Genomic DNA, 57,671 nt, shown 5'->3' on the forward strand with positions numbered 1-57,671 from the left:
TTTTAAAAATATACTGAGGTCCCATCTTGCTGGGATAGCTCTTGGTTAAGTTTTCTATTTTGATCATCGAGATAGCACCCTCTTCCACGTGATGTGGTACATCGAAAGGCTTAGAAATAGGAAGGCGATGGTAATTTCTACAACAAAACTTAACGACACCCCTTTGGTCCCGTAGGACTCGAAGCATGCATAGCGCGCGAGCTCATTGAAATGTACAAGCGGGTTCCATGTCAGATACGGCCAATACTCTTCGGGCAAATCTTGCAAGCTGAAAAATACGCACGAAATAAACATTAACGGGCGAGTCAGCATTGATTTAATTTTATCAACTTCTGGTACGAATGCGGCAGCAATAGCAAAGATCATCCCAATGGATATAGAGAATACCCATAAAAGTAGAAATAAAGATATCAGCAGCAATGGGTCGTTTACCGTAAAGGTCTCACCCATCAGGTAAAGTGCAAGACATAGTAATGCAACAACCACAACCTTTACTGAAAACTCGAGGAAGCCAGCTGTAAGTATTGCTGAAATAGGTTGAACTTGCCTGAACGCATAGAGCGGCTTATTTCTTCGCACGGACGTTGAAACTGATTGTAGGCATGTAGTCAGAGATTGCAGGCCCACCATACCAATCATCATAAACAGAAAAAGAGGTATAGAGTGAATATCGTCGCCACTGATTAAACCACGTAAATAAGAGAGCGCGAAGATAAACGCAAAAGGTTCCAGGAATGCCCATCCCAACCCAAACTTATCATTAAATTTACTTTGAAGCTCCCGCAGAAAAAGCGCAAAAATTACGCCTCTCCATGCATAGAGCTGATCTTTAAACGTTACCATGCCTAATCAGTAGCGACGTTAGCTGCAATAGCAATTTGATAAACGATTTGGGTAATATCTTTAACAGCTTGTAGTACCTTGGTATCAATTGCTGGCAGAACGATAATCTGATCCCCTGGCTCAAGCTTGCTTTCATCGCTTGAAAGGAATGAGTCGTTCACGCTTGAAAAAGTAACATTACCGTTTTTGCGAACAATAAGTATACGCTCATCTTCAGCGCGCTCAGTGAAGCCGCCGGCCCAAGCTACGTAATCTTCAGTAGTCGCATCTGGGTTAAACACCACAGATTGTGGTAGTAGTACTTCACCGCCTACATGTATCAAGTCAGTCACTTCAGGAATGACAATGGTATCGTTAGGTTCAAGCAAAATATTAGCTATGTCGCCATTTTCAGATACAACAACGCGGCCTTGGGGTTCGACTTGCCTTGCTCGTGCAATAAAGTCTGCGACAAGCTGTGCTTCTTGAGCGCGTATAGCACCTTCACCAGTCGAGCTTATCGGAGCGGTATACATGCTTCTCTCAAGACGCTGTAGACCTTCTTCAATGATTTCCTTTTGCTTAACGGCAACACTTTCTCTAAGTAGGTAAATATTTTGTGTGTCAGAAAGCGTGGTATCAGCTTCAATATGGTCTAACACGTCAAGTAGGCGTGCACCTTTATCAACCATAATTTGTGATGCACCTGCGAAAGCGCCAGCAACATTGATTCGGTAAATTTGAGGTTCGTAGTCGGCAATGTATTCAACCGTATCGCCCGCGCTTAACGCTAAAGAGGCAAATTCTTTTAAATCTAAGTAACGAGCGAACTGTTTATTATTTCGAACCCCTGATACTGAAGCGTGTGATGCAAATTCACCAGGACGTGCAAAGTAATTAACCACGCCACCGTTAAGCTCTTCATTTAAAAATTCAAAGGTAAAGCTATTGCGAGCTCCGGTTTCAACAACGATAGTGTTGCCAATTGGGTGCACTAAAATAGTGTCGCCATCTTTGAAAGATACTTCTGGAAGCTTTCCACTTCTAAAAAAAGCATACAAGTCTGCGGTCGCTACTGTCTTGCCGTTGCGAACTACATCTATTTGCCTAAAACTGCCACGCTGGAAGTCGATGCCGCCTGCACGCTTTAAATAATAAAGTACGCTATCCGAGGCAAGGCCGGCATATTGACCGGGGCGTAACACTGGCCCTGATACAAATATAGACACCGGTGTAGAGGTGAGAAGGTTCACGTAAACATTCACATCATTGGTATACACCTGCCTGATTTTCGCTGTAACCGTTTGGTTAACGCTTCCTGCTGGTGTATTTGCTACTCGAATAGGGCCAATATTAGGAATAAAAATATTGCCTTGGTTATCTACGGTAACTACGCTAGAGAAGTTAACCGCGCCCCATAACCAAATATTTATTTTATCGCCAGGTGCTACTAAGTAATTGTCGTTTAAGCCTGAACTGCGCTCTGATTCAAATCCACCAATAAATAGGTTTGCAGCAAATGGTGGGTTTTCCATAGGAGCTTGGGCAGGGAAAACCGTCTCAATAGTAGGTTCTCCAGGTAAATTTACACCGTTTCGCGGCTGTGTGGAGAATTGCCCCATAGAACTTGCTGAACCCGTTGCGCCAGGTAAAGTTCGCTGTGTTGAGATACTAAGAGGAGAGACTGACTGCGCAGCGCCTCCGCTTTGCGATTGTTGAGCCCTTTCTCTTAGCTGCTGTAGTTGTTCGACACTTTGTGCGAAAACAGGTTGTAAAAAAAAGCAGCCAATTACTGCTGAACACGCTGTTACTGAAAGCGTTTTGATTGTGTTTTTTATATCCATAAACTTCATTAACTTATTCACCTTGCGCGGTAGCTGAAACTACGAGAGGAGAAACTACTTTCCATCGCCCATCCCGCTGGCAAGTGGTTACTTTGCGCTGTGCATCAGTCTGAACAGAGTCACTGTCTTGTAAAGAAAAGCGGATACACTTATTGCCAGTGGCTGAAATGTAGTGCTTGGTGGCTTCGTAATCATAGCCACCAAAGCGTATTGAAAAAGATTCTTTTTTATCAAAATAAATATTGGCTTTTGGAATATTTATTGCAGACTCTTTTTCCGGCGCTAGGGAATATGCAAGGGAAGAGTGCACCAAGGGTATGTCAGCTTCGGTAACTGTAGGTGAGTTTGTACACCCTGCTGCGCTCACAATTAGTGCGAACGGCAAAATTAAACGTTGGAATTGTTTGAACATTAGCCTTCATATCCATATAGCAATTTCGCGCTAGGATAACATAAGTTTTAAAAAAAGCATGTTTGCTATCGCAATAGCGCTACGGTTTAAGACTTCAAAATGACTAAATTGTTATTGGAAAGTTCACAATAAGTAGAAAATTTAATAGTTAGTGAAATAATTTAGCTTGTGGTACGTCTAGATTTTGTATTTGAGAGTAACTGCGATGTCACCAAACGGCTTCATGTGGCAATTAGCGTGATAATTGTACGTGGTAATCGTAGTTAAAACTGTAACTATTACGAAATGTTTTGAAACGATAATTTTGCAATTGGGGTGGTTACTTAAACAAATGTTTTATATCATATGGCAGTTTTCGACCCGCATAGTTATAACGATAAACCCTCACCGCGCTGGAAGAAATGGAAGTTGTACGAATATGGAATCGATATTGAGCTTTTTAAACAAATTTACAAGTGCATTGGTCAGTCTGGAAAGCTCGCGTGTTTCGGTAACCGGTGACGAGAGGTTGTGTGTTTTATGCTAGCGTACTTGCAGTTCGTCCCGCTTTTTACTGCATTTTTCGTAGCCCTAATTCTTTTAGTGGTGATGACGCCTTTAGCGCATCAGTTTGGCTTAGTTGATCAACCTACAGCACGTAAACGCCACGCAGGTATTATCCCGTTAACAGGGGGCGTTGCTATATTCATGGCCGTACTTGTTGCAAGCGTCGCGACCGATGTATGGATGAAGAACAATCCACTCTTCTTTACAGCATCTGCTTTCGTGGTATTGCTTGGTATGCTGGATGATCGCTTTGATCTAAGTGCGAAAGGTCGCCTTATGTGTCAATTTGGTGTGGCCGCCATCATGGCATGGAGCGCACAAAATTATATTACTTCATTAGGCAATATCTTTGGCACAGGCGAAGTTCTGCTCGACCTCGGTGGATATTTTTTCACCATCATTTGTGTGGTTGGTATTATCAACGCATTTAATATGATCGACGGTATCGATGGTCTTGCAGGTGGTATGAGCTTGGTTATATTGCTTACCGTTGCAGGCTTTTTGATTTTTACTGGTAATGGCGCGTCGATTATGGAGCCGCTTATCATCGTCGCCGCAATCGTACCTTTCCTTGCTTTTAATTTAAGTTGGAAAGGATTCAAAGGAAACAAGATATTTATGGGTGATGCAGGCAGTATGTTTGTCGGCCTCACTATTGTATGGCTGCTCGTTGATCACACCCAAGGTGATACGGCTGCGTTTAGGCCGATAACGGCGGTGTGGCTTGTTGGACTGCCTTTAATGGATATGGCTGCGATCATGTATCGCCGTGCGCGCAAGGGGCAGTCAATGTTGAAGCCGGACAGGCAGCACCTTCACAATATTTTCATGCGAGCAGGGTTAAGTAGTAGGCAGTCGCTGGTAGCTATATTGGTGATGGGCGCATGCTATTGCCTAATCGGTATACTGGGTGAAGTTTATCGCGTGCCAGAAGCGGTGATGTTTTATGGTTTCGTGGTGCTCCTAATGATTTATAGTCTTGTGATCCAGCATATTTGGAGCGTACTTCGCTTTGTTAAGCGGTTTAGATCTTAGATTAGGTAAAACCCGTGGCGGGTTTAGGGAAATCTCTGTAACATACCTTCAAAAAAGAAGCGCATAAAAGCGCTTTTATTTTCTTTGTTACTCTTTTTGCTGGTAAAAAATTCTTGATAAATCAATTCTCTGTTATTCATAACGAAAATAAAAAAAATCACGTTGAATCGATTGTCGCCATGGCCGTTTACCAGGCGGACAATGCTAGATGGCTTCAAGAATCTATTGAAAGCATATTAGAGCAAACCTACTCGGATTTTCTTTTCGTCATTGTCATCGATGGGCCGGTGCCTAAGCCTATAACTCAAGTGCTTCAAAGCGCAGCCGAAAACGACGATAGAATTGTTCTAGCGCAAAACAGCCAAAATATCGGCCTTGCAAGTAGTATGAATTCTGCCATCGATTTTGGTTTGCAGTTTAACCCCTCTTATTTTGTGAGAATGGACGCAGACGATATCTCTGAAGAGCACCGCCTTTTGCGCCAAATCACTTATCTGAAAAAGCACAGTAATATTTCTGTATTAGGCTCAGCGCTGACTGAAGTCAACGAAAGTGGCAAGAAGGTCGGAGCACGGGTTATGCCGGCATCTCACAAGCAGATCACGCGGATATTACCAAGGCGTTGTTCTCTCAATCATCCTACCGTAGTTATTCGGTACAATGTGTTTCTCGATGGGCACAGATACAATGGTGACTTACTTAACACTCAAGACTATTTTTTCTGGATTACTCTTGCTTCACAAGGGTATATTTTCAGGAATTTAAAGGACCGTTTGTTAAAGTTTAGAAGAGTGAATAATTTTTATAAGCGCCGCGGTTTAAGTAAGTCACTCAATGAGTTCAAAGCGCGGATATACGCGATAACCAAGCTAAAGCAATATTCCCCCTATAATTTTTTCTATGCATGCGGTGTGTTGTCGTTGCGCTTAATGCCCGGTAAAGTCGTGAAACTAGCGTATAAACTCGACCGTCACTTACTAGAGAGGTTTGGTAAGCATTGAAAACAGGCGTAGTCGTCATACTCTATAATCCGGATTTTAGTCACGTCTCTGAGGTCATTAGGGCTTTTAGCGCGCCTGAGTGGGATTTAGTTTTCGTTGATAACACGGCCAGTGCTGACGACCGCCTTAGTGATCCCCGTTTCACATACATTCATTGTGGTACCAATGTGGGCATTGCTAAAGCCCAAAATATTGGCTTGAAAACGCTTTTTGACAAAGGCGTCGAATATGCATTTTTACTAGACCAAGATAGTTTATTTACGCCCACTATTGCCGTTGAGTTATTGCAGCAGTTTAGAACTTTGGAGGAAAGCGCTTCGATTGCAGCCATAGGCCCATCTATTTACTGTCAATTTTCAGATTGCGTTGACCAAGGTGTTTTACAAAAAGGCAAAAAAGTTTCTGATAGCTTAAAAGAAGTAAAACAAATAATAGCTTCAGGCATGCTCCTTTCTCGCTACGCTTTTGAACGAGTAGGAGAAAAAGAGAATGGCCTATTTATTGACGGCGTCGATCACGAATGGTGCTGGCGTGCACGAGCCAAGGGCATGACTATTTATCAGTCGCTTAGCGCCTGTATGCCTCATCGACAGGGCGATGACAGAGTCAAGGTGTGTGGAATTACCTTTAAGCAAGGGGCACCCACTAGGCTCTACTACCAATTTCGGAATGTATTAATTCTAGCAAGACGTCGTTATGTTCCACTTTATTGGAAGCTTCGTCATGTTTGTGCAATACCCGTAAGGTACATTGTTAATCGATTTTGTTTTGATCAGGGACATGAGAGAGGCAAATACATGCGTTTAGGGCTCAAAGATGGCTTCAAACGTCGCACTGGCCCGATTCAACCCGATAAAATCGTTAAATAGCGTCGGCATTTGGCAACGTGCCGCTAATTAACGAGCAGGTACAGTGAAAAATTTTCGCGTCACCCTTTCACTAATTTGGTGCATTAGATATTATTTATCCCAAATTTTGTGCGTTTAACGGTGGTTAAAAGCTGTAATGCCCACTTTCAAGACATTAATGCTCTAAAAGGGTAATTGGAACATCGATTGCATTACTCTTGATAACAACATCGAATACAACCAGCTTAAGGAAGAATTGACGACGAGATGTCGACTTGAGCGTGTAATTAGGATTTTAAGAAGGATATTAACTAATGAGTCAGGTTAAAAAAGCGGTAATCCCTGTGGCGGGTCTAGGGACAAGAATGCTTCCAGCAACAAAAGCCATTCCTAAAGAGATGTTACCAGTGGTTGATAAGCCGCTGATTCAATATGTAGTAAGCGAGTGTGTTGCTGCAGGGCTAAAAGAAATTATCCTAGTAACTCACGCGAGTAAAAACAGCATTGAAAACCACTTTGACACCTCTTTTGAGCTTGAAGCCACGCTAGAAAAGCGTGTAAAACGCCAACTGTTAGAAGAAGTTCAGTCAATCTGTCCAAAAGATGTAACTATCATGCATATCCGTCAGGGTGTTGCTAACGGGTTGGGGCACGCCGTGTTGTGCGCGCGCCCATTAATAGGCGATGCGCCATTTGCGGTAGTATTACCTGACGTCATCATTGATGATGCAGCAAGTAATCCTAAAAAGGATAACCTTGCAGACATGGTTGCCAAATTTAACACCAGTCGAGTAAGTCAGGTTATGGTTGAGCAGGTACCAGACGAAGATATTTCTAAATTTGGTATCGCAGATCTAGACGGCGCGGCTATTGCGCCAGGTGAGTCAGCTAAGATCCACAAAATGGTAGAGAAGCCGCCTCGCGACGAAGCACCTTCTGACCTTGCTGTGGTAGGAAGATACGTACTGTCAGAAAAAATCTGGGATCTGTTAGAGTTCACTCCTCCAGGAGCGGGTGGTGAAGTACAACTGACCGATGCTATTGATGCATTGATGAAACTTGAACAAGTTGATGCCTACTACATGAAAGGTAAGAGTCATGACTGTGGCAGTAAGTTGGGTTACATGAAAGCTAATGTTGAATATGCGTTACGTCACCCGTCGTTAGGCGACGAATTTAAAGAGTATTTAGCTTCTGTAGTAAAATAGTTCTATTAGGGTTTGTTGACCCGTACTATATATTAGGGAACAACAGACTAGGGCTATCAAATAGTTTAAAACGATAAAAAATGCGCCTTTACGGCGCATTTTTTATACGGGGAGCCAGCGTACCGCTTATTCGCTTTAGCTCATCTATCTTACCTGTACATAGCTTTCTATTTTGTTAAGCATCTTTTCGCCAATCCCTTTAACTTGGGTTAGCTGTGCGACTTCAAGAAACGGTCCTACTTCTTCTCGATATTTAATAATTGCTTTTGCTTTAGATTGTCCAACGCCGGGTAGGGTGATCAATTGCTCTACGGTCGCTGAGTTTAAATCGATACGTTGTTGCTGGTCTGTATCTTGATTAAACCGAGCATTTTCGCTATCCGCTTGTTGAGCACTAACCGCTGGCGCTTGAATGGCAAGTGCAGATAGTACGAGTAAACCTGAAATTAATTTTTTCATCATCTTTCCTTGTATGTAGCTAAACGCGCCATAAACGTTATCGGCGCTGCAATTTAGCTAATTGAGATTAAAAGGTGTACCTTAAACACACAGATTTTCTAATTCTTAACATTAAATAGGCTAAGTCGAGACGGCATACGACTCACTTAATCCCATAGTTAGAAAATTCGGCATACTTCAGCGTGTACACATAAGATGATAAAGGCGGGGTGAAAAAGCGGTAGTCCAGTTTTAGTACAGTTTTTATTAAAAAAAGCGGGAAAAGTGAATAAAAAACGGGCTAGAAAGCCCGTTTTAAAATGATTAAAAGGTGTAAGCCAAAATGCTTATAGGCGGTCAAGAAGCGCTTGCGTGAATTCTGTTGTACCAGCCTCACCACCAAGGTCACGAGTTGTGCGATCGCCAGACTCGATTACATCTTTCAGTGCTGTGCGAATTTTCTCTGCTTTATCACCCATATTTAGGTACTCAAGCATTTGTGCCGCAGCCAAGATTACTGACGTCGGGTTAGCTAGGTTCTTACCTGCGATATCGGGTGCAGAGCCGTGAACCGCTTCAAAGATTGCACAATCTTCACCAATGTTCGCGCCAGGTGCCATACCAAGGCCACCGACAAGACCGGCACATAGGTCAGATAGGATGTCACCGAAAAGGTTCGTCGTAACAATAACGTCAAACTGGTGCGGATTCATAACAAGCTGCATACAGCAGTTATCAACAATCATTTCCGCTGATTCGATGTCTGGGTAACGCTCACCAACTTCACGGGCAACCTTTAGGAACAAGCCTGAAGTTGATTTAAGAATGTTAGCTTTATGAACAGCTGTGACTTTCTTGCGGCCTTCGCGACGGGCAAGTTCGTAAGCAAAAGTTACGATTTTTTCAGCGCCGTCACGAGTAATCTTACTCATTGCTTCAGCTTCATTACCGTCTTCTGAAACAACTTGGCCAAGACCAGAATACATACCCTGCGTGTTTTCACGAACGGTAATGATGTCGATATCTTCGTAACGTGCTTTAGTGCCTTTGAAAGACATTACTGGACGAAGGTTTGCGTACAGCTTGAACTGTTTACGAAGACTTACGTTGATAGATGTGAAGCCTTCACCAACAGGGGTGGTTAATGGGCCTTTTAAGGCAACTTTGTTTTTAGCGATCAGGTCTAATGTTTCTTGAGGTAGTAGCTCGCCATGTTCTTCCAGTGCAACTAAGCCCGCATCGGCATAGTCATAGGCAAAGTCACAGCCAACCTTATCTAAAATTTTTGTGGTTGCATCGATAATGTCCGGGCCAATGCCGTCACCGCGAATGACTGTAATACGTTGCTGAGTCATGTGGAGGGATCCTCTGGTAATTCTGTTGTCAAAATCGTTAGGTTTATTCAATTTTTAGCGTGACGCTTTTAGCGCCAAATTCTGCCTGCTTACTTATTATAATGGAAAATGTAGGGAAAAAGGGTAAAGCACTGCAAAAGTTGCCGTATTTTATATGATAGCTGGCGCAAGTTATAGCCATTCGTAAAGATTAATTGAAGCGGGTAGGGATTAAATATTGATATTTGGGAGTAATGCGGCTGAGAAAGGTCCAACAGCGTTAGACGACCAGAGGGCAAAAAAGCAAGTGTCCATTGGACTCGAGTGCTGCAGATATATCTTCGCGCTTGATACCAAGAATATTTAAAAGCGTTTTTACCTTTATATCTTGAAGGAGGGAACAAATATTTCGATTAAACAAACAGGCTTTTGTCAGGGCAAAACTTAACACCAAAATCGTTTGTTCTTTTTGGATTGATTTTGGAACGTCAGAGCTCAACTTCCCGCATTGGTGGATAACAGCACGCCATGTCGAGCTCTGATGCCAACTTCCGGCAAGTTCAGAAGCTATTGCGAGCCATGGCGTGTCACTTTTAACGCTAAATGCGTTGTTGATTGAAACGGTTTTGGTTAGGTCGACAGGCAAGCACTGAGACACCTTAAAGCCTGGTAGTGTGAACAGCGGAGTGCAAATAAACGTCATTGTTAATGCCGCTGATTGTGGCGTAAATTTGGAATCTGCAATTTGAGCAAAATAACTTGCAAATGAACACGCAAGAAGCGTGATTTGTTTGCACATTCCCATCAAAGGGAATTGATTTTGAGTGAGCCGTTCTAACAGAGCAAACTGGATGAGCATATCGCCCACGCGCTCTATACCATACGTTAATACCGCCTGTTTTATGCTCTTAACCGGAAGTTGTAGCCTGTTGTCTTTGCTCGCAGTATGGATCAAAAAGTGATTAAAGGTGGGCACTTTTTCAATCTTCTCACACAACTCATCAATAACAACATCTCGCTTCTGCAACTCATCAATAATGGTAATAAGGGCTTTTGGTGGGTGTTGTATTGCAAATGTGGACGGTAGAAATGGTACTCCGCCTCTGTTTACTCTGGCGTGGGCAGTGTCTGTGTATAGCGCAACAAAGTGTTCAAAAGGTAGTGAGAGAGAAACGGGAGCGCGAATAGACGATAAAGGTAGCCATTTACCATCTTCATCATCCTTACTTAGCATGAAAACAAATCCATGATTTTGCTGAATATCTACCAAAGCGCCAGGTACGCCTTCAGCATAAACTTTTGCGCCGGGAAGTAAGCCGTCGAAAAGAGGGATAAGATGGGATAAATGATGTCTATGGTGCGCGGGTAGGCGAACTGCAACGCGTGAAAACACTATTTTGTAGTCAGCTTTTTTCTTTCCATTGGCGAAAACACCTGCCAGAAGACAAAGCCTTTGCGCTAAATTGAGCCGGTTGTCGGCGATATATTGACTTTGTTTATCACTTCGAAACGCTTTTTGTAACTTTATCGTATCTAACCAAATAGCCAGATTGTGCTGACGCAAAAAGCGAAGCACATCTGGAATCGTATCGCGGGGCGTATTGCTATCTGACATCCAAAGGGTGGCGAGCATAGATGCGAGAACGTGCTGTAAATAATGATCGTTAAATCGACACAGCTTGCCGAATAGTGCGAGCAATAAAAGTTGCTGTGTGCCCTTAGGTAAGTCATTTTCGATGTGAAGGGTGGCTGCAGCGAGCGCTGGATTGGCGTTAACCAACGTTAATACTCGCTTTGCGTTTTTTAACCAATGATTAATACGCTGCTCGACCGATAAATCAGCCTCGCCTACATGTATAAGGCGCTTAAGTGTGGAAATGATGCCGGTCAATCTCCATCCTTTTTAACTTTTTTGGTAGCTAGAGTAAGCTCCCTCACCCCAAGCGATAAGTTTATCGTTTTCGAAAAGTAAGGGCGTGCACTCATCTTGAGTTGTTAATCCGTCCGCCCGCACATGTTGGGTTCTAAAAAACATAACCTGAATTGCAGTAGCACCTTGTCGCTTGGCTTCTGTAATATCAGGCGAGCCTAGCAGCGCAAGCACCTCTTCTCGGGTACTGCCCAACTTCAATTTTGTGATTTGAACGCGGTTGTATTCTTCACGGTCCTTCCAATCCATATTTTCAGGTTTATCGGGGTAAAAAGCGATAACCATAAAAACAAACACCGCATATAAAGCGACGCCAGCTAAAATTAGACGAATAACCTTGGTATTCATGACCGTTACTTCTCGTTTTCTATACTCAAATGTTAGTGAAGGATATCAATGTCAAAAGCAAGAGCATTAGATAAAGAATGCTCGCTGCAGGTAACATTTTTTCGTTTAATTACACTCTACGTAAGTGTACCTTAAAATGCCTGCCAAACATAAGTAGTAAACGTAAGCAAATGCGTCGCCAATAATTCTGCTTTTTTAACCATCTTTCACAACATAGCAGGGTTCGTAAGCACTGCCTGGTAGCTTCATTCTATGCTGTTTTACAAACGACTCAAGTAGCGTATCAACCTTCTCCATCAGTTTACTATCACCGGTTAGCTCGAACGGACCATGTTTTTTGATCTGAGCAATGCCTTCTGCTTTAACGTTACCCGCAACAATGCCAGAAAACGCTTTGCGCAAATTGGCCGCTAGATCACTTTTACTTTGATCTAAGTGCAGTTGAAGGTCGGCCATACTCTCATGCGTTGGAATAAAGGGCTGTTGAAAGTCTTGTTCAATTTTTAATGACCAATTAAAGCTGAATGCGTCACCCATCGCACCTCTGAACTTCTTCACTTTTTCAAGGTGTTTATTCATGGTGCGTGCTACTTCTTCTGGGTCATCTACAATGATTTGATATTTTGATTGTGCTTCTGAACCTAGTGTTGCACCAACAAAAGCGTCTATGGCTTCAAAGTATTCTTCGCTACCAGCAGGCCCTGTTAGAATGAAAGGAAAAGGTTGCTGCGCATTGCGTTCATTCATCAAAACGCCAAGCAGATAAAGTAATTCTTCGGCAGTGCCTACACCGCCTGGAAACACGATAATGCCATGCCCGAGTCTTACAAACGCCTCTAAACGCTTTTCAATATCAGGCATGATAATGAGCTCGTTGACAATGGCGTTGGGCGGCTCGGCGGCAATGATACTCGGCTCAGAAATGCCAATATACCGGCCTGTCTTGTGGCGTTGTTTTGCATGACCAATGGTGGCGCCTTTCATCGGGCCCTTCATCGCTCCAGGTCCACATCCTGTGCAAATATTCATGTCGCGCAAACCGAGCTGATAGCCCACTTCTTTCGTGTATTTGTACTCAACTTGATTAATGGAATGGCCGCCCCAACAGACAATTGTGTTTACGCCATCGTTCCCTTCAAGCGCTTTGGCGTGGCGTAGCATGTCAAACACCATGTCTGTGATGTCGTTACCTTCAGCCGGTGCGGTTTGGTGAAGAAATGCGTACTTGTTACCCATATAAAGCAGGTCGCGAAGGACCGCAAATAAATGTTCGTGCACACCACGAACGAGTTTTTCGTCAACGAAAGCAACTTCAGGAGGGTTCACGAGTTCTATTTTTACGCCCCGTTCACGACGAATGAGTTTTATTTCAAAATTTTCATAAGGAGCAAAAAGTGCTTCGAAATTGTCTTCGTCAACGCCGCTGTTCAATACTGCAAGGCAACAGTTTCTGAACATAGCAAAGAGCTCGCTGTTAGTGGCGTCTTGAAGGCGAGAAACTTCTACTTGTGATAGCTGGCTCATCCAGCCAACAGGGTTAAGCTGCACTTTCTTCATATTTTACTTCCTATAAGTCAGTGCTTAAATCAGTGACTACGAGGTTGCGGCCGTTTCGTTTTGCTTTATAGAGGTACTCATCGGCGCGTTCAAACACAGTTTCGGTAGTATCATTGTCATTGAAACAGGTTGCGCCAAAAGATGCGGTGATTTTTACTTTTTCTTGCTTGAATTTAAACGGCATTGCAGCGAGTTTAGTTCTAACGTCATTAAGCTTTTTATCTATATCTGCCATCTGCGCTTGAGGTAGTAGCATTACAAACTCTTCTCCTCCCCACCTAGCAATAAAATCATTTTCGGACAAACTTTGCTTTAAGAATTTACCCACTACCTGAAGGGTTTTATCGCCTGCTGCGTGCCCGAATCTATCGTTGATTGACTTAAAATGATCGATATCCACAACGGCAACCGCAAGCAAGTCTCCATTTTCTTTAAACTTAGTGAAAGCAGCTTCTAGTCTCTCGTTATACGCTTGTCTATTTGGAAGCCGAGTGAGCGGATCGGTGCGGCTTTGTATTGCTTGTTCGGCCAGCTTCTTTTTATAGACGCTGGTTTGCTGCTGAAGTGTATCTATTCGCGATTGCATAGAGGAGAGCAGTGCCATTAGCGCTTCTTGACCTTGCTGGTCGTTGCTTTGTTGCTCGCTTAACGTAGTCACAAGCTTTTCTACGCGAAACTGTGTCTGCTCTTTAAGTGCTTCTAGAGAACTGCTTTCCGATACGGCTTCTTCGATGTGAATAATGTCACGTTTAAGTTGCTCATTACCAGCTTGGCGCTGCTCGAACTGGGCTTGGCTGCCTTGGATCGTATTGCTGACGTCGCTACTCACTTCACCTAATGAACGGTGCAGACTCTGAATCACTTTTCCTGTTAAGCTCGCCTCTGACATAGCGTCTTGAACGATCATGCGCAAAATTACAACGCAGCTTTTAAGCAGCAGGTCTTCATCCATGCCTTCATCAAGACGTTGCTTTATATCATTGAGTTGCTGATCGTTAGGTTTTTTTTGCGCATAAGAAGCAATAAGGTGATTAAGCTCAACCAAAATAGAACGGTAGTGAGGGTTATCATCTTTAATCGAACGAGCCGATGTGCTTTCATTGTTAGTGGACTTAGTTTCTGTGGTTTCAGATGGCTCAAGTCCAACCATTTCCTTGTTAAGCGCAATGCGGTGAAGCGCAACGGCTTTTGAATAAAGTTTATAAATACTGAAGATATCACCTACAGGTTGATTTAGCTTAATCAATTCCTGCGTAGTTAACCCTTTTAATTCAGTATCTTCAAATACTATTTTTTGTAGTTGTTTCATTGCATCTTCTAGCGATGAAACAGTATCAACGCTGTATTTTCTAAGCGTTATTTCTTGATGCTGAAGTGATTTGTTGAGTTTCTCTATGCTCACAGCGGCAAGACTAAAATTAGGTGTGCCAGAAAGGTGGCCTCGTAACACCTTAAGTTCAGTATCGATCTTATCCGAGAAGCCCTCATAAAATGCTGAGAGTTTCACAATAAACTGACAAAGAAGCGCGTTATTTTGTTTTAGGGTTTGTAGTTGTTTTGCTTCCATAATCTCGTCTTTGTTCTAATTCGCTATTACTGCCGCGGCTTAGGTAGCGTTGGTAGGTACTTCACCGTTATATTACTGACGTGCTTGACGATGATTAGCATAAGGCGCTTCATAATTTGAACGGAAAGGGTTTATATCTAAACCTCCTCGTCGTGTGTAACGCGCACAAACGGTTAACTTATCAGGCTGACAATGCTGCATGATGTCGTTGTAAATACGCTCAACACATTGCTCATGAAACTCGTTGTGTTGCCTAAAGCTAATTAGATATTTCAAAAGCCCTTCGTGTTCAATAGCTTTTCCTTCATACCTAATTTGAATACTAGCCCAATCTGGCTGACTTGTGATTAAACAATTAGATTTAAGTAAATGAGAAACAAGCGTCTCTTGAACTCCTGTTTCATTTTTCGCAACAGTCAAATATTGAGTATTTGGGGAATATTGATCGATTTCTACATCCAGGCTATCTAACAAGGTTCCGGTAAATTCTTGGAATTGTAGCGAAGAAAACTGCTCTGGAAGAATTAGCTTTACCTCGACAGGCTCCCCTGCGCACGCTGACAAATCCGCTTGAAGCACTTGTCGTACGTCCTCTGCTGAAGCGAATTTTGTTTGGTTGAAGCTATTCAAATACAGTTTAAATGATTTTGATTCGATAAGATTCTTTGAGGTAATAGGAACGTGACATTCTAAAATTGCCACATTAGGTTTACCCTTTAAATTTAGCCAAGAAAGTTCGTATCCTGTCCAAGTGTCGATACCATCAAAAGGTAAACCTGAGCCAGCCAAGTTCAATGTATCACGACTTAGACTGCGCGGCACGCCTTGCAACAAGTCAGGATTATATTCAAATTCATAGTCAACCTGTTTACCCAAGGAGAGGTCATCAGGTGCAGAGATAGTAATTTTTAGAGGTGAGTTGTCCGTCGACATAAGAACCTTTTATGCATCTACGCGGGATTTAAATTGTTGAACTGCACAGCGACACACAGTCTTACAGTACAGTAGAATTAACCCCAGTATTGACTTAACTGTTTAGTTGTATAGTGTACCCCAAAAATACGCAGGTAACGTCATAATGGCTCTAACAATTTCAGCACAATTAGATAAATTTGTATCATCTTATGTCGAACTGGCCGAGGGCGAGGGACTCAAGATAGCATTTGATAGCGAGTGGCCCTCGCCGTGCTATGAGACGACGGCGCAAGACGGTAAGCTTGTTAGATGGTCTCCTACGCTTCAATCGCCTATGCAGTCTTTCAGTAATGTTGAAGAGGCATTATCGCTAAAGCTAAATCCTGACTACTGCGAGTATTTTACTCGTTACTACAGCGATAATTTAAAGGCTAATGCCCCGCAAGGTCGCTGTGAATTGCTTCAAGTTTTCAATTCCGAAGATTTCGAGCGACTTCAGCAAAACTTGATTGGGCATTTGTTGATGAAGCAAAGACTTAGGCAAGCGCCAACATTGTTTTTTGGTTTAACTGACGAGGAAGATTTTATTTTAACCGTTGTCAACGAAAGTGGCGAAGTGGCACTCGAGCAGGTTGGCAGAGAGCCTACGAAAATTCTTGCGCCATCTCTTGCGGTGTTTATTGAGCAACTTACACCTGCTATATGACGTTAATGCGTTGACTAACGTCAATCAGACCTAAAATTACCGGCCTGCAAGACTAAAAGCTATTGGGCGTTAATAATTTGATGTAGCGCCCGCTTCAACTCCGCTACTTCTTTTTCTAACGACTCTACCCGTGCATGCAAATTGCCCGACTCATCAGTTGTGGCGACAGGATTATGTTGTGCTACGTCTTCTTCGTTAGATACCTCTAACTCAGGTTTGTGTGCGTTAAATCGCTTTATCGCTTCAATAGCTTCGGTTACCGACACCTTAAAGGGAGCTTTTGCACGTAAAATGCCTACGGACGGTGTTTTTCCTTCTTTATGCATTTGAAGGCACAAAACGTGAAGTTGCTGCAGGTTAGCGTTACTCATAATACGAAAATGGTTCAAAGTCATGAATAGTAGCAGTGTAGCCTGTCTACGTAGTCAATTTCACTAATAAGTTACTGATTTCACTATTTTTCAAAGCCTTCGTAGATTGGAGTTGTTAAGATTGGTATAAAAATCAATGATTTAATTTTTGGCCTTAATCTTGTTTATCAATCATAAATTACATTATCACGCATAAACGCAGTGGTTCTTACGTTAGCGTATTTATGTCTATTCAGTGTCGGTTCACAAAGTAGGCGTAGTATCGAATAAAAACAACACACATAATTAAGGAATTCACATGAAAACGGTTCTTCTTTCAGTAGCTTTGGCATCTTCAGTTTTGCTTTCAGGTTGTGTCGTATCAGTAGGTGGCGGTTCAGATAGTCACTATGGTGCTGATTGGGAAGACAGAGAGTTTAACAATCGTAAACACATTGCGAATCTTGAAACAGGGACAACTTACGAAAGTGTATTGAGAAAAATGGGCGTTGCGGATTTCAACGAACTGTTCGAAAAGCAAGACGGCACATATCGCGTACTTTACTACCGAACTCAAAAAACGATGGGCGATGGTATCACCACAAAAGACGAGTGTACGCCGTTGGTTTTCAGAAATGGAAACTTAGTTGGCTGGGGTGATAGTGCTTATAGCTTAATGCACTAATAAGTCGTTAGTTTGTAATTGATTACGAAAGTAGATATTACTTACTACTTTTAAATGTTAATAAAAAGTTAACATGTAGGGGTTTTTCGCGTAGGCTAAAGTTTAATCAGTTTAAGTGGGTGGTTGGCGCAATGATAAAAGTTGTGCGGTAGTGTCCACTTCTCCCATTTTATTTAAATGGGTAAAAGCAGCTGTATAACTTTGCGTACAAGGAGCCCCTGATGAATACTGATGCTATTAATAACGCAATAGCCCCCTTGCAAGACACGGTTAAAGCCATCTATCTATCTGTCGATGATCTCAAAGTTGCCGCCTCTATTCTTTACAATGCGTATGTAGATGACCCATTGTTCGTTGACATTTTCCAAGCAGAAAAAGAAGGTTATGAAAGCCGTCTACGGTCAGCTATCCGTGAAGAGCTCAATGCATTTTGGGTTGCAGAGCAGCCGATGATTGGCCTGTTCGATGATGAGCGGCTTATTGCCGTTACATGCTTGACCGCGCCCGATGCAGCATTTGGTTCAGGACGTTACTGGCACTGGAGACTGCGGATGCTTTTAACGGCAGGTTTGTTCGGTACAAAGCAAATGCTAGAAAAAGAAGAAAAAGTGCGAGCATTAGTTCCCGCCGATAACTTCCACATGCTGAGTTTCATCGCAGTACATCCAGATTATCAACATCATGGGCTTGGGCATATATTACTTGGCGCTATTGATAGCGTGGTAGAGGAAGATGAAAAAAGTGAGGGGGTTTCGGTGTTCGTGACCATAGAAAAACATCGCGCTTTCTTTAACGATGACAATTATCAGGTTGTAGGACAACTAAGCCTTTCTCATGTGAACGGTGAAGTAATGTTCAGGCTAAAATGATGCTTTTTTATTCGATGTGATGCTTCTACCAAAACCTCACCCGTTGCAGTTCCAATCTTTACACCAAATTTACTACAGCGTTTGTAAGACATTTCCTACAAACGCTGTGAGTGATCTTACCTAAATGATGAAAGATTAATTTATACTAAAGTATAAAGTTATTGATTATGTTGAAGTTTTTAAAAATTAGTCAAAAGTCGTACAAGAATCTTTCTTAAATCTCTGTAATTCAATATGGCGGTAATAATTGGAAGGGATACTATGAACATGTCACAAGGAAACACGACGAGTCACGGATTGAGTCAAGGATCATCAACGGAATAAGTTAGGACAACTTAAGGATGAGACTCTCACAAGGCAGTGGGGAAAGGGAAAGGAAAGCAGGTAGGACACTGCATTAACAGGATGTTAGAAACGGATTTTAAAGGATATAAAGGGATTCAGGGACGTAAAATGTGAAAGGACTTCGCATACAGGATGTAGCAGGGAAAAATGGACGAGAGCTAGCAAGGAGCTAGAGGCAAGGAGCCAACGGCAGGATAGCCATCAAGGAATTTCTAGTTTGCATGGACGAGCAAACCAAGGACGAAAGAAGGACATGCTAAGGGATTGGCAAAGCTGTAGCAGGATGTGCAGCAAATAATGGAACGAGGGAAGGGAACGTCAGCGGAGTCTGACAAGGACAGCCTCAGGAAGAGGAACGCTGTATGAAGGATGTACAGTAAATTAGGATAAAAGGAAAGGGACCTACGCATGGATGTGTAGCTCGCACAGGAAGGCGCGAGAGTAGATGGAAAGGGGCGTATACGGATTTTAATCGGGAAGATTTTAGTCGCAAAGGATAGCGGAGAAGGATACTCAAAATTCCAGGAAAAAGGGGAGCCGTCAGGTTCCCCTTTTTTTTGCGTTGTTTATTACCAATTCGTATGTACTTGTTATGTAAAACCTGACCTGAATGGTGAATTTAGAACCGCTCACGCTCTTTGACATAGAAGCTTAAACCCTATGCGGCGGCACCTCTGTTCGCATAACCCTTACACCTATCAATTCCACTTCGCCGGTATATCGGTCCTCGCCATTACTTGAAAACTCAAAATTGAATAAGCTGTGCCAGTCTGGCTTACCATATTTAAATGAGAACCGAGTTTTAACTCTTGCCACGCTCAACAACTGCAAACCATGTTTATCGCAGTATAGCTTTAGGTAAGTGTTTGTTTGTTCAGAAATAGCCCGTATGCGCCAAAACTGATAGCCAGTAAACCCAATAATCATCCACACCACTAACTCAAGTAACGTCATTTACTTTCTCGCTTGTGCAAACAATTGTTGAAATGCATTGCTGAGAATCTGAGGGTTTGCTTTGGAATGCAGGAGTGTTAACACTTGTCTGCGTAACTTCGGGATTTGAACTAAATCTGAAAAGAACCCTGCGAATAAGGCGCCTTTATGACCCTCTTTTTCATCAACGTTTGCCGCCTGCTCTAAAAAGGCACTAAGCAGTAGTGGTTCCATTTGCTCGAAATGGCGTGCTGCAATAACGCTTAAAATATCAAGTCTCTGCGACTTTTCGCTTTTTAATAATTCGAGAAGTTTGTTGTTGATGGTCGGGTGGAAACTACCTACTGACGTACCTCTCAGAGCCGCTAAATTGATGTCGTCACTTTTATCTATCTCAATTAAATACGCCGTTAATAGATTTTCAGGCAGAGAAACGCTTTCGCTCATTTCCATCAATGTGTTAAGAAAAACCTGTGAGTAGAGTGAAATGTTGGTTTCAATTGCTTGCGTTAATCCGTCTTGTTTGGGGTGTTGGCTTAGGCTTTGTACAAAGTCGGCCACGCTTTGCATGGATATTTTCTGCCAGTCAACCAGTTGTGGGGCTTGAATGTAGGCCTCAACTTTCTGCGCCTCTTCACTTAAAGTTTGGTTTAGGGTGCGTTTAACTAGTGCGTTAAATTGAGCGAGCTGCGATTGATTAGGAACAAACGAGTAAGGATTATCAGGCAGAGTTTGTACGTTTTCAGTATCTTCAGCAACAGACTGCCCTAGTGCATCAACAATAATCTCTAGAAAATGATTTCTTGCTGCGGCAACCACTAAGCCTTGCTCATCAAGTGGCAGTTTCACAAACCAAATATAGTGTTGCGTAGAAGCATTCTTATTCCAAAAGACGATGCCGAACCACGCGTGTTGCTGACGTGGAAACGGCGCGTAAGCACTGCCATTTTCTATTTCTAGAAAGGTCTGACTATCTGTGGGTTCAAGGCGACGACCTAAATCAAAAACTTGGTATTCAGTGCCTGCATGTAACAAAAACTCGCTGATAGAATTAATACTGTTAGCGCTCATAACTCGTTCCAAAATACTGCTTTAATCAAAATTTGTCAGTGGGCAAATCTATGTATGGGGACCTCTATGAGTGACCGCCAACAAATAAAGTAATGGTATCACAGCAGATGAATTTCAACGACAAGACACACAGACTTATGTTGACCTTAAGCCCCTGATATACTGCGCGCTTCGAAATAGAAGCGTTTTTTTGCGGAGTTGCTGTGAGTAAAGTGAGTAGTGCCTGTCACAATGCACTTGGTAGGGCATTGGAGCAGTTAGAAACTGTTATGGAACAAGAGGGTGTTTGGCCTAAGAAAATGCCTGCTGAGCAAGAACTTAAAAATGCCATGGAAAGCTCAGTTCCTTTTGCGGTCGACTGTTTAGCGTTTGAGAGTTGGTTGGCTTTTATTTTTATTCCCAAAATGCGCGTTTTGTTGACGCAGGAAATGCCTCTGCCGCCTATGCAAATTGCGCCTGCAGCGCAAATATACCTGTCATCGGCGCATCAGCGCACTCTGTCCCAGCTTCAAGTTATTGATAACATTGCCAATGGAGACATTGGGTGAGCAAACACAAAGCAAAATGAAGAACGATTTAAAAGGCCAATTAACTGTGCATTCAGATGAGCGAATAATAGGAAAGGCAAGCGTTGGTGAGGAAGGTCGTGTTGACGCTCTTCATTTGCCTGTGTTGTACCAAGATGAACATATCATCGCAATTGAGAAGCCGCCAGGCCTACTAGTACACAGAAGCCCGATTGATAGACATGAAACGGTGTTCGCAGTACAGACACTTAGAGACCAAATAGGCCAGCACGTGTATCCTGCTCATCGTTTAGACCGACCCACTTCAGGTGTGCTGGTGTTTAGCTTTAGCTCAGAAATTGCAGCAAAGCTTGGACAGCAGATGATGGACAAGCAGGTAGTAAAAACGTATCACGCTATAGTTCGCGGTTTTGTGCATCACACAGGGTATATCGATTACGCCCTAAAATACCGCTACGACAAAATAGCCGACAAGCATAAGCGCCCGCAGCAGCCGCCACAATCAGCATCAACTATGTATCAGTCAGTGGCAAAATTCGAAGTGCCTGAGCCTGTGGGCAAATACCAAAGTGCACGATATTCGCTAGTTAAGCTTTCTCCTAGTACCGGTCGTAAACATCAGCTTCGTCGGCACATGGTTCATATTCGTCACCCCATTATCGGCGATACTACCCATGGGGACGGCAAACAAAACAAATTCGCCAAGCAGCACTTTAATTTTAACAATTTGGCCTTAAGTTGTATTCAAATGGGCTTTTCTCATCCTATCACTGGAAAGTGGGTAACGATTAATTCACAGATGCACAGTGAAATGCGACTATGGCTCGAAAAATTAGCGCCGTTTTGCGTTTAGGTTGATAAAATAGTAAGAATTTCCGCCTGTCGACAAAGGCGACGATCATTGGTTTAAGAGGTAAAAATGGCAACATTGAAAATTATTGCGGGTACAGTTTACGGCAATGCGCAACACGTAGCTGAGCAGGTGGAAGAGAACTTAGCTGAACAGGGCGTGGATTGCTCACTAGAAAGCGACCCGTCGGTTGCAGATTTTACTGATGCTGACGCACTTTTGATCATTACCTCTACAACAGGGCAGGGCGATGTACCACCAAACCTTGAGTTTGTGTTTTCAGATTTGAAAGACGAATCGCCTATGCTAACCGGCAAGCCATTCGCGGTAGCAGCGCTAGGCGATAGCAGCTATGGCGATAGTTTCTGTGGTGCAGGTAAACAGTTTCATGCGTTGCTTACCGAACTACAAGGTAACGCAGTTGCCGATATGTTAGAGGTTGACGCGATTGAAACCCTTGAGCCCGAAAAAGACGTAGTAGAGTGGGTTAATACCATTAAAGATAAGCTGTTGGCTTAAGTCTTAAAAATGTTCTGATTACGAAAAGAAAGAGGCGCATAAGCGCCTCTTTTAATTTGTGAGCCTTTTAGCATGTGGCTTGGTTATTTGAAACTAACCCGAGCCGTTAGCGATAAGCCGGAAATTCTGCTTATTCTACGCCGCGAAGTAGCGCGTTGATACCTACTTTTGCGCGGGTCTTCGCATCTACTTTCTTCACGATGATTGCAGCGTATAGGCTGTATTTACCATCTGCGCTTGGCAGGTTACCCGCCACTACTACTGAGCCTGCTGGTACACGGCCATAGTGAACTTCACCGGTTTCGCGGTCATAAATACGGGTGCTCTGCCCGATGTAAACGCCCATTGAAATAACAGAACCTTCTTCAACAATTACGCCTTCTACGATTTCAGAACGCGCGCCGATAAAGCAGTTATCTTCAATAATGGTAGGGTTTGCCTGAAGCGGTTCCAATACGCCGCCAATACCTACGCCACCTGACAGGTGAACGTTTTTACCGATTTGCGCACATGAGCCTACTGTCGCCCACGTATCAACCATGGTGCCTTCGTCTACAAACGCACCAATGTTTACGTAAGAAGGCATAACAACTGCATTCTTACCTACGAAAGTACCTGTACGTACTGCCGCCGGCGGAACAATACGTGCGCCGTCAGCCGCAAATTGTTCCGCTGTGTAGTTAGTGTACTTAAGTGGTACTTTGTCATAAAACTTGCTTTCAGCGCCTTCAATCACATCGTTGTTGTGAAGACGGAAGAAAAGTAAAACCGCTTTCTTAAGCCATTGATGGACTGTCCATTCGCCCGCAATTTTTTCTGCAACGCGCGCCTTACCCGTATTTAAGAGGTCAATAGCTTGTGCCACTGCATCTCTTACTTCATCAGGTGCAGATGAAGGGCTAATGCTATCGCGATTTTCGAAGGCGTCTTCAATGATGGCTTTCAATTCATTCATGGTATTGTGATATCTTCAAGTTGGTCGAGTTTGAACAGGATCCGCTTCTTAAGGTTCACCTGTTGTTCTTGGGTTAATGCTTTGCCAGCCTCATTGCTGACGATAAAAATATCTTCGGCTCGCTCGCCAATGGTGGCAATTTTTGCAAGCTTAAGCGTCATATTAGTATCAACGAATGCGTGACCAATTTTAGCTAAAATGCCCGGAGCGTCCAGAGCTTCTAACTCGATAAGTGTGGCTTCATCGTTAATGTTGAAAAAACGTACCTTGGTGGGCACATCCAGTTGTTTCATTTGTCGTGGTAGCTTCCGCTTATTTTCGTGCGAACGCCCCGGTTTTTCAAGTTGGGCAGAAATGGCATTCTCAATAGACGCAATGCGCGACTCTGAGCTTATACGACTGCCGTCATTTTCAAGAATAAGCATGCTATCGAATACATATTCGTCTCTGGTCACGGTAACGTGGGCGTCGTGAATTGAACAGTTGCGGCTATCCAGTACAGAAGCAACCTGTGCGAATAAGGCTTTTCTATCTTTGCCGTAAACAAATACCTCAGTGCCGCCTTTGGCACTGTTATCATTAGCTTTAACTAACAGACCATCATGTTCAGGCGTTAACCATTCATTCTGAGCCTTAATAATTTCATCAGTATGCCAGGCAATTTGTGTCGGCTTGAAACGAACAAAATAGTCGTCGTCAAGCCGTGCCCACAGAGCATCAATAGCAACAGGCTCAATAGCGCGTTCTTGCAATATTTGTCTTGCCTGATGTTTGTGAGTGGTTACTCGCTCGTTCAATGTGACCTGGCATTGTAGTCCATTATCTAATGCCTTTTGGGTCATTAAATACAATTCGCGAAGTAAAGACGCTTTCCAGTCGTTCCAAAGATTGTCATTAGTGGCACGAATATCGGCAAGGGTTAGCGTATAAAGCAAATTAAGGTGATTGTGGCTTCTTACTGCGCCAGCAAACTCACTTATTACATCAGGATCGTAAATATCACGGCGTTGTGCAACGACTGACATTAGCAGGTGGTTTTCTACCAGCCACGCAATCAGTTCTGCATCATTACTTGGTACATCATGTTGTTCACAAAACTTAGCAACATCTTGAGCACCTAGTGTTGAGTGGTCGCCATTACGACCTTTCGCGATATCATGGAAAATTGCAGCAATGTAAAGTATTTCCGGTTTGTCGAGGTTTCTGCAGATTCTGCCGCAGCGCGGAAAATCTTTGTTTTCTTTCGAGAAAAAATAATTTACATGCTTCACTAGTCGGTGCGTGTGTTCGTCAACCGTGTAGGCATGAAACAAGTCAAACTGCATCATTCCCACAATGGTGTCCCACTCGGGAAGGTAGGCTTGTAAAATACCGTACTGATGCATAATGTCCCAACCAAAATTAAAAAACTCAGGTTGTTTCATTAAACGCATAAATTTTTCGCGGCACAGAGGACGTTTCACGTAGTATTCGGCTTCAAAAGCCCGGTGTGCATTGCGCAATTGACGAATACAAATGGTACTTAAGCCTTTTATTTCTGGCGTATTGGCTACCAAATGTAAGAAATCTAAAATAGCCTCCGGTGATGAAAATACAGTTTCGTGTCGTGGCGAAATCATATTGTCGAGCAGCTCGAAGTCTTCGTTTATGATCGCGCTCTTTTGAACGCTTTGGTTCAGCATGTCGTATTTGAAACGCTGAAGCAGCATTTGATTTAGTTCAGACACGCGTGCCACGGTGCGGAAAAAATCACGCATCATTTTCTCTACTGAAGCCTTTCCTTCTTCACCGTAACCCATCATATTTGCAACGTCAGGTTGGTAATCGAAAAGCAGACGGTTTTCGCTTCTGCCGGCAACTAGATGCAGCGCACAACGCATTTTCCAAAGGTGCATGCGACAGGCAATTAATTCACTGTGCTCTTGCTCGGTAAAGTAGCCATGACCCACTAGGTTCCAGCCGTCGTATTCTTTGAAATGCTTTTTCGCTACCCAACCAATAGACTGAATATCACGCAAACAGCCGGGGTTTTCTTTAATATTTGGTTCAAGGTTGTAAGCGGTGCCGTTGAACTTGGCGTGGCGCTTTTTTTGCTCGTCATATTTAGCTGAGAAAAAAGATTTACTCGACCATGAATTGCGACCGTTTACCTCATCTGACAGTTTGTCGAATGTAGCTTCACTTCCACAAAGAAGACGGCTTTCAACTAGATTTGTCGCAATCGTAATATCGTCTTTTGCTAATTTAACCGTTTCTTTGATGGTCCGAACCGATTGGCCAACATCTAATTTGATATCCCATAGCAGGGTGATAAACATACCGATTTTTTCTTGTACATCGGGCTTGAGCTTTTTCCTGCTAACAATGAGTAGGTCGATGTCTGAGTGAGGTTGTAAATGACCTCGGCCATAACCTCCTACCGCGCAAAGCGATAGTTCGTCAACGGTATCTAAGCCATAAAGCTGCCAAAGGTGGCAAAGCAACGCATCGACAAATTGTGCCCGCCCAGTTACAAGCTGATTGACTGGCGTAGCGTCGAAAGACTCAGTGATCCACGCGTAACTGGCTTCCACGCACGATTTGATGACAGAGATCTCATCAACAGAATTTATGGTGTCGATATTCTTTATCAGTGATTGCAGCGTCAAAATACACCTTTGAGATAGACTTCTTTTTAGACGCTAAGAACAATAGCATGAATTACCAGTAGTTCGCAGTACCAAATTTATGCATAAGTTATGTTGAATTGTGAATATTTATGGTTTTTTGTTATAGGTGTGTAGCGAGCGAAATAAGAAAGAAGAGGACGACACACTGTCGCCATTTGAGCGTTGGAGTTCTATTTAACGAGCCAACAAAAAAACGGCCGTGAGTTAAACGGCCGCTTTATTTAAATCGATACAGCGCGATCGTTTAAGGACTGCGCTGCAACGAGGTTGTTTAGAACGTTATTCGTGCTATATCAACAAAACTAACCGTGTGAAATAACGCGGTCCAAGGTCTCTTCCTCGCGAAGCGTAAGAATTTCCACACCAGTCTCAGTAACTAAAAGAGTGTGCTCCCATTGGGCACTTAAACTTCTGTCTTTAGTCACAACAGTCCATTGATCTGGCAAAACCTTTGAGTAACGTTTGCCTGCGTTAACCATAGGTTCGATGGTAAAGCACATCCCAGGCTCTAAAACGTCACCTGTACCTGGCTTTCCATAGTGAACAATTTGCGGCTCTTCGTGGAAGCTTGCACCAATACCGTGACCGCAGTATTCACGTACTATTGAATAGTTATGCGCTTCAGCGTGAGTTTGACAAATATGACCAATGTCGCCAAGTCGCATGCCCGGCTTCACCTGCTCAATTGCTTTGTACAAGCATTCTTGAGTAACGCGAATTAGTCGCTCAGCCAGAATCGAAGGCTTACCTACAACGAACATTTTTGATGTATCGCCATGATAGCCGTCTTTTATAACCGTAACATCGATATTAATGATGTCACCGTCTTTCAGTTTCTTATCAGAAGGAATACCGTGACAAATACAGTGGTTTACTGATGTACAAATAGACTTTGGAAAAGGCGGGTGGCCATAATTCAAGGGCGCGGGTACCGCTTTTTGCTCGTTGACGATGTAGTCGTGGCAAATAGTGTTCAACTCATCAGTGGTAACACCTTTCTTTACGTAAGGTCCTATCATAGTGAGTACTTCGGCTGCCAACTTGCCGGCTACGCGCATTTTTTCGATTTCTTCTGGGGTTTTGATAATAGCTGTCACAGCGCCTCTCAAATCGTTTAAAACTAGTTTGATGAAGAATTTTGTTTACTTACGAATTATAACACTATTCAGGTCATTCTTAGTAAGATTCTGATATTTATGCTTTTATTCTTTTCTTACAAGTAGATAAGGTGGTGAATTAAGCGTGCTTTGCGCTTCTTTACTGAGAACGCGCCGATTTTTGTCTTTTTACCCGTAAAACTTGAGAGCAGGGTGGGATTGTGATATAAAGCGCGCGCCCTGACGGAAAGCTCATTTTGCCGTGTGTAATTGCTACCGTTTTAGAGGGTAAATTTATTTTATTAAAACACACATATACCGTCACTTCGTATCGGGGTGTTCAGTTCAATTTAGATTGGTCTGGATCGACACAAGGGGTATATGGAGGCCTAACCCCAAGAGGAAAATAAAATGGCTAATGTTTCTATGCGTGACATGCTGAAAGCCGGTGTGCATTTCGGTCACCAAACTCGTTACTGGAACCCAAAGATGAAGCCTTTCATCTTCGGTGCTCGTAACAAAGTTCACATCATCAACCTTGAAAAAACGGTTCCACTTTTCAACAACGCACTTAACTACCTTTCAGGTGTTGCGTCTAAGAAAGGTAAAATCCTTTTCGTTGGTACTAAGCGCGCAGCTGGCGAAGCAGTTAAAGATGCTGCTCTTAAGTGCGACCAGTACTACGTAAACAAGCGTTGGTTAGGTGGTATGCTGACTAACTGGAAAACAGTACGTCAGTCAATCAAACGTCTTAAAGATCTTGAGCAGCAAAGCCAAGACGGTACGTTTGAAAAACTAACTAAGAAAGAAGCACTTATGCTTCAGCGCGAAATGGACAAGCTTGAAAACAGCCTTGGCGGTATCAAAGACATGGGCGGTCTTCCAGACGCAATCTTTGTTATCGACGCAGATCACGAGCACATTGCTATCACTGAAGCGCGTAACCTAGGTATTCCTGTTGTTGGTGTTGTAGATACTAACTCTAATCCAGACGGTGTTGATTACATCATCCCTGGTAACGACGATGCTATCCGCGCTATCCAACTTTACTTGGATGCTGCTGCAAACGCTATCAACTCAGGTCGCGAAAGCAACCTTGAAGTACAAGCTGAGCAAGACGACTTCGTAGAAGCGGCAGAGTAATTCTGATTGCTTGCTGTCATATCAAGATAATATGGCAGCGCTATAATACGAAACGTATTGAGAGGGGCGATATCGCCCCTTTTACCTAACGAATTTAAAATTTAATGCTGAGGAATTGAAAAATGGCAGTGACTGCAGCACTAGTTAAAGAACTGCGCGAACGTACTGGCGCAGGTATGCTGGATTGTAAAAAAGCCCTGGTTGAAACGGATGGTGACATTGAGTTAGCCATTGAAAACATGCGTAAATCAGGTCAAGCGAAAGCGGCTAAAAAAGCAGGCCGTATCGCAGCTGAAGGTGTTATCCTTACTAAAGTTGAAGCAGGTCGTGCGACTATGCTTGAACTAAACTGTGAAACTGACTTCGTAGCACGTGACGAAGGTTTCCTTAAGTTTGGTAACGAGCTTCTAGAAGTAGCAGCGGCTAATAACATCAACGACATCGACGCACTTAACGATGCTGAACTTAACGGTTCTAAAGTAAGCGAAGTTCGTGACGCACTTGTTGCTAAAATCGGTGAAAACATCTCTCCTCGTCGCGTTATCAACGTTGAAGGCGACACGCTAGGTGCATACGTACACGGCGGCCGTATTGGTGTTATCTCTATCCTTACTGGCGGTGATGAAGAGCTAGCGAAAGACGTTGCTATGCACGTTGCAGCTGCTAGCCCGCAGTTTGTTAAGCCAGAGAACGTTCCGGCTGAAGTTGTAGAGAAAGAGAAAGAAATCCAAATCGAAATTGCTATTCAGTCTGGTAAGCCAGCTGAAATTGCTGAGAAAATGGTTGCAGGCCGCATGAAGAAGTTCACTGGCGAAGTGAGCTTGACTGGTCAGCCTTTCGTTAAAGATCCTTCAATCTCTGTTGCAGAGCTTCTTAAGAACAACAGCGCAGACGTAATCAATTTCGTACGTTTCGAAGTTGGTGAAGGTATCGAGAAGAAGACTGAAGACTTCGCTGCTGAAGTAGCTGCTCAAATGGAAGCTGCTAAGAAATAATTGAGCGTTTATCTTTTGCATTACGCAATAGTTAGATAAACTACAGAGCACCTCTTAGGAGGTGCTTTTTTATAGCTGAACATCTTTGGTATTGCTAATGCACTACGTTAGTGTGAAGCTAGGCGAATTATGTACGCGCCTGCCTGACAGACGAAAGCGCTTTGTCCTATGTTTTTTTACAACTGTAGTTTAATGAAAGACATAGGACAAAACGGGTTTACGAGGACAATTCAAACTATGAGTATCACACCAAAATCAGCATACCGACGCATTTTGTTAAAGCTTAGTGGTGAAGCCCTTATGGGGGCGGAAGGCTTTGGCATAGACCCTAAAGTGCTAGATAGAATGGCACAAGAGATTAAAGAGCTGGTTGAACTTGGTGTTCAAGTTGGTCTTGTTATCGGCGGTGGTAACTTGTTCCGTGGCGAAGGCTTAGCAAAAGCGGGAATGAACCGCGTTGTTGGCGATCACATGGGAATGCTGGCTACTGTAATGAATGGCTTAGCCATGCGCGATGCGCTTCATCGTGCATTTGTAAATGCGCGAATGATGTCAGCAATACCGCTAAACGGTGTTTGCGATGCGTACAACTGGGCAGAAGCCATTAGCCTTCTTAAGTCAGGTCGTGTTGTTATCTTCTCTGCCGGTACAGGCAACCCTTTCTTCACCACAGACTCAGCGGCTTGTTTACGCGGTATCGAAATTGAAGCCGATGCGGTATTGAAAGCGACAAAAGTTGATGGTGTTTACAGCGATGACCCGGTGAAAAACCCAGAAGCAACGCTTTATGAAGAACTGACTTATCAAGAAGTACTAGAAAAAGAACTTAAAGTGATGGACTTGTCAGCGTTTACTTTGGCGCGCGATCACAGCTTGCCAATTCGCGTATTCAACATGAATAAGCCAGGTTGCCTGAAGCGTGTTGTGATGGGCGAAAAAGAAGGTACTGTTATTCGCCACGCTGACAACGATTAATTAAGAACAATAGGATACAAATCGTGATTGATGAAATTGAATTAGATGCGCAAGAGCGCATGGAAAAAAGCCTAGTTTCTCTTAAGGGCCAATTCAGCAAAATCCGCACAGGCCGTGCGCATCCAAGCCTTTTAGATGGCATCATGGTACCTTATTACGGCGTAGACACGCCGCTAAAGCAAGTGGCTAACGTGGTTGCAGAAGACAGCCGTACTCTAGCGTTAACTGTGTTTGATAAAAGCGCCATTCAAGCGGTAGAGAAAGCTATTATGCAGTCTGATTTGGGCTTAAACCCAATGAGTGCTGGTGGTTCAATTCGTATTCCACTTCCTCCTCTTACCGAAGAGCGTCGTAAAGATCTTATCCGCGTTGTTCGCAATGAAGCGGAAGGTGGTCGTGTTGCTATCCGTAATATTCGTCGTGACGCGAACGGTGACATCAAAGATCTTCTTAAAGAAAAAGAAATCAGTGAAGATGAGAGCCGTGCTGCTGAAGAGAACATTCAATCTATTACTAATGATTTCATTAAGAAAGTTGACAGCATGCTTGCTGACAAAGAAAAAGAATTAATGGAAGTATAAGTAACTATTATGATTGGAAAGCGTTTAAGCGCAGCCAAGTCGACAAAAGCCGAGGTGCCAGCAGTCACTGCTGGCCCGAAGCACGTTGCTATTATAATGGATGGCAATGGTCGATGGGCGCAAAAGAAAGGGAAAATTCGTACCTTTGGTCACAAGGCCGGGGTTGAATCTGTTCGTTCTGTTGTGCGCTTTGCACGTCAAAACGGTATCGAATCACTGACGCTGTTTGCGTTTTCCAGTGAAAACTGGAAGCGTCCTGAAGAAGAAGTCAGCGTCTTAATGGAGCTATTCAATCTAGTTCTCAATAGTGAAGCAAAACGATTACACAAAAACGGCGTACGTTTGCAGGTCATCGGTGATGTTGAGGCTTTTGATGCCAAGCTGGTCGATAAAATTCGAAAAGCTGAAGACATGACCAAAGATAATAAAGATTTGGTCTTAAATATCGCCGCAAACTACGGCGGTAGATGGGACATTGTAAACGCGGCTAAGCAGCTTGCTACGCAAGTGAAAAGCGGCGAACTTGATGTGGAAAGCATCTGTGAAGACGCACTGAATGCGCACATTTCAACGGCTAACCTTCCTGAGTTAGACCTTCTTATTCGCACAGGTGGCGAACACCGTATTAGCAACTTCTTGCTGTGGCAATGTGCCTATGCAGAGTTGTACTTTACCGACGTACTATGGCCCGACTTCAATGAAGACGTGTTTCAATTGGCCGTAGACGATTTTAATGTTCGCCAACGTCGCTTCGGTTTAACCGGTGAACAGGTAGTCACAGCCGATGGTTAACACCATACAGGCAATTATCAGGCTTGCCCTGGTAACGATAGCCAAGGGCAAATTATGCTAAAACAACGAATAATAACTGCATTAATCCTCGCGCCACTGGCGCTTTACGCTATTCTTTTTCTTCCTATTTTTTGGTTTGAAATAGCCATTGCCGGTGTAGTCGGTATTGGTGCTTATGAATGGGCGAATATGTCAGGCGTATGTGAACGTCCTAAAAAACTTATTTATATGGCAGGAGCCTTTGCTATATGCATTGCTTTGTCTCTTATTGTTGATGCCAGCACAATTTGGTACCAGGGGCAATTACATGGTTTATACCGTGCCATATTAACGGTTGCCGTATTATGGTGGATAGCCTCTTTGTTTATGGTGCTTGCCTATCCTAAATACTCTAAATTCTGGAAAGACAGTCGTAGCGTTAGAACTCTATTCGGGGCGCTTACGCTAATACCAACATGGGTAGCGGTTGTTGCACTTCGCACGAGCTTGCACGATGTTGACCCGTTTTACGGTGCTTCACTCATTTTCTATGTGCTGGGGATTGTTTGGGCTGCAGATATAGGTGCATTCTTTGTTGGCGTAAAATTCGGACGCCACAAGTTACGCCCTAACGTATCGCCAGGTAAAAGTTTAGAAGGCTTGTTAGGCGGTATTGCGGCTTCGTTCGCTATTATCGCTTTTGCGGCCCTTCACTATCAGGTAGAGCCTTCGCGTATTTGGCTTCACCTTGCTATTGGCGGTATTACGGTGGCTGTTTCCGCCCTTGGCGATTTAAACGAAAGCATGCTTAAGCGTTGTGCGGGCATTAAAGACAGCGGCAAAATTCTCCCTGGGCACGGTGGTGTGCTTGATAGAATCGACAGCTTAACCGCAGCATTCCCTGTTTTTGCGTTCTGCTATGTAACCTGGATGGCGTAATGCAAACAGTAACAGTGTTAGGGGCCACAGGCTCCATTGGTTGTAATACACTCGACGTAATAAATCGCCACCCAGACAAATACCGCGTTTTTGCTATTACTGGTAACGCTCAGCTTGAGTTGCTTATGGAACAGGCCCAGAAATGCGCGCCGCGCTATGTGGTAATTGCTGATGACGCTAATTACAAACTAGCCTGCGAGTTAGCGTCCCAATATGGTGTGGATGCAGAAATTCTTGCTGGTGCAAATGCGCTGGAAGAAGTGTCAAGCGCGCCTGAAGTTGATGCTGTAATGGCAGCCATCGTTGGTGCAGCAGGTCTTTTACCCACACTGGCAGCAGTAAAAGCGGGTAAACGGGTTTTGCTTGCCAATAAAGAAGCGTTAGTCATGTCTGGTGCCTTATTTATTGAGGCGGCGAACCAAAGCGGTGCTGAAATCCTTCCTATCGACAGCGAACACAACGCCATATTCCAGTGTCTCCCGCACGATTATGAATACGGTAACTTTGCTGCATCCGGCATTCGTAAAATTCTCTTAACGGGGTCTGGTGGTCCGTTTAGAGAAAGGCCGCTTGATAGCTTCTCATCAATCACAATCGATGAAGCCAGCACACACCCTAATTGGTCGATGGGCAGAAAAATTACAATCGATTCTGCAACTATGATGAATAAGGGGTTGGAGTTTATTGAAGCCTGTTGGCTGTTCGGTGCTGGTGCAGATGATATTGATGTGGTTATTCACCCGCAAAGTATTATTCATTCTATGGTGCAATATGTTGATGGTTCGGTAATCGCACAGATGGGTAACCCTGACATGCGCACCCCTATTGCCTATGGTTTGGCGCATCCAGAGCGAATTGAAGCGGGCGTAACGCCGCTGGACTTTTCTGATATTGCCAATTTCAGTTTTCAAACTCCGTGTTTTGAACGCTATCCCAATTTGAAGCTGGCTATTGATGCTTGTAAAGAGGGGCAATGTGCAACAACGCGAGTGAACGCGTCAAACGAAGTGGCAGTTGAAGCCTTTTTAGAAGGCAAGATTCAGTTTTGCGATATTGCCAAAGTGAATGATGCCACGCTTAATTCTATGCCCTATGTGTCGGTCAATTCTATTCAGCAAATACTAGAGCAAGACAGCTTAGCAAGAACAAAGGCTAACGAGATTATTCGAGGTAAATTCCAGTGCTAGCATTTTTATGGAGCCTTGGTGCATTCATTGTAGCCCTAGGTATTTTGGTTGCCGTACATGAATGGGGCCATTTTTATGTGGCTCGTAAATGCGGTGTACAGGTAGAGCGCTTCTCAATTGGTTTTGGAAAGCCTATATGGCGTAAGACAAGCAAATCGGGCACTGAATATGTTATTGCCATGATTCCACTTGGTGGATACGTACGCATGCTCGACGGACGCATTGATGACGTACCGCCTGAGTTAGAAGATAAAGCGTTTAACAACAAACCCGTGTTGCAGCGCATGGCGGTTATTGCGGCAGGTCCTGGCGTTAATTTTATTTTTGCATTTTTTGCACTCTGGCTTATGTATCTTGTCGGTTTAGAAACCGTAAAGCCGGTAGTTAAAGTTGTCGAACCACAAAGCATTGCAGCAGTAGCAGGCGTTCAATCTGGTGATGAAATCATTAAGATCGGCGATAGAATTACACCGGACTGGGAAGCGGTTAATTTAGAAGTTGTCTCTAACATAGGGTCAGAAAAAACCACAGTCACGGTTAAAAATTCATCAAATATCGAAAAAGAACTGACTTTTACACTGGGTTCTTGGAACTTTGACCCAGATAGCGAGTCTCCTTTAAGCAGCTTAGGGTTAACCCCTTATCGTCCAGATGCAACGTTAACCGTTGGGTTTGTTGGTGAGGGAAGCGCGGCGCATGAAGCAGGGTTGAAACCCGGTGATGAACTTGTCGCACTAAATGGCTCTAAATTGACGTCGTGGGAAGGTTTGGTTGACGTTATTGTTGAAAGCCCCGGTGAAAGTATATCTCTTGATATACAAAGGGATGGACAGCAACTAACGTTAGATGCCACGATAGCGCGCCGCGATACACCACAAGGGCAAAGTGGATATCTCGGTGTAAGCCCAACATTTGAGCCTTGGCCAGAAGGGTATGTGTTTACGCATCAATATGGCATTATAGAGGCTATTGGGAAGGCGCTAGATAAAACATGGCGTCTTATGACACTCAGTGTCGAAATGATAGGTAAGCTCATCACGGGCGACGTGTCAGTGAAGAATTTGAGTGGGCCTATCTCAATTGCTCAAGGTGCGGGAACAAGTGCTGGGTATGGACTTGCGTACTTTTTGAGTTTTCTTGCCTTAATAAGCGTAAATTTAGGCATAATAAATTTATTACCCTTGCCCATGCTTGACGGTGGTCACCTCATGTTTTTTATCGTGGAGTGGATCACAGGCAAACCTGTGCCTGAAGCGGTACAGGAATGGGGTTACAGAATAGGTGGCGTGCTTCTGTTTATGATCATGGGTATCGCAATTTTTAACGATATCGCTCGCATAACCTGATACAAATCAGGAAGTACAAAACAGCTAATACAAAACGCGGCCAGGAAAAGAAAAATAGATGAAGTTAAAACAGTTAGTAGCAGCCGGAGCCATTCTTTCCAGTGCTAGCTTTGCCAATGCTGCGGCGCAAGACAGTGAATTTGTCGTTGAAGACATTCGCGTAGAAGGTTTGCAACGAGTTGCACTTGGTGCAGCCTTAACCTACTTGCCCGTTCAAGTTGGCGACGAGCTTAATACATTCAGGGTAACGCAGCTTATTCGCTCGTTGTACTCTTCAACTCACTTTGAAAATGTTGAAATTCTTCGTGATGGTAACACGCTCGTTGTGCGTGTGGCCGAGCGCCCAACTATCAGTAATATTATCTTTGAAGGTAACGATGATATTAAAGATGAGCAGCTTCAAGAAAGCTTGGATGGAAACGGTGTTCGAATTGGTGAGCCACTTGACAAGACCGTACTAACCTCTATTGAGAATGGCCTTAAAGACTTCTTTTACAGCATAGGTAAATATAATGCTGACGTAACGGCTATTATCACGCCGTTACCGCGTAACCGTGTTGATCTGAAACTACTTTTTGAAGAGGGTGATGCGGCTGAAATTGAACAGATTAATATTGTAGGTAATGAAATCTTCTCAGACGAAGAGTTGATGGATGCGTTTGAACTACAGTATGACACGCCGTGGTGGGATTTCTTATCGGAAACACGCTACCAGCAACAGACCTTGCAAGGTGATATGGAAACCCTGCGTAACCACTATCTTAACCGTGGTTACCTTCGATTTAACGTTGACTCTACTCAAGTGTCGATGACCCCGGAAAAGTCGGGTATTTATATTGCCATGAACGTGACAGAAGGTGAGCAATACACCATTTCTGAAGTGGAGCTGGTGGGTGATGTACTTGGTCACGAAGAATATATAGAACGCGTATTGCCGTTGACAGAAGGCGAGCTATACAACCAAGCGGAAGTGACTTACACAGAAGAGTTCATCAGTAAGTATCTTGGTCGCTTCGGTTATGCCTACCCAACAGTAACTACCGTACCTGAAATTAATGACGAAGACAAAACGGTTAAACTGACCTTATCTGTTGATCCTGGAAAGCGTATTTACGTTAACCGGATTAAGTTTAACGGTAATGTGGTAACCGCCGATAGCGTGCTTCGTCAGAATGTGAGTCAAATGGAAGGCACCTGGCTTTCGAATAACTTACTGGAGTCTTCTAAGAACCAACTTTCTCGTCTTACCTACATGGAAGAAGTTGAGTTTGAAACTGTACGTATTCCTGGCTCTGAAGATAAAGTCGACGTTAACTATAACGTAAAGGAGCAGCCTTCAGGCTCATTTAATGCGGGTATCGGTTATGGTGACAGAACTAAACTAAGCCTTCAGGCTGGCATCCAGCAAGATAACTTCTTGGGGACGGGTAAACGTGTCGGTCTAAACCTGAGCACGGTGTCGTATCAGCGCAGCGCACAGATCACCTATAATGACCCCTACTTTACGATTGATGGGATAAGTTTGGGGGGTAGTTTAGGATACAGCGAGTTTGATGGTTCAGACTTTAACGTTATTCAGTACAACTCTAAGCGTTGGTCAATCGGTGCTAATATTGGTTATCCAATTAACGAGTTTAACCGTATTAATTTTGGTTTGACCTACAGTAATGTCGAGCTATTTAACCGTGGCTATTACGAGCAAACTGAGCAATTCTACAACCAGTTTACAAACGGTGAAGACCCTGATGCTGCAATTAAGTACGATAGCTACCTAGCCAGTGTAAGCTGGAGCAGAAGCACGCTTAACCGTGGTCTATTCCCAACGGCAGGTTCTTCTCAACGTGCGTCAGTTAGTATTACTACGCCAAACTCAGACGTTAATTATTTTAAAACCGTATTTGATGGCAAGTGGTATTTCCCGCTCTCGCGTAATCAACGCTGGTCATTCTTAACCCGTATTCGACTTGGATATGGTAATGGCTATGGCGACATTAACGGCAACGAACAAATACTGCCGTTTACTGAAAACTTTACGGCTGGTGGTTCAGATTCACTGCGTGGGTTTGAAAACAATACAGTAGGCCCTCGGGGTGTTTTCCTTGGTAACTCGGGAAGCATTACCGGCCCAGATGGCGAAGTGTTCCCAGCAGATCCAGCTGACGCTGCACTTTCTTGGTCGACGCGAAGCCTAGGTGGTAACGCTATGGCGCTTGGTGGCGTTGAGCTAATTGTTCCAACGCCATTTGTAGATGAAGAAATGGATAACTCAGTTCGCACAAGTTTGTTTGTGGATGTGGGTAACGTATGGGATACTGAGTTCGATTATGACTACTACCGTCAGTTTAATGTAGCACCAACTCAACGTGGTGAGCTATTGGACTATTCTGACTGGAGTCTGTATCGTAGCTCGGCAGGCATATCGGTTCAGTGGATTTCACCAATGGGACCGATGGTATTCAGCTTCTCGAAAGCGATACAGCAGCGTGATGGTGATGATGCAAGATTCTTCACTTTCAATATTGGTCAAACTTTCTAAGACATTAAAGGGAGCGCGTTTGAACCGCGCTCTATAATAAGATTCACAAAAGGAGTTCCCTTTGAAACAGTTGGTTAAACATATCGTTGCAGGAGCAATGTTGGGTAGCGCTTTAGTAAGTACATCTGTAATGGCTGAACAGAAAATGGCTGTTGTTGATGTGCAAAGTATTTTTCAAGCGATGCCTCAAGCGGCTGAGATTCAAAATGCGATTCAAGCTGAGTTTAAAGACCAGCTAGAAGAAGTGAATCAACTACAGCGCGACGGTCAGTTCTACGCAGAACGTCTTCAGCGTGACGCAGCAACAATGAGCGACACAGAGAAGAAAGAACTAGAACAAAAAATCTTGTCAGTACGTGAAGAGCTATCTAAGAAAGGTCAGCCTTTACAACAGAACATTCAACGTCGCAGCAATGAAGAGCGTAACAAGTTGCTTGGCCTTATCAAGCAAGCTATCGACTCTGTTGCAGCGAAGCAAGGTTACGACCTAGTGCTTAACGCAGGTGCAGTAGCTTTTGCAAAAGAAGAGCACGACTTATCTGAACAAGTACTTCAGCAAGTAAGCAAAACTAACTAATAACGTCACAAGGGTCTGTTGCTCTTCTTTGCACATCGAAGGTTGCGGACTCTAGTCAGTTAAAATTTGTCAGGCCAACCCCTTTAAAGGTGTTGGTCTGATTTGTTTTTTGCGCTTTACAGCGTATGGTTGCCGCCGTTTTTATTTTTACGGCGAGTTTGACCCTAAAACCAGTTCATCATCGGTATTGGTTTGTCACTGTTGTAGGTCATGCTTGTATATAGGAGAAAGTTTTTGGCCAATTCACTTAATACCATTGAAATTCAGGAAATTTTGGAGCTGCTACCACACAGGTACCCATTCCTACTTGTTGACCGTGTCACTGATTACGTTCTTGGTGAGTCTGTAAAGGCTTATAAAAATATCACTATCAACGAGCCGTGTTTCATGGGGCACTTCCCCGGTCAGCCAATTTTCCCGGGCGTATTAATTCTTGAAGCGATGGCACAGGCCGCCGGTGTTTTAGGTTTTAAGACCATGGGCAACAATGATAAGTTATACTTATATGCAGGGATTGATAACGCACGCTTTAAACGTCCAGTTGTTCCGGGCGATAAGCTTGAGTTTGACGTAGCTCTGGTAAAAGAGCGCAGAGGGATTTGGAAATTTAAAGGTACTGCAAGTGTCGACGGCGACATAGCTTGTAGTGCAGAGTTTATGTGTGCGATGAGAGAGATAGCGTAACGTGATCCATCCTACTGCGGTAATTTCAGAAAGTGCAAAAATTGGTGAAAATGTCACTATAGGTCCATTTTGTGTGGTAGACGACAACGTCACCATCGGCGATGGCTGTATTCTGAAATCACATGTGGTGGTACGCGGCCCAACGCGTATCGGTAAAAACAATAAGTTTTATCAGTTTTCTTCTATAGGTGAAGACTGCCAAGATAAGAAATATGCTGGCGAACCTACTGAACTTGTTATCGGCGATGACAACGAATTCAGAGAAGGGGTAACCGTTCACCGCGGCACTGTCCAAGATAACAGTATTACCATTATTGGTTCCCGTGGGCTCTTTATGGCTAATGCCCACATCGCCCATGACTGTGTTCTTGGCGATGACATCATAATTGCCAACAATGTAGCTGTGGCCGGCCATGTACACATTGATGATTTCGTGATTATTGGCGGTGCAACAGGTATCCACCAGTTCTGCAAAATAGGCGCTCATGCATTTTTAGGAGCAGGCGGTATTATTCTGCGTGACGTACCACCTTTTGTTATGGTTAGTGGTCAAAAGAATATTCCTCAAGGGATAAACTCTGAAGGTTTAAAACGCCGCGGTTTCTCAAAAGAAGAAGTGCTTGAAATCAAGCGCGCTTACAAAGCCATTTATCGTGAAGGCAATACTATTGACGAAGCAGTGGGCAAGCTTGCTGAACCAGCACAAAAGTTTGATGGTGTGGCGCTAATGGTTCAGTTTTTACAAGACTCGAAGCGAGGCATTATTCGCTAATTATGTCTAAACCAATTCGTATCGGCATGGTTGCCGGAGAGCCCTCTGGTGACGTCCTTGCCGCTGGAATGGTTGCAGAGTTAAAACGTCAATACCCTGATGCTATTATCGAAGGTATTGGCGGTCCAAATATGATAAACGCAGGTTTCCACAGTCTCTTTGATATGGAAACCTTGTCGGTTATGGGGCTTGTTGAAGTCCTTTCCCACCTACCTGCCATCTTGAAAGTGAAAAAGCAGCTACTCGCTCACTTCGAGCACAACCCGCCAGATATTTTCGTAGGCATTGATGCACCTGATTTTAATCTTCGCGTAGAAAAAGCGCTTAAAGCTCGCGGTATTAAAACTATGCATTATGTGAGCCCTACCGTGTGGGCGTGGCGTGAAAAGCGCATCCATAAAATAGCGAAAGCGACTAATCGCGTGTTGGGTTTATTTCCCTTCGAGCAGCAGGTTTACGATAAGTACAATGTTCCTTATACCTTTGTTGGGCATACAATGGCTGACGCTATAGCGATTGAGCCCGACCAGAATGCGGCAAGGCAGGCATTAGGTCTAGATAGTCATGCTCATATATTGGCTGTACTTCCCGGCTCACGAAGAGGCGAAGTAGATACGCTACTTCCCGTGTTTCTGAAAACCATCGAAGCTATTCATGCTAAACGCAGTGACATTCAATTTCTTATCCCTGCTGCCAACGAGTATCGTCTTGAGCAAATAAAAGCACTCTTGCTGGAAGCTGATAATGCTGAAGAACGTTTACCCATTCAGGTAACCCAAGGTACATCGCGGGATGCGATGATAGCTAGCGATGTAATATTGCTAGCATCAGGCACGGCTACCTTAGAAGCTATGTTGTGCAAGCGCCCCATGGTAGCAGCTTATTTACTTGCACCACTCACGTATAAAATTATGCAGCGCTTGTATAAAGCGCCTTTCTTCACGTTGCCAAACCTCTTAGCAGACGAGGCGATTATTCCTGAATTACTGCAAGATGAAGTAAACGTAGAGAATATGAGCAATCAGCTACTTAACTTCTTCGAAAGTGATAATTCTGCGCTTATTTCCCGTTTCACCGACCTCCACCATACGCTAAAATGCAACGCTGATAAAACAGCAGCAAAAGCTGTCGTGGAGGAATTGTTTGCATAAGTTAATTGCCGGTGTTGATGAAGTAGGTCGCGGCCCATTGGTAGGTGATGTGGTCACCGCTGCGGTCATTCTCGACCCAGAAAACCCCATTGAAGGGCTAACCGACTCAAAAAAACTGAGTGAAAAAAAACGTGTAGCCCTTGCCCAAGAAATTCGTGAAAAAGCGCTCTACTGGAATATCGGAAGAGCGAGTCCAGAAGAAATAGACAAACTTAATATACTGCACGCTACCATGCTCGCTATGATCCGTGCCGTCGAGGGTTTGCCCGTAAAACCTGACTTTGTGCGTGTAGACGGCAACCGCGTTCCGGCGTGGAACTTTGACTCTGAAGCGGTGGTGAAGGGAGATAGCCTACACGCTGAAATTTCAGCAGCTTCCATTATTGCCAAGGTAGAGCGAGATAACGATATGATTTCCCTTCACGAGGCCTATCCACAATATAACTTTGCCGGGCACAAAGGTTACCCCACAAAAGCACACTTTGAAGCCATCGCCGAATATGGCATCTTAGATTGCTATCGCAAAAGTTTTAAACCCGTAAAAGCGCTACTCGAAGAGAAATAACATCATGTCATCGCCATTTATTCATTTACGTGTTCACAGCGACTTTTCGATGATGGACGGCCTGAATAAGGTTAAGCCTATTTTAGGTAAAGTGTCCGCGCTTGGCATGCCTGCCGTGGCAATCACCGACCAAATGAATATGTGTGGTTTGGTAAAATTTTATTCCGAAGCACATAACTTAGGTATTAAGCCCATCATCGGCACTGATTTTTGGGTGACTAATGAAGTCTTTGGCGATGAACCTTTCAGACTAACCCTTATTGCGATGAATAATGAGGGATATAAGAACATTACTATTCTTATCTCCAAGGCCTATCTTCGCGGGCACCTCTCACACCGAGCGGTCATTGATCAAGAATGGTTGGCAGAGCACAGTGAAGGTGTGATTGTTTTATCTGGCGCACAGCACGGCGATATCGGCGTGGGTTTAATGAAAAATAACGCCAAAATTCTCGATAGCGCCCTAGAGTTTTATCAAACTCATTTTCCCGACCGTTTTTATTTAGAGCTTATTAGAACCGGTAGACAAGGCGAAGAAGATTACTTACACCATGCCGTAGAGCTTGCTGAGCAGCGCGGCTTACCCGTGGTAGCCACCAATGAAGTGTGCTTTATTGACCGTGAAGGCTTTGACGCTCACGAAATTCGTGTATGTATTCACGATGGCTACACGCTTGATGATAACCGCCGCCCTAAACGATACAGTGAACAGCAATATCTGCGCACTGCGGAGGAAATGGTTGAGTTATTTAGCGATATCCCTGAAGCCATAGAAAATACGGTTGAAATTGCCAAGCGCTGTAACGTTACCGTACGGTTAAACGAGTACTTCTTGCCGCAGTTTCCAACCGGCGGCATGACCACTGAAGACTTCTTGGTTAAGGTATCTGAGGAAGGGTTAGAAGAACGTCTAGAATTTCTTTTTCCCGACGAAGAAGTGCGCAAAGCAAAGCGTCCAGAGTACGATGACCGACTTCGCATTGAGCTTGAAGTTATTAACCAAATGGGATTCCCGGGCTACTTCCTTATCGTAATGGAGTTCATTCAGTGGAGTAAGGATAACGGTATTCCTGTAGGGCCAGGGCGTGGTTCCGGTGCGGGTTCATTGGTGGCCTATGCCCTAAAAATTACCGACCTAGACCCGCTAGAATTCGATTTGCTATTCGAACGTTTCTTGAACCCAGAGCGTGTATCCATGCCCGACTTTGACGTCGATTTCTGTATGGATAGACGAGATGAGGTAATCGATCACGTTGCCGAGCTTTACGGGCGTCAGGCGGTATCGCAGATCATTACCTTCGGTACTATGGCGGCAAAAGCGGTAGTGCGCGATGTGGGCCGTGTGCTTGGTCATCCTTACGGCTTTGTAGACAGGATCTCAAAGCTTATTCCACCCGATCCTGGCATGACGTTAGAAAAAGCGTTCGCTGCCGAACCTCAGCTGCCAGAAGTGTACGAAAGCGATGAGGAAGTGAAAGACCTTATCGATATGGCGCGAATACTTGAAGGGGTTACCCGAAATGCCGGTAAACATGCCGGTGGTGTTGTTATTGCGCCAACCACGATTACTGATTTCTCACCGTTGTATTGTGATGACGAAGGTAATAACCCGGTAACACAGTTTGACAAAAACGACGTTGAAACCGCTGGACTAGTAAAGTTTGACTTCCTAGGTCTTCGTACGCTGACGATCATTCAGTGGGCAATAGATATGATAAAGGAAGGGAAGAACGTTGATGTCGATATCAGCGCTATTCCGCTTGAAGATCCTAAGAGCTTTAGAACGTTACAAAACGCCGAGACCACCGCCGTATTCCAGCTAGAATCTCGCGGCATGAAAGAGCTGATTAAGCGCCTTAAACCTGACTGCTTCGAAGATATCATCGCACTGGTGGCCCTGTTCCGTCCAGGTCCATTGCAGTCGGGCATGGTAGATAACTTTATCGACCGTAAGCACGGGCGAGAAGAAATTTCCTACCCCGATGCTGAATATCAGCACGAGTGCTTGCAGGAAATTCTAGAGCCTACCTACGGCATTATCTTGTATCAGGAACAGGTAATGCAGATAGCCCAGGAAATGGCGGGCTACTCGCTGGGTGGTGCAGACTTGCTTCGCCGAGCCATGGGTAAGAAAAAGCCAGAAGAGATGGCGAAGCAGCGCGGCACGTTCGCCGAGGGTGCGAAGGGCAATAATATTGACCCAGACCTAGCAATGAAAATTTTCGACTTGGTAGAAAAGTTCGCGGGTTACGGCTTTAACAAATCTCACTCTGCTGCTTACGCCTTGGTGTCGTACCAGACTTTGTGGCTGAAAGTGCATTATCCGGCTGAATTCATGGCTGCGGTAATGTCGGCAGATATGGATAACACCGATAAAATCGTGACGCTGGTCGATGAGTGCGAGCGTATGGGTATTGAAATACTGCCGCCAGATTTAAACGCGGGTAAATACAAATTTACCGTGGATAGCGAAGGCCGCATTGTTTACGGTATCGGTGCGATTAAAGGGGTAGGTGAAGGCCCAATTGAAGCGATTATAGAAGCGCGGGAGACCCAAGGGGCATTTAAGGACCTTTTTGATTTCTGCGCAAAGATAGACATTAAACGCGTAAACAAGCGAGTACTTGAAAAGCTAGTGTTAGCAGGCGCAATGGACAACTTAGGCCCCCATCGCGCAAGCCTTATGGCGAGCTTGCCAGAGGCCCTTGCTGCAGCAGGGCAACACGCGAAAGCCGAGTCGTTTGGTCAGTCAGACATGTTCGGGCTGCTTACTACCGAGCCAGAAGACGTGAAGCAAGCCTTTGCTGACGTCCCTGAGTGGCCCGAAAAAGTGTGGTTGGAAGGTGAAAAAGATACCCTAGGCTTGTACTTGACCGGCCACCCTATTAATCAGTACGCTGAAGAACTGCGCTACTACACCGATGGCCGTTTAGTTGATTTAAAACCAACGAACAAGGACCAAATGGCCAGCGCTGTAGGATTGGTTCTTGGGGTGCGTGTTATGACGAACAAGCGGGGTCGTCGCTGGGCCATAGTGACACTGGATGATAAGAGTGCCAGAATAGACGTACGTTTCTTCCCCGATATGTACGAGCAGTTCGAAAGTGTGTTAGAAACTGACAGAATATTGCTTATAAAGGGACAGGTCAGCTTTGATGATTTCTCTGGGGGCAATACAATCACCGCCCGTGATGTAATGGACATTGTTCAGGCACGAGAGAAAAACGCGAGAGCGCTGGCACTAAATATTGATACCCAGCTGCTTGAACCGAAGAAAATGAGTCAGATGCAATCTATCCTGCAGGCATTTAACGGCGGAAGTTGTCCTGTTCAGTTAGCGGTAACCCATCCAGACGCTGAAGCAACCTTAGCGTGTGGGGCAAGATGGTACGTTACCCCTGAAGACCAACTTTTGCACGATCTCAAACAATGTTTGGGAGACAAAGCCGTTTCAATTCTCTACCATTAAGGGCTAGAGTTCGATAGATTGGACATCTCGCGTTTGCATAGACGAGCGTAGTACGAATAGGACATGAAATGAGTATACAGTTTTTGGACTTTGAACAGCCAATAGCCGAACTAGAAGCAAAAATTGAAGAGCTTAGGTTGGTGAATCAAGGTGGCGAGTTTGACGTTGGTATTGAAGAAGAAATCAATAAGCTTCGCGGTAAAAGCGCAGAGCTGACTAAAAAGATCTTTTCTGATCTTGGCGCATGGCAAGTTTCTCAACTTGCACGTCACCCAATGCGTCCATACACGTTAGATTACATTCCTCGTATTTTTACAGAATTCGACGAGCTTGCTGGCGACCGCGCGTTTGCTGACGATAAAGCGATTGTTGGCGGTCCAGCAATGCTAGATGACCAGCCGGTGATGATTATTGGTCATCAGAAAGGGCGTGACACCAACGAAAAAATTAAGCGTAACTTCGGTATGCCTAAACCAGAAGGCTACCGTAAAGCCTTGCGTCTTATGAAGATGGCTGAGCGCTTTAACATGCCTATCATCACCTTTATCGATACACCGGGAGCTTATCCAGGTGTGGGTGCTGAAGAGCGTGGGCAAAGTGAAGCCATCGCAAAAAACCTATTCGAGATGGCTGAGCTGACTGTTCCAATCGTATGTACGGTAATTGGTGAAGGTGGTTCAGGTGGTGCACTGGCAATTGGTGTTGGCGATCGCGTTAATATGCTTCAATATTCTACATACTCGGTAATTTCACCTGAAGGCTGTGCATCTATTTTGTGGAAAAGCGCAGAAAAAGCACCATTAGCTGCTGAAGCAATGGGTGTAAGTGCGCCACAAATTAAAGAGCTGGGTCTAATTAATAGTATTGTTGAAGAGCCGCTAGGTGGCGCTCATCGCGATCACAATGGTATGGCCGCTAATTTGAAGGCCGTAATTAAGCAACAGCTTAATCAGCTTAAAGAGTTAGACAAGACTAAATTGATGGAAGAGCGTTACCAGCGTTTGATGTCGTTCGGTTATTGCTAAGTTCATTAAGAAAACTAGCATGAAAGGTGCATTTAGCCGCTACGTACAGCTACGTTTTATCAGTTTAAACGCTTGCTATAAAAACTAGCGAGCGGCGGCTTAATTCATGTCGGTCATGTAGTGTCGTATACGAACAAGGGGGTTGTTTACCAAAGGTAACCAACCCCCTTGTGTTATTAGAAAGCCAGTGCTTAGCCAAATACAAAGTTAAACCTCAGTAAAATATAGCGTTGAAACAATAAGGTATTACCGGTCTGTGACCCCTCTACAATCCCCAACAATCGCATATATCGTCAACCGCATAGCCACGTCACTAACTGATGTAAAGCGACCACTTCAAACGCCTTTAGTAGTTGCTTACAGCGGAGGTGTGGATTCCACCGTTCTGCTTCAAGCTGTCGTCGCGTACAGGGAGCAATATGGAACTCCAATTCATGCTGTACATGTACATCACGGTTTAAGTGATAATGCCGAACAGTGGGCAAAGCACTGCGAATTACAGTGTCGTCTTGAAGACGTAGCATTTCATTTGTATCGAGTTGATGTTGATACGGGGTCGAGAAAAAGCCTGGAAGCAGAAGCGCGTAAGGTTCGATACAACGCATTGTTAGAAGTGTGTGACCAAATAGGCGGTGTACTGTTATTGGGACAACATGCCGAAGATCAGCTTGAAACCGTATTGCTTCAGCTTAAACGCGGTGCTGGTCCTCAGGGCTTAGCGGGTATGGGAGAAGTTCAGTACCGAGGTGACACCTTGATAATGCGACCCATGCTATCCCTAGAGAAAGCCGACATTATTGCTTATGCCGAAGAGGAAATGTTGCAGTGGGTTGAGGATGAATCTAATCAGCAAAATAGCTTTGATAGGAACTTCTTAAGGAACGAAATTATACCTCACTTGCTGGCCAGATGGCCTAAGTTAACCAAAACCGTGGGGCGCAGCGCCGAGCTTTGTGCTGAACAAAGCACACTAGTCAGCGATTCTGCCCAAAAATATTTTGAAGATTGTAAACGCACAGATCTCAGGCTAGATGGACAGAAACTTGCTGACTTGTCTTTACCTTGGCAGGCCATGGTCATTCGCGCTTGGTTTAAATCACAAGGCGAGTTGTCGCCTTCAAAAGCACAAACAGACCAAGTGATTGCTATGTTAAAAGCAAAGCACGACGCAGCCCCAGAAGTAAACTTTAAATGGGGCAAGGTAACGCGGTTTGACCAAGATCTTTATTGGGTGGTGAACGCCAACCACGAAATTCCGCAAAACCTTGAATTGGCGTTAGGGCAAGTTACCCCCCTTCCGTGGTTAGACGGAAATATAAGGGTCACATCATCAGACCAGAAAAATGGCGATAAGGTTGCTTTGCAAACCAACGCGCGCAACCTTAAAGTAAAGCCAGAGAGCGCGAGCGTATCTAAGCTGTTGAAAGAGTGGTTTAAGGTGTGGCGCGTGCCGCGATGGCAGCGAAATGGCGTGCCGGTCATTTTTCTAAACGAACAGCCTGTCGCTCTTATTGTTGAAGGACGTTGTGTTTATCTTCAGCCCAAAGTGCCTGGTATAGCAATAGAGTTTAATCCTGATTAGATCCTTATCTCTTGCCGCTTTCTTCGGAAACGCTCAGCAAATCTCTTTGTAGTGTGATAACGGCAATAAAGCACAGATGCGGCATGCTTTTGCCGCTCCTATAAAGAGCTAGGTTATGCGGCGTGATAGCTGTTCTTACCAGAGTTTTTCACGCGATACAGGGCGTTGTCAGCGCGATCAAATAGGCTACTCATCGTATCGCCATCGCGATAAATTGCGCCGCCAAGACTAGTTGATACGCCTAAGCGAGATAAGTAGCTAGAGCTATTGATACTCATCTGAATACGCTGGGCTGCACAAGCTAACTGCTGTTGCGACTGACAGTCTAGCAAACAACAAAACTCATCGCCGCCATAGCGGAATGCTTCGTCTTCATCCCGCAGAACATTAGCTAAATGTGATGCAACATGGACAAGTACTTTGTCACCTTCACTATGACCAAAATTATCATTCACGTATTTAAAGTTATCTAAGTCGATCACCAAAAGTGCGAAAGGGTCGTCGTGTCTATGCGCCCAACCGAGTTGTCTTGTCATTGACTGCTCAAAGCCCGCACGGTTACCCAAGCCTGTTAACACATCTTTAGTTGCCATCTGCTGCACACGCATCAACGAAAGAGCGTGCTTTACTTGTTTTCCAAATAAATCATGCAGTTGGAATAGACTCTCCCGTTGCGATAACGACAAGGGTGAACTAATGTAATAATAGACATGAGCTTGATCGCCATTAATGGCATTGGCACCTTGTAGTGGTAAATCAATCAGTGTTGAGGATATTTTTGCATTACCGTACACCCAACGGGAGTCAAAGTCAGATAAGCTGAAACCAACAACCGGCAGTAACGTATTTAGCTGCTGAAAATACACGCCACCCAACTCTTGAAGTTCAAGCGTAGAAAGGAGCTGTGTGACAAAGCCTGATAATTCACTAAAAGAGAGTGATTTACCTGTGCTCTCAGCAGGGTAAAAATTGTTATGTTGTGTGCTATCGTAGACTGACGTTGAAAAATCCACAGTAGTGCCCCTATACAAAATGCGTTGATATGCAAAGAAACAAGTGTCAAAGCCCTGACGTTTCTGTGGCCACAACCGCATTTTCGCGATATTTATGACGATCACAGCGGCAAAACTTGCCGGATCTGCATTTACACAGGGGATTTTGCAAACTAGATGCCAACAAAGTGTTTCAGGCACTAGTCTTTAGTTTAAAGCGTAAAATCGCGTGATTTATCGCGCTTGTTTTACAAATGGAAGTTTATGTAGCTTTAGGAGGTAGTGTGGGGACGAGCTTTTTAAATATCGTGATATTGATGTTCATATCGGTATGCGCGGTCGCATTATTTAAACGCATTCACCTCCCTCCTATTCTTGCTTATCTGTTTGCCGGCGTACTCGCGGGTCCGCAACTATTATCTGTGTTTGCCCACCCAGAAGAAATGCACCTGCTCGCTGAAGTGGGCATAGTGTTTTTGCTCTTTTCACTTGGTCTTGAGTTCTCGTTACCTAAATTGTTGGCAATGCGCTCTTTAGTATTCGGTGTAGGATTAGGGCAAATGGTGTTTACCACGGCAGTGTTTACCTGTGTTCCTCTGTTTCTCGGTATTCCAATAAGTGCGTCCATCATTATTGGTGGTACGCTGGCGTTGAGCTCAACCGCTATTGTAATTAAGCAAGCAACCGAAATGGGCATTCTTAATAACAGACGTACACAATTAGCGGTAAGTATCTTGCTCTTTCAAGACTTAGCGGTGGTTCCGTTCCTAATTGCTATTCCTCTTTTAGCCCAGACTGGTGAAGTAAGTATTGCGCTAGCTTTAGGCGAGGCGTTGCTTAAAGGTGTGTTTGTCATTGCGTTTCTAATGTCAGTGGGTAAGTGGTTACTACCTTGGGTGTTTAGAGAGGTAGCAAGAACAAGGACTGACGAGCTGTTTGTTCTGACCACTATATTGATTGCCCTATTGGCAGGAGGGCTAACTTATTACTTCGGGCTATCCATGGCGCTAGGCGCTTTCTTGGCGGGTATGATGTTGGGGGAAAGCCAATACAAGTATCAACTTGAAGCCGACATTCGTCCGTTTCGAGATATTTTGATGGGGTTATTTTTTGTTACCGTGGGTATGCAGTTAGAACTCACTGTACTGTGGAACAGTCTGTTTGAGATTATTTTTGGCGTTTTTGCTTTGATGGTCGTTAAAGTTATATTGGTAAGAGGGGCATCCTTGCTAGTCAAAACCGATGCAATAGACGGCTGGTCAGCTGGGGTTAAACTCTGTCAAATTGGAGAGTTTAGCTTTGTTATTGCCGCGCTTGCCACGACACATGGCGTGCTAACGTCTGAGCAGTCATCACTGATTGTGTGTATGGGGGTAATCAGTATGGCGTTAACGCCCTGGCTTATGAATAACAGTGTCACTATCGCTAAACGAATTGTTAATAAGGACATCTCGTTTGATGACAATGCGAGCTTTGGCAATGCAGAGCCGTTAACCAACCACGTCATTATTTGTGGGTTTGGCCGCGTTGGCCAGTCGGTAGCTCGTATGCTGAAAATGGAAGGCATTCATTTTGTTGCTATAGATATGGACCCCGTCAGAGTACACGAGAGCCGAAATGCAGGAGAGCCCGTCATATTCGGTGATGCAAGTCAAAAAGATATATTGATTAATGCCAATGTAGAAGGTGCAAAGCTCGTGCTTGTTACCTTTGATCAAGTGGACAAGGCGAAACAAGTGATAACGCAGACACGAACTATAACGAATGCTACTGACGTTATGGTACGGACCAAACGAGACTACCAACTAGAAAGCCTATACAGCGCGGGTGCCAATCAGGTTGTTCCTGAGTTACAAGAAGGCAGCTTGATGTTGGTATCGCAGGTGCTCCACTATGCTGGTGTGCCGATGTCGCGAATTTTGAAACGGGTTCGCGCTGAGAGGAAAGGTCGTTATGATCATATGCATGGCTTTTACCCGGGAGAAACAACAGAAATCACTTACGGCACAGAAGACAAGTTAGAGTTTATCCATGCTGTGGTGCTGTCTGAACATGCTTCTTGTATTGGCAAAGCTATAAAAGAGATTGATTTTTCGAGAATGCGAGTAGCGATTAAGGGTTTAAGGCGGGATGGAAACGAAGTCAAAGACCCAGACCAAGACGCTATTTTGCAAGCCCATGACGTACTGGTGATCGCGGGTAAACCCCGTCGGGTGGAGCGGGCGGAACGCAAGTTACTAGAAGGAAGCTAGCGCGCAGTTAAACTTAGCATTGTTTAATCTAGCGCGCTTGCCAGAAATTAAGTGTTGCATTACGTGAATTAAAACTTAGGCAACGCGGTCGCTTTCTAAGTCTGCAAATTGCTTTTTTAGGTCGTAACGCTCGTCTGTCACTATCTTCTCGAGAACTGAAACACGTTCCTTAAGTTCTGCAATTTCGGCTTTGTAGGCTTCAGTCTCTTTACTGCTTAGTTTCTTCCTACTTTTATCTTTTGCACTTTCGACAATGGTCACTAAGGCCCAGGCACAAATGGCTACTATTGCAATCGCGGTCATATTCACGGTGGTATCCCTCACAAGTGGCTTTAAAATAGTGTAGGTTAAAATTTGGCCTGCCGCCTTATTTACCCACTTTTTAGTTAAATACTTACAGGTAAAACTGCTGCATCGCTTAAGGTACTATAGCGTTTATCTAACGTGGTTTTTAGTAAAAAATGTAACCAGTTAAGTCCTTCATACCAGCAGTGTTATAATGAAAGTTTGCAAGTAGGTTGCCAAGTGACAAAAGTCATTACTTTCTAACAAGTTAGAATGTTTACCTAAGCAAAAACGAAATAATTATTAATGAAATTCACCAAGAAAAGTAGCAAAATTGACGAATGAGTGACCAAAATAACAACTGTCCACCTTCAGACTTAGAGCTTGCAAATAAACAAGCGCTGCAACCAGACGCTATGCAAGAGCAGCAGGCTGTAATTTCTACGGAAGAAGTCGCGACGCAAGAAGACGAAATGTGGATGAGACATGCATTGGCGTTAGCTGATAAAGCGGAATCGCACGGCGAAGTGCCTGTTGGTGCCTGTGTGGTGTTAAACGGTAAGCTTATAGGTGAAGGGTTCAATACCCCGATAACGGATAACGACCCGTCTGCGCATGCAGAGCTGCGCGCTGTTAAAGAAGCCGCATCTAATGTACAAAATTACCGACTTATTGATGCTACCTTGTATGTTACGTTAGAACCTTGTTCTATGTGTGCAGGCATGCTGGTGCATGCACGAGTAAAGCGTGTGGTGTTTGGTGCTAAGGATGCGAAGACGGGCGCTGCCGGTTCAGTTATGAACCTCTTACAACATCCTGCGCTTAATCATCAGCTTGAGATCGTATCTGGCGTACTAGCTGACGAGTGCGCTAGCAAGTTGTCAGATTTTTTTCGCAAGCGCAGGAAAGAAATCAAGGCAGCCAAAAAGGCGAAACGATTGCTAGAGGGTGATGCTTCAAGCTAATTTATAGCCTTGTATGAAGACGTGTTTATAAGCGTACTCGCCTTTTGGGGTTGTATAGTTTATGGGTTAAATCATTAAGAACCAAACACCATAAAGTCAGCTTAACTAGGCGTGCGGGTTAACTGGGTGAACATATCACTCGTAACAAATAGCTTGCGGCGTTGAAGTACTTTTTGGTGACAACGCTTAAGCATAAGTCTGCGTCTGTTGTTATTTTTCAATTTTATTCCTTTTTTCATAAATCGATTTTTTTTCATTTACTTTCCTTTCTCATATTGTGGGCACTCTTTGCTTGCCGAGGCCACTTTCTTCCTTCATACAAAGCGCTTTGTTTTTTGGCTCGAGCCCCGCGTTTATCCAGGGGAAGCCTTAGAGAGCTAATTATCGTTAAGAAAAACCGTTGTTCAGAGAAAGTAAGTCAGTGTTTGACTAACTTCTTTATAGGGTACGGCATAAAGATGACATCGAAATGACAATTTTCAATAGAAAGGCAAAACGAACAGCATTAAATTTTTCCTTGTTCGTCCAACCATACTAAGCTGTCATAATAACGGCGAATGTTTTCGACGTATTGCAAAGCTTCATCTCCCCTAGCATAGCCATAGCGCGTTGTGCGGTAATATTTCTTTTGCCTTAACTGTGGCAAGCGGCGTTTCACATCTACCCACAAGTCAGGGTTACCGCCCTGTTGCTCAGTAAGCACTCTCGCATCTTCCAAGTGCCCCATTCCGATATTGTATGATGCCATGGCCATCCAAGTTCTATCTGGCTCGCTAATTCGCGCGGGTATACGACTGAGTAAACTAGCAAAATAACGTGATCCACCGCGAATACTTTGTTCAGGATCAGTCCTGTCATCTACATCCCAATCACTTGCCGTATCCAGTGTTAACATCATTAGGCCGCGAACCCCGGTTCTTGAAATAGCGTCACTGTCCCAATGGCTTTCTTGATAGCTCATGGCCGCAAGTAATCGCCAGTCTAGTTCACCGGCATATTGTTGGAATAGCGGTTTGTATTGGGCTAGGGCAGTCTCGGCGGCATAATTAAATGCGCGACTGTCGACGTAATCAAACTGGCGAATATGACCAAAGTACTTGTCTTCTAACACCGTAAACCAGCCTGACTGATGCACTGTACCAAAATACTCAATGAGCGCTGCTTTCACTGAATCGTCTTGATCTAACGGAAGGGCCCATGCCATAGGCATATCTTCGTTAAGGGTCTTTGCCACTGCCAAATTCGGGTAACGTCTACGTTGCAAAGCTAGGCGGTTGCTGTCTGCCACTGTGTAGGATATGTCTCCATTGGCAACCTGTTGTAACAACTCCTCAGAGTCAGAATCTTCGGTAGTAACAATTTCGGTTTTTAGCGAAATGCTCTTGGTATCGTCTTCTACATCGCCGAAATCGCTCAGTAAATCTGAAAGTAGGTGTGCCTGACTGCTACCTGCAACAGCAACTATAGGGGCATCGAGTGCTAATAAGCCTCTTGGTCTCGCCGTGCCGGCTTGAAAGACGAGTTCTTGTTGAACATGTTGATAGGCGGGCCCGTAAGCAAAGCGTTTTTTGAGCGAGGAGGTGACTGCATCGCCCGTTGCAACAATGTCTAGGTTACCTTCTTCTAATTGTTCCAGCATGACTTCGTAGCTGTAAAACGGATACAGGTCGAGCGTCACGCCAAGGTAATCGGCAAATCCTGCCAGCAGTTCATATTCAAAACCCTGCGGCCCCTCTGCGCCGTTATAAAATGTTCCTGCACCATAAACGGTTCCCACGCGGATCGATTCTCGTTCCAACAATGAAGAGAGGGCAGTGGGTACGGAAGGAACGCCACAACTCATAACAGCAATAGATAATATGATTATTAATTGTAGTTTTAATCGTTTTTTATAGTCTTGTGACTGCATAGACCTTTACTTGTTGTCATTAAACCATCTAAGTTTAAAAAAAAGTTCATGTAAGCGCGTTATGAGGTTACTTACTGCGCATAATTACTCTATAATCCGCGCCGAAATACTCATCAATCCAAGAGACAACGCGTCGCATTGGTGGTCGTTGTTTCTAACAAACCAGGTAAATCAATATGTTGGTCCTTCGAGGCGCTCCTGCACTATCAGAGTTTAACCAAACTAAACTGATTGCAAAGCTGGGTCAATCCGGCGTTAGGGTTAAAAACCTATATAGCGAATATGTTCACCTAGTCGATTCTGAAGGTGACTTGTCTAAGCAGCAAATAGAGATACTCGAGAAGCTGCTCACTTACGGCCCCGCGAGGCAAGCACAAACCCCTTCTGGAACCTTCTTCCTTATTACTCCTCGCCCCGGCACTATCTCTCCCTGGTCTTCTAAAGCCACCGACATCGCTCACAACTGTAGTCTAAAAAATATCAACCGCATAGAACGTGGTTGTGCGTTTTATATAGAAACAGAAAATGCGTTGAGCGATGATGATTTTGCGCTTATTGCTAGCTTCTTACACGATAGAATGACTGAGTCAGTGTTTACTGATACTGATGATGCAGCGGTGCTATTTGCACAAACCGAAGCGAATACTTTCACAAGTGTAGACGTATTAGGAGAAGGCAAAGAAGCACTGGTTAATGCAAACGTGTCGTTAGGCCTTGCATTGGCTGATGATGAGATTGACTACCTGTTTGATAGCTTTACCAAGCTAGGCAGAAACCCGACTGACGTTGAACTTTATATGTTTGCGCAAGCAAACTCTGAACACTGTCGACATAAGATTTTTAACGCAAGCTGGACCATCGACGGCGAAGAACAAGAAAAGTCGCTGTTTAAAATGATCAAAAACACCTACGAGTTATTACCTGATCACGTTTACTCAGCTTACAAAGATAACGCAGCGGTTATGGAAGGCTGGCAAGCAGGGCGCTTCTTCCCGAACCCTCAGTCCCATCAATACGAATACCATCATGAAAATATCGATATTTTAATGAAGGTAGAAACCCATAACCACCCAACGGCAATTTCACCTTTCCCAGGTGCGGCGACTGGCTCTGGCGGTGAAATCCGTGATGAAGGTGCTACTGGTCGTGGTTCAAAACCTAAAGCGGGTTTGGTTGGTTTTACCGTATCTAATTTGCGTATTCCTGGTGCTGAACAGCCGTGGGAATTCGAGTACGGCAAGCCACAGCGCATTGTAAGCGCCCTTGATATTATGCTTGAAGGCCCACTAGGTGGCGCAGCGTTTAACAACGAATTTGGTCGCCCTGCGCTACTGGGTTATTTCCGTACATTTGAACAAGAAGTCAATAGCTTCAACGGTGTTGAAGTGCGCGGCTATCACAAACCTATTATGTTAGCTGGTGGTTTAGGTAATATTCGTCGCGAGCATATTGAAAAAGGCGAAATCACAGTAGGCGCTAAGCTTATTGTACTAGGCGGTCCTGCAATGAACATTGGTCTTGGTGGCGGTGCAGCGTCATCAATGGCATCTGGCCAATCAAACGAAGACTTAGATTTTGCTTCAGTACAGCGAGACAACCCTGAAATGGAGCGCCGCTGCCAGGAAGTGATTGATGCATGTTGGCAGCTAGGGGATAACAACCCTATTCAGTTTATCCACGATGTGGGCGCAGGTGGTCTTTCAAATGCACTGCCTGAGCTGGTTAATGACGGTGGCCGCGGCGGTAACTTTGAACTTAGAAAAGTATTGTCTGATGAGCCTGGTATGACACCTTTAGAGCTATGGTGTAACGAATCCCAAGAGCGCTATGTTTTATCTGTCGCGCCTGAAAATATGCCAGTGTTCGAAGCAATTTGTGCCCGCGAACGTGCGCCATTTGCTGTGGTTGGTGAAGCCACTGCCGAGCAGCACCTAAACCTGAACGACAGCCAGTTTGACAACAAACCAATCGATATGCCTCTTGATGTACTTTTAGGCAAGCCGCCTAAAATGCACCGCGACGTAAGTTCGACCAAGGTTAGCTCGCCAGCACTAGACGAGGCGGGCATTACCTTAAGTGATGCAGCAAATCGCATTTTATCTTTGCCTACCGTGGCAGAGAAAACCTTCCTTATCACTATAGGCGACCGCTCGGTTACCGGCCTTGTAAGTCGCGACCAAATGGTTGGCCCATGGCAGGTGCCAGTGGCAGATGTGGCGGTTACCGCAACAGCGTTTGACACCTACCACGGTGAAGCGATGTCGATGGGTGAGCGTACGCCTGTTGCGTTACTATCGCACGGCGCGTCTGCACGTCTTGCTGTGGGTGAAGCGTTAACCAATATTGCCGCAGCAAACATCGGCGATATTAAGCGCATTAAACTGTCTGCAAACTGGATGGCAGCAGCTGGACACCCAGGTGAAGATGCAGGTCTTTATGAGGCGGTGAACGCTGTAGGTGAAGAGCTATGCCCAGAGCTAGGCCTAACCATTCCCGTGGGTAAAGACTCCATGTCGATGAAAACCGCATGGAATGAAAACGGTGAAGATAAAGCGGTGACTTCTCCGCTATCACTCGTTATTTCAGCCTTTGGCGCAGTAAAAGATATTCGCAAAACCCTAACGCCTCAGCTACGTACAGACAAAGGCGCAAGCCGCTTGCTGCTACTCGATTTAGGCGAAGGTAAAAATCGCTTGGGTGCTAGCTGCCTGGCACAAGTCTATACTCAGCTTGGTGATAGCCCAGCAGATGTGGTCTCTGCAACTCGCCTTAAAGCCTTCTTTGACGCTATGCAGACGCTTATCGAAAAAGGCTTGGTGTGTGCTTACCACGACCGTTCGGACGGCGGCCTGTTTACTACAGTGGCAGAAATGGCTTTTGCGGGTAAAACAGGTGTAAGCGTTGACCTTGATAGCCTAGTTGGAAACGACATTGCCGTATTGTTCAATGAAGAACTAGGTGGCGTAATCCAAGTGCTTGAAAGCGATATGGATGCCGTTAACGCAGTAATGACTGAATTCGGTTTAACTGAATTAACTCACGATATCGGTACGCTTAATAGCACCGACATGATTGAGTTCAGTCGCGGCGGCGTTGCTGTACTTGCAGATAGCCGCGTATCAATGCGTACTACCTGGGCGCAAACTACGTTTGAAATGCAAAAACTTCGTGATAACCCAGAGTGCGCTGAACAAGAACATGCGGCGAAGCAAGATGCTGCCGACCCAGGTTTGCATGCGGCGTTGTCTTACGATGTCAATGAAGACGTTGCGGCGCCCTATATTGCCAAAGGCGTTAAGCCCAAAGTGGCGATATTAAGAGAGCAGGGCGTTAACTCGCATCTTGAAATGGCAGCGGCGTTTACTCGTGCTGGCTTCGACGCTATCGATGTGCATATGAGTGACGTGTTGGCTGGCCGCATTACCCTAGAGCAATTTGCAGGTCTTGCTGCCTGTGGCGGTTTCTCTTACGGCGATGTATTAGGTGCAGGTGAAGGCTGGGCGAAATCTATATTGTTTAACAGCATGGCTCGCGATCAGTTTGAAGGATTCTTTAACCGCAATGACACCTTCAGTTTAGGTGTATGTAA

At 44.4% G+C, this 57,671-nt stretch carries 50 protein-coding genes (2 of these 50 running past the window's edge); 30 read left to right on the forward strand and 20 right to left on the reverse strand.

Going from position 1 to position 57,671, the window contains the following annotated elements; genetic code table 11:
• The 4 genes in view from ACXAGV_RS10510 to ACXAGV_RS10525 are tightly spaced (at most 4 nt apart) and all read right to left on the reverse strand, a layout consistent with a single transcriptional unit that may run on beyond the window.
• Positions 1-67, reverse strand: the 5' end (the start) of a protein-coding gene (locus ACXAGV_RS10510; protein ID WP_474873205.1) for an ABC transporter ATP-binding protein. 608 nt of this gene lie to the left of the window's left edge; only the first 67 of its 675 coding nucleotides appear in the window; the start codon lies at positions 65-67; its stop codon lies beyond the left edge, outside the window.
• On the reverse strand, positions 64-843 hold the full coding sequence (locus ACXAGV_RS10515) for an ABC transporter permease (RefSeq protein WP_269918827.1): 780 nt from the start codon (positions 841-843) through the stop codon (positions 64-66). Before ACXAGV_RS10515 ends, ACXAGV_RS10510 begins: the two co-directional genes overlap by 4 nt.
• 2 nt (positions 844-845) lie before the next feature.
• A complete protein-coding gene (locus ACXAGV_RS10520; RefSeq protein WP_474873206.1) occupies positions 846-2,675 on the reverse strand; it encodes a polysaccharide biosynthesis/export family protein in 1,830 nt (609 codons plus the stop codon).
• A gap of 4 nt (positions 2,676-2,679) precedes the next feature.
• A complete protein-coding gene (locus tag ACXAGV_RS10525; protein ID WP_474873207.1) occupies positions 2,680-3,078 on the reverse strand; it encodes a hypothetical protein in 399 nt (132 codons plus the stop codon).
• 519 nt (positions 3,079-3,597) lie between these two features.
• Here ACXAGV_RS10525 and wecA point away from each other — a divergent pair.
• From wecA to galU, 4 genes are all read left to right on the forward strand, one after another.
• Positions 3,598-4,659, forward strand: coding sequence for a UDP-N-acetylglucosamine--undecaprenyl-phosphate N-acetylglucosaminephosphotransferase (wecA, locus tag ACXAGV_RS10530; protein WP_474873208.1), 1,062 nt, complete (start codon positions 3,598-3,600; stop codon positions 4,657-4,659).
• Positions 4,660-4,772: 113 nt separating this feature from the next.
• A complete protein-coding gene (locus ACXAGV_RS10535; protein ID WP_474873209.1) occupies positions 4,773-5,660 on the forward strand; it encodes a glycosyltransferase in 888 nt (295 codons plus the stop codon).
• Positions 5,657-6,529 carry a glycosyltransferase family 2 protein gene (locus tag ACXAGV_RS10540; RefSeq protein ID WP_474873210.1) on the forward strand — a complete coding sequence of 291 codons (873 nt, stop codon included), beginning with the start codon at positions 5,657-5,659 and terminating at the stop codon, positions 6,527-6,529. The genes ACXAGV_RS10535 and ACXAGV_RS10540 overlap by 4 nt, the downstream gene beginning before the upstream one ends.
• A 293-nt stretch (positions 6,530-6,822) precedes the next feature.
• The gene (galU, locus tag ACXAGV_RS10545) at positions 6,823-7,716 is read left to right on the forward strand and encodes a UTP--glucose-1-phosphate uridylyltransferase GalU (protein ID WP_014975843.1); all 894 of its coding nucleotides are present in this window, start codon (positions 6,823-6,825) and stop codon (positions 7,714-7,716) included.
• Positions 7,717-7,860: 144 nt separating this feature from the next.
• Here the strand turns inward: galU and ACXAGV_RS10550 are convergent, their stop codons facing one another.
• From ACXAGV_RS10550 to queF, 7 genes are all read right to left on the reverse strand, one after another.
• Positions 7,861-8,175 carry a ComEA family DNA-binding protein gene (locus ACXAGV_RS10550; RefSeq protein WP_474873211.1) on the reverse strand — a complete coding sequence of 105 codons (315 nt, stop codon included), beginning with the start codon at positions 8,173-8,175 and terminating at the stop codon, positions 7,861-7,863.
• Positions 8,176-8,501: 326 nt separating this feature from the next.
• Positions 8,502-9,509 (reverse strand): isocitrate dehydrogenase, encoded by a 1,008-nt coding sequence (locus ACXAGV_RS10555; RefSeq protein WP_474873212.1) that lies wholly within the window; start codon positions 9,507-9,509, stop codon positions 8,502-8,504.
• 259 nt (positions 9,510-9,768) lie between these two features.
• Positions 9,769-11,379 (reverse strand): histidine kinase, encoded by a 1,611-nt coding sequence (locus tag ACXAGV_RS10560; RefSeq protein WP_474873213.1) that lies wholly within the window; start codon positions 11,377-11,379, stop codon positions 9,769-9,771.
• A gap of 12 nt (positions 11,380-11,391) precedes the next feature.
• A complete protein-coding gene (locus ACXAGV_RS10565) occupies positions 11,392-11,766 on the reverse strand; it encodes a DUF3192 domain-containing protein (RefSeq protein WP_269918820.1) in 375 nt (124 codons plus the stop codon).
• Positions 11,767-11,961: 195 nt separating this feature from the next.
• The gene (gene ppnN, locus ACXAGV_RS10570) at positions 11,962-13,323 is read right to left on the reverse strand and encodes a nucleotide 5'-monophosphate nucleosidase PpnN (RefSeq protein WP_474873214.1); all 1,362 of its coding nucleotides are present in this window, start codon (positions 13,321-13,323) and stop codon (positions 11,962-11,964) included.
• Between the two features lie 10 nt (positions 13,324-13,333).
• The gene (locus ACXAGV_RS10575) at positions 13,334-14,890 is read right to left on the reverse strand and encodes a GGDEF domain-containing protein (protein WP_474873215.1); all 1,557 of its coding nucleotides are present in this window, start codon (positions 14,888-14,890) and stop codon (positions 13,334-13,336) included.
• Positions 14,891-14,962: 72 nt separating this feature from the next.
• On the reverse strand, positions 14,963-15,823 hold the full coding sequence (gene queF / locus ACXAGV_RS10580) for an NADPH-dependent 7-cyano-7-deazaguanine reductase QueF (protein ID WP_474873216.1): 861 nt from the start codon (positions 15,821-15,823) through the stop codon (positions 14,963-14,965).
• Between the two features lie 145 nt (positions 15,824-15,968).
• Between queF and syd the strand changes: the two genes are divergently transcribed.
• The gene (gene syd / locus ACXAGV_RS10585) at positions 15,969-16,511 is read left to right on the forward strand and encodes a SecY-interacting protein (protein WP_474873217.1); all 543 of its coding nucleotides are present in this window, start codon (positions 15,969-15,971) and stop codon (positions 16,509-16,511) included.
• Positions 16,512-16,570: 59 nt separating this feature from the next.
• On the opposite strand, the gene ACXAGV_RS10590 is transcribed toward syd, so the two are convergent.
• Entirely contained in the window at positions 16,571-16,882 is a 312-nt protein-coding gene (locus tag ACXAGV_RS10590) for a hypothetical protein (RefSeq protein WP_474873218.1), read from the reverse strand.
• Between the two features lie 298 nt (positions 16,883-17,180).
• Here ACXAGV_RS10590 and ACXAGV_RS10595 point away from each other — a divergent pair, with 298 nt between their 5' ends.
• Both ACXAGV_RS10595 and ACXAGV_RS10600 read left to right on the forward strand, forming a co-directional pair.
• Entirely contained in the window at positions 17,181-17,546 is a 366-nt protein-coding gene (locus ACXAGV_RS10595) for a DUF3192 domain-containing protein (protein WP_014948542.1), read from the forward strand.
• Between the two features lie 221 nt (positions 17,547-17,767).
• Complete coding sequence (locus ACXAGV_RS10600) at positions 17,768-18,415, forward strand: GNAT family N-acetyltransferase (RefSeq protein WP_474873219.1); 648 nt, start codon at positions 17,768-17,770, stop codon at positions 18,413-18,415.
• Positions 18,416-19,411: 996 nt separating this feature from the next.
• Here ACXAGV_RS10600 and ACXAGV_RS10605 read toward each other — a convergent pair.
• Complete coding sequence (locus ACXAGV_RS10605; protein ID WP_474873220.1) at positions 19,412-19,714, reverse strand: DUF3301 domain-containing protein; 303 nt, start codon at positions 19,712-19,714, stop codon at positions 19,412-19,414.
• Entirely contained in the window at positions 19,715-20,764 is a 1,050-nt protein-coding gene (locus ACXAGV_RS10610; protein WP_474873221.1) for a DUF3549 family protein, read from the reverse strand.
• A 203-nt stretch (positions 20,765-20,967) separates the two neighbouring features.
• Between ACXAGV_RS10610 and ACXAGV_RS10615 the strand changes: the two genes are divergently transcribed.
• From ACXAGV_RS10615 to ACXAGV_RS10625, 3 genes are all read left to right on the forward strand, one after another.
• The gene (locus ACXAGV_RS10615; RefSeq protein ID WP_474873222.1) at positions 20,968-21,312 is read left to right on the forward strand and encodes a YqcC family protein; all 345 of its coding nucleotides are present in this window, start codon (positions 20,968-20,970) and stop codon (positions 21,310-21,312) included.
• On the forward strand, positions 21,305-22,144 hold the full coding sequence (gene truC / locus ACXAGV_RS10620; protein ID WP_474873223.1) for a tRNA pseudouridine(65) synthase TruC: 840 nt from the start codon (positions 21,305-21,307) through the stop codon (positions 22,142-22,144). Before ACXAGV_RS10615 ends, truC begins: the two co-directional genes overlap by 8 nt.
• Positions 22,145-22,210: 66 nt before the next feature.
• Entirely contained in the window at positions 22,211-22,660 is a 450-nt protein-coding gene (locus ACXAGV_RS10625; protein WP_069943864.1) for a flavodoxin domain-containing protein, read from the forward strand.
• 130 nt (positions 22,661-22,790) lie between these two features.
• Here ACXAGV_RS10625 and dapD read toward each other — a convergent pair whose 3' ends face one another.
• The 3 genes from dapD to map all read right to left on the reverse strand — a co-directional run bounded on the left by dapD (position 22,791) and on the right by map (position 27,381).
• Positions 22,791-23,615: a 2,3,4,5-tetrahydropyridine-2,6-dicarboxylate N-succinyltransferase gene (gene dapD / locus ACXAGV_RS10630; RefSeq protein ID WP_474873224.1), complete on the reverse strand. Its 825-nt coding sequence runs from the start codon at positions 23,613-23,615 to the stop codon at positions 22,791-22,793.
• Positions 23,612-26,263 carry a [protein-PII] uridylyltransferase gene (gene glnD / locus ACXAGV_RS10635; protein WP_474873225.1) on the reverse strand — a complete coding sequence of 884 codons (2,652 nt, stop codon included), beginning with the start codon at positions 26,261-26,263 and terminating at the stop codon, positions 23,612-23,614. Before glnD ends, dapD begins: the two co-directional genes overlap by 4 nt.
• A 323-nt stretch (positions 26,264-26,586) precedes the next feature.
• Positions 26,587-27,381, reverse strand: a complete 795-nt coding sequence (gene map, locus ACXAGV_RS10640) for a type I methionyl aminopeptidase (protein WP_039223252.1) — start codon at positions 27,379-27,381, stop codon at positions 26,587-26,589.
• Between the two features lie 411 nt (positions 27,382-27,792).
• Between map and rpsB the strand changes: the two genes are divergently transcribed.
• From rpsB to tilS, 17 genes are all read left to right on the forward strand, one after another.
• On the forward strand, positions 27,793-28,524 hold the full coding sequence (rpsB, locus tag ACXAGV_RS10645; protein ID WP_039223249.1) for a 30S ribosomal protein S2: 732 nt from the start codon (positions 27,793-27,795) through the stop codon (positions 28,522-28,524).
• A 122-nt stretch (positions 28,525-28,646) separates the two neighbouring features.
• Positions 28,647-29,519, forward strand: a complete 873-nt coding sequence (gene tsf / locus ACXAGV_RS10650; protein ID WP_474873226.1) for a translation elongation factor Ts — start codon at positions 28,647-28,649, stop codon at positions 29,517-29,519.
• Positions 29,520-29,756: 237 nt separating this feature from the next.
• On the forward strand, positions 29,757-30,494 hold the full coding sequence (gene pyrH, locus ACXAGV_RS10655; protein WP_014948554.1) for a UMP kinase: 738 nt from the start codon (positions 29,757-29,759) through the stop codon (positions 30,492-30,494).
• Positions 30,495-30,517: 23 nt separating this feature from the next.
• Complete coding sequence (gene frr, locus ACXAGV_RS10660) at positions 30,518-31,075, forward strand: ribosome recycling factor (protein WP_014948555.1); 558 nt, start codon at positions 30,518-30,520, stop codon at positions 31,073-31,075.
• A gap of 9 nt (positions 31,076-31,084) precedes the next feature.
• The gene (gene uppS, locus ACXAGV_RS10665) at positions 31,085-31,867 is read left to right on the forward strand and encodes a polyprenyl diphosphate synthase (RefSeq protein WP_474873227.1); all 783 of its coding nucleotides are present in this window, start codon (positions 31,085-31,087) and stop codon (positions 31,865-31,867) included.
• 54 nt (positions 31,868-31,921) lie between these two features.
• Positions 31,922-32,785, forward strand: coding sequence for a phosphatidate cytidylyltransferase (locus ACXAGV_RS10670; RefSeq protein ID WP_014948557.1), 864 nt, complete (start codon positions 31,922-31,924; stop codon positions 32,783-32,785).
• Positions 32,785-33,972 (forward strand): 1-deoxy-D-xylulose-5-phosphate reductoisomerase, encoded by a 1,188-nt coding sequence (ispC, locus tag ACXAGV_RS10675; RefSeq protein WP_474873228.1) that lies wholly within the window; start codon positions 32,785-32,787, stop codon positions 33,970-33,972. Before ACXAGV_RS10670 ends, ispC begins: the two co-directional genes overlap by 1 nt.
• The gene (rseP, locus tag ACXAGV_RS10680) at positions 33,966-35,318 is read left to right on the forward strand and encodes a sigma E protease regulator RseP (RefSeq protein WP_474873229.1); all 1,353 of its coding nucleotides are present in this window, start codon (positions 33,966-33,968) and stop codon (positions 35,316-35,318) included. The genes ispC and rseP overlap by 7 nt, the downstream gene beginning before the upstream one ends.
• A 58-nt stretch (positions 35,319-35,376) precedes the next feature.
• Complete coding sequence (gene bamA / locus ACXAGV_RS10685) at positions 35,377-37,854, forward strand: outer membrane protein assembly factor BamA (protein WP_474873230.1); 2,478 nt, start codon at positions 35,377-35,379, stop codon at positions 37,852-37,854.
• A gap of 61 nt (positions 37,855-37,915) precedes the next feature.
• Complete coding sequence (locus ACXAGV_RS10690; RefSeq protein ID WP_474873231.1) at positions 37,916-38,431, forward strand: OmpH family outer membrane protein; 516 nt, start codon at positions 37,916-37,918, stop codon at positions 38,429-38,431.
• 234 nt (positions 38,432-38,665) lie between these two features.
• The gene (gene fabZ / locus ACXAGV_RS10695) at positions 38,666-39,115 is read left to right on the forward strand and encodes a 3-hydroxyacyl-ACP dehydratase FabZ (RefSeq protein WP_118490056.1); all 450 of its coding nucleotides are present in this window, start codon (positions 38,666-38,668) and stop codon (positions 39,113-39,115) included.
• A 1-nt stretch (position 39,116) separates the two neighbouring features.
• Positions 39,117-39,887 carry an acyl-ACP--UDP-N-acetylglucosamine O-acyltransferase gene (gene lpxA / locus ACXAGV_RS10700; RefSeq protein WP_474873232.1) on the forward strand — a complete coding sequence of 257 codons (771 nt, stop codon included), beginning with the start codon at positions 39,117-39,119 and terminating at the stop codon, positions 39,885-39,887.
• Positions 39,888-39,889: 2 nt separating this feature from the next.
• Positions 39,890-41,038 (forward strand): lipid-A-disaccharide synthase, encoded by a 1,149-nt coding sequence (gene lpxB / locus ACXAGV_RS10705; protein WP_474873233.1) that lies wholly within the window; start codon positions 39,890-39,892, stop codon positions 41,036-41,038.
• Positions 41,031-41,603, forward strand: coding sequence for a ribonuclease HII (gene rnhB, locus ACXAGV_RS10710; RefSeq protein WP_474830434.1), 573 nt, complete (start codon positions 41,031-41,033; stop codon positions 41,601-41,603). The genes lpxB and rnhB overlap by 8 nt, the downstream gene beginning before the upstream one ends.
• A gap of 4 nt (positions 41,604-41,607) precedes the next feature.
• Entirely contained in the window at positions 41,608-45,072 is a 3,465-nt protein-coding gene (dnaE, locus tag ACXAGV_RS10715) for a DNA polymerase III subunit alpha (protein ID WP_474873234.1), read from the forward strand.
• Between the two features lie 68 nt (positions 45,073-45,140).
• A complete protein-coding gene (gene accA, locus ACXAGV_RS10720; RefSeq protein ID WP_014948567.1) occupies positions 45,141-46,097 on the forward strand; it encodes an acetyl-CoA carboxylase carboxyl transferase subunit alpha in 957 nt (318 codons plus the stop codon).
• A gap of 256 nt (positions 46,098-46,353) precedes the next feature.
• A complete protein-coding gene (tilS, locus tag ACXAGV_RS10725) occupies positions 46,354-47,679 on the forward strand; it encodes a tRNA lysidine(34) synthetase TilS (protein ID WP_474873235.1) in 1,326 nt (441 codons plus the stop codon).
• A gap of 113 nt (positions 47,680-47,792) precedes the next feature.
• Here the strand turns inward: tilS and ACXAGV_RS10730 are convergent, their stop codons facing one another.
• A complete protein-coding gene (locus ACXAGV_RS10730; RefSeq protein WP_474873236.1) occupies positions 47,793-48,692 on the reverse strand; it encodes a GGDEF domain-containing protein in 900 nt (299 codons plus the stop codon).
• A gap of 263 nt (positions 48,693-48,955) precedes the next feature.
• Between ACXAGV_RS10730 and ACXAGV_RS10735 the strand changes: the two genes are divergently transcribed.
• Complete coding sequence (locus tag ACXAGV_RS10735; protein ID WP_474873237.1) at positions 48,956-50,923, forward strand: monovalent cation:proton antiporter family protein; 1,968 nt, start codon at positions 48,956-48,958, stop codon at positions 50,921-50,923.
• A gap of 75 nt (positions 50,924-50,998) precedes the next feature.
• Here the strand turns inward: ACXAGV_RS10735 and ACXAGV_RS10740 are convergent, their stop codons facing one another.
• On the reverse strand, positions 50,999-51,226 hold the full coding sequence (locus ACXAGV_RS10740; protein WP_474873258.1) for a hypothetical protein: 228 nt from the start codon (positions 51,224-51,226) through the stop codon (positions 50,999-51,001).
• A gap of 323 nt (positions 51,227-51,549) precedes the next feature.
• Here ACXAGV_RS10740 and tadA point away from each other — a divergent pair, with 323 nt between their 5' ends.
• Complete coding sequence (tadA, locus tag ACXAGV_RS10745; RefSeq protein ID WP_474873238.1) at positions 51,550-52,173, forward strand: tRNA adenosine(34) deaminase TadA; 624 nt, start codon at positions 51,550-51,552, stop codon at positions 52,171-52,173.
• A 505-nt stretch (positions 52,174-52,678) separates the two neighbouring features.
• Here tadA and mltF read toward each other — a convergent pair.
• Complete coding sequence (gene mltF / locus ACXAGV_RS10750; protein ID WP_474873239.1) at positions 52,679-54,082, reverse strand: membrane-bound lytic murein transglycosylase MltF; 1,404 nt, start codon at positions 54,080-54,082, stop codon at positions 52,679-52,681.
• 176 nt (positions 54,083-54,258) lie between these two features.
• On the opposite strand from mltF, the gene purL reads away from it, so the two are divergent.
• On the forward strand, positions 54,259-57,671 hold the 5' portion of the coding sequence (purL, locus tag ACXAGV_RS10755) for a phosphoribosylformylglycinamidine synthase (RefSeq protein ID WP_474873240.1). The gene runs 475 nt beyond the window's last position; only the first 3,413 of its 3,888 coding nucleotides appear in the window; its start codon is at positions 54,259-54,261; its stop codon lies off the right edge, out of view.

The organism is Alteromonas sp. ABH4_453, from assembly GCF_056160665.1.

What these genes read in the sequence shown, in the direction of transcription:
- galU (WP_014975843.1), top strand. Translation starts at nt 6,823, where the DNA reads ATGAGTCAGGTTAAAAAAGCGGTAATCCCTGTGGCGGGTCTAGGGACA.
- rpsB (WP_039223249.1), top strand. Translation starts at nt 27,793, where the DNA reads ATGGCTAATGTTTCTATGCGTGACATGCTGAAAGCCGGTGTGCATTTC.
- ACXAGV_RS10600 (WP_474873219.1), top strand. Translation starts at nt 17,768, where the DNA reads ATGAATACTGATGCTATTAATAACGCAATAGCCCCCTTGCAAGACACG.
- mltF (WP_474873239.1), bottom strand. Translation starts at nt 54,082, where the DNA reads ATGCAGTCACAAGACTATAAAAAACGATTAAAACTACAATTAATAATC.
- ACXAGV_RS10590 (WP_474873218.1), bottom strand. Translation starts at nt 16,882, where the DNA reads ATGAGTAACGCTAACCTGCAGCAACTTCACGTTTTGTGCCTTCAAATG.
- ACXAGV_RS10670 (WP_014948557.1), top strand. Translation starts at nt 31,922, where the DNA reads ATGCTAAAACAACGAATAATAACTGCATTAATCCTCGCGCCACTGGCG.
- ACXAGV_RS10610 (WP_474873221.1), bottom strand. Translation starts at nt 20,764, where the DNA reads ATGAGCGCTAACAGTATTAATTCTATCAGCGAGTTTTTGTTACATGCA.
- ispC (WP_474873228.1), top strand. Translation starts at nt 32,785, where the DNA reads ATGCAAACAGTAACAGTGTTAGGGGCCACAGGCTCCATTGGTTGTAAT.
- lpxB (WP_474873233.1), top strand. Translation starts at nt 39,890, where the DNA reads ATGTCTAAACCAATTCGTATCGGCATGGTTGCCGGAGAGCCCTCTGGT.
- queF (WP_474873216.1), bottom strand. Translation starts at nt 15,823, where the DNA reads ATGTCGACGGACAACTCACCTCTAAAAATTACTATCTCTGCACCTGAT.
- dnaE (WP_474873234.1), top strand. Translation starts at nt 41,608, where the DNA reads ATGTCATCGCCATTTATTCATTTACGTGTTCACAGCGACTTTTCGATG.
- ACXAGV_RS10525 (WP_474873207.1), bottom strand. Translation starts at nt 3,078, where the DNA reads ATGTTCAAACAATTCCAACGTTTAATTTTGCCGTTCGCACTAATTGTG.
- dapD (WP_474873224.1), bottom strand. Translation starts at nt 23,615, where the DNA reads ATGAATGAATTGAAAGCCATCATTGAAGACGCCTTCGAAAATCGCGAT.
- tadA (WP_474873238.1), top strand. Translation starts at nt 51,550, where the DNA reads ATGAGTGACCAAAATAACAACTGTCCACCTTCAGACTTAGAGCTTGCA.
- ACXAGV_RS10565 (WP_269918820.1), bottom strand. Translation starts at nt 11,766, where the DNA reads ATGAATACCAAGGTTATTCGTCTAATTTTAGCTGGCGTCGCTTTATAT.
- ACXAGV_RS10515 (WP_269918827.1), bottom strand. Translation starts at nt 843, where the DNA reads ATGGTAACGTTTAAAGATCAGCTCTATGCATGGAGAGGCGTAATTTTT.
- tsf (WP_474873226.1), top strand. Translation starts at nt 28,647, where the DNA reads ATGGCAGTGACTGCAGCACTAGTTAAAGAACTGCGCGAACGTACTGGC.
- bamA (WP_474873230.1), top strand. Translation starts at nt 35,377, where the DNA reads ATGAAGTTAAAACAGTTAGTAGCAGCCGGAGCCATTCTTTCCAGTGCT.
- ACXAGV_RS10520 (WP_474873206.1), bottom strand. Translation starts at nt 2,675, where the DNA reads ATGAAGTTTATGGATATAAAAAACACAATCAAAACGCTTTCAGTAACA.
- ACXAGV_RS10740 (WP_474873258.1), bottom strand. Translation starts at nt 51,226, where the DNA reads ATGACCGCGATTGCAATAGTAGCCATTTGTGCCTGGGCCTTAGTGACC.
- ACXAGV_RS10625 (WP_069943864.1), top strand. Translation starts at nt 22,211, where the DNA reads ATGGCAACATTGAAAATTATTGCGGGTACAGTTTACGGCAATGCGCAA.
- ACXAGV_RS10605 (WP_474873220.1), bottom strand. Translation starts at nt 19,714, where the DNA reads ATGACGTTACTTGAGTTAGTGGTGTGGATGATTATTGGGTTTACTGGC.
- ACXAGV_RS10595 (WP_014948542.1), top strand. Translation starts at nt 17,181, where the DNA reads ATGAAAACGGTTCTTCTTTCAGTAGCTTTGGCATCTTCAGTTTTGCTT.
- uppS (WP_474873227.1), top strand. Translation starts at nt 31,085, where the DNA reads ATGATTGGAAAGCGTTTAAGCGCAGCCAAGTCGACAAAAGCCGAGGTG.
- ACXAGV_RS10550 (WP_474873211.1), bottom strand. Translation starts at nt 8,175, where the DNA reads ATGAAAAAATTAATTTCAGGTTTACTCGTACTATCTGCACTTGCCATT.
- ACXAGV_RS10575 (WP_474873215.1), bottom strand. Translation starts at nt 14,890, where the DNA reads ATGGAAGCAAAACAACTACAAACCCTAAAACAAAATAACGCGCTTCTT.
- syd (WP_474873217.1), top strand. Translation starts at nt 15,969, where the DNA reads ATGGCTCTAACAATTTCAGCACAATTAGATAAATTTGTATCATCTTAT.
- accA (WP_014948567.1), top strand. Translation starts at nt 45,141, where the DNA reads ATGAGTATACAGTTTTTGGACTTTGAACAGCCAATAGCCGAACTAGAA.
- ACXAGV_RS10555 (WP_474873212.1), bottom strand. Translation starts at nt 9,509, where the DNA reads ATGACTCAGCAACGTATTACAGTCATTCGCGGTGACGGCATTGGCCCG.
- wecA (WP_474873208.1), top strand. Translation starts at nt 3,598, where the DNA reads ATGCTAGCGTACTTGCAGTTCGTCCCGCTTTTTACTGCATTTTTCGTA.
- ppnN (WP_474873214.1), bottom strand. Translation starts at nt 13,323, where the DNA reads ATGAAGAAAGTGCAGCTTAACCCTGTTGGCTGGATGAGCCAGCTATCA.
- pyrH (WP_014948554.1), top strand. Translation starts at nt 29,757, where the DNA reads ATGAGTATCACACCAAAATCAGCATACCGACGCATTTTGTTAAAGCTT.